Raw genomic sequence first — 57,085 nt, forward strand, 5'->3', positions numbered from 1 at the left:
CGTAGAAATTCTTGTAGATAACATCTGTGCCATCAATCTCGGCATTGACGGCCGGAATTTCTTTCAACGCATTGACGCAGGCTTTGACGAAGAAGCTCATAAAGCCCAGCTTTGTGCCGTGCTTGGCCACGAAATCGTCTTGAACCTCTTTGCGAAGCTTCATGATATTGCTCATATCCGCTTCGTTATAGGTCGTCAGCATGGCGGCGGTGTTTTGCGCCTCTTTCAAACGACGCGCGATCGTCTGGCGAAGGCGGGTCATTTTCACACGCTCTTCACGCGGGCCCAGATCACGCGGTGCTGAGGCCACAGGCGTCGCCGGGGCACTCGTCATCGCATTTGGCGCGCTCAACGCTTTCAAGGCATCACCCTTGGTGACGCGGCCATCACGCCCAGACCCATCGACCTTAGACAGATCGAGGTTTTTCTCTTCCGCAATGCGTGCTGCAGACGGCATGGCTTTGGCATCGCCAGAGCCGGATTTAGCTTGCGGCGCAGAGGCTTCAGATTTGGCCGGAGCCGCGCTTGCACTTGCGCCCGCACGAATTTTAGCCACAACCTGACCAGGGGTCACGCTATCACCTTCAGAGACCAGAACCTCTTCCAGGACACCGGCGGCCGGCGCAGGCACTTCCAAAGCAACCTTATCGGTCTCAATTTCAAACAAGGTCTGGTCTTTTTCGACCGCATCCCCGGCCTTGACCAACCATTCGCCGACCGTACCTTCGGCGACGCTTTCACCCATCACCGGAACGCTCGCTTCGACCAGCTCGCCGCCCTCAGACGCTGCGGGCGCAGGCTTATCCTCGGATTTCGCCTCAGCCTTCGGCGCGGGCTGGGCAGAACCGCCCTCGCCTTCGCTCATCTCAGCCAGCTTGGCCCCGATCTCGACCGTTTCGCCTTCTTTCACCGCGATGGAGGTGATGACCCCATCGGCTTCGGCGCGCACTTCCACAGAAACCTTATCGGTTTCCAATTCCACCAGGATATCGTCCTTCTTGACGCTATCGCCTTCACCAACCTGCCAAGCGCCCACGGTGGCTTCGGACACAGATTCGCCAAGCTGAGGAACAGTAATATCGGTCATGGCTTCGTCTTTCTTTCTAGCGGCTCACTTAGCCTTCCAAGGCTTCGTCGATGAGGGCTTTTTGCTGTTCGATATGTTTAGAGAGGACACCGGTCGCAGTGGAGGCCGAAGCCGCACGCCCGACATAACGCGGACGCAGCGATTGAGTGCCCGATTTGGTCAGACAGAATTCCAGATAAGGCTCAATGAAGGTCCAAGCGCCCATATTTTTAGGCTCTTCCTGGCACCACACCACATCGGCGTTCGCGAAACGCTTCAATTCATCAATCACGGACTTGGCCGGGAACGGATAAAATTGCTCAACCCGTAACAGATAGACATCATCGATCTCACGCTCTTCACGTGCTTCAAGAAGATCATAATAGACCTTACCCGAACACAGAACAACGCGGCGGATCTTATCATCAGCGGCCAAAGTCTGATTGGCGCGGCCCGTAGCCACATCGCTACGCCCTTCACGCACCTTCATGTCCGCATCATCCCACAGAACGCGGTGGAAAGACGACCCTTCGGCAAATTCAAACAAAGGCGAGACACAGCGCTTATGACGCAGCAAGGATTTTGGCGTCATCAACACCAAAGGCTTGCGGAAATTGCGGTGGATCTGGCGGCGCAGGATATGGAAATAATTCGCCGGGGTCGAACAATTGGCGACCTGCATATTATCTTCCGCACACTGCTGAAGATAACGCTCCAAGCGCGCAGAAGAGTGTTCAGGCCCTTGCCCCTCATAGCCATGGGGCAACAACATCACCAGGCCCGACATGCGCAGCCATTTACGCTCACCCGAAGAAATAAACTGGTCGATGATGACCTGCGCACCATTGGTGAAGTCACCAAATTGCGCTTCCCACATGGTCAGCGTATTGGGTGCAGACAGCGAATAGCCATATTCAAAGCCCAGAACCGCTTCTTCCGATAACATGGAATCAATCACTTCATAATGGGCCTGGCCCTCTTGAAGGTGATTGAGCAAGGTGAAGCGTTCTTCCGTCTTCTGATCAATAACGTGGCTGTGGCGTTGCGAGAACGTCCCGCGCCCACAATCCTGACCCGACAGACGCACGGGGAAGCCTTCGGTGAGCAGCGAGCCAAAGGCCAAATGCTCAGCCGTGGCCCAGTCGATACCCTCGCCGGTTTCAATAGCATTACCGCGCCCATCGAGCACCCGCTTCAAGGTCTTATGGACATTCAGGCGCTCTGGCGGGGTGGTCATTTTATGACCGATCTCGCGCAAAGTGTCCGCAGGGACAGCCGTTTGACCGCGACGATCATCTTCTTCCGGCAGACCAAGCCCCGACCAAACCCCATCAAGCCAGTCAATATTATTGGCTTTATAGGTTTTACCGGCCTCAAACTCTTTATCCAGGAAGGCTTCGAAATCAGAAACCCAGGCTTCGACTTCATCGGACTTGACGGTGCCGTCTTTTTCCAGGCGCTCTTGATACAGCTCACGCGTGGTTTTACGCCCGCCAATGGCCTTATACATGATCGGCTGGGTGAAATTGGGATCATCGCCCTCGTTATGGCCAAAGCGGCGATAACAGATCATATCAATGACCACATCCTTGCCGAAAGTCTGGCGATATTCGGTCGCGACTTTCGAGGCAAAGACCACCGCCTCTGGATCATCGCCATTGACGTGGAAGATCGGGGCCTGAACCATCAAGGCCACATCAGACGGGTAAGGCGAAGAGCGCGAATCGCGCGGATTCGTCGTAAAGCCGATCTGGTTATTGACGATGAAGTGGATCGCACCGCCGGTACGATGGCCTTTAAGGCCTGACAGGCCCAGGCATTCCGCCACCATGCCCTGACCGGCAAAGGCGGCATCGCCATGCAGCAAAAGCGGCAGCACATCTTCAACCGGATTAGACTCCAGTTCACGCGCGCGGCGATATTGTGTCTGCTTAGCACGCACCTTACCCAGAACCACCGGATCAACCGCCTCCAAATGCGACGGGTTCGCGGTCAAAGAGAGGTGAACTTTATTGCCATCAAACTCACGGTCCGAAGATGAGCCCAGGTGATATTTCACATCGCCCGAGGAAAATTCGCCCGCGCCTTGAGAATCACCGCCTTGGAATTCGTGGAAAATGATGTGGTAAGGCTTACCCATCACCGCGGCGAGCACATTCAAACGCCCGCGGTGCGGCATGCCCAGAACGATGTCTTTCACACCCATCGCGCCGCCGCGCTTAATGATCTGCTCCAGCGCGGGCACCATGGCCTCACCGCCATCGATGCCGAAGCGTTTCGTGCCCGGATAGCGCTTATGCAAGAAGCGCTCAAAGCCTTCGGTTTCGACCAGGCGCTGCAAAATCGCGCGCTTACCTTCTGGGGTGAAGTCGATGCGCTTATCGGGACCTTCAATGCGCTCTTGCAACCAGGATTTCTCTTCCGGGTTGGAGATATGCATGAACTCAATGCCGAAGGTCGAACAATAGGTGCGCTTCAAGATCGCCAGGATCTCGCGCACACTGGCGGTTTTGAGGCCCAGATAGCCGTTGATGAAGATCTCGCGGTTCATATCCGCGTCTTCGAAGCCAAAAGTTTTGGGATCCAGCTCGGGCTGATAGCCAAAATCATTCAGGCCCAAGGGATCAAGATCGGCCGCCAAATGTCCGCGCATCCGATAGGCGCGGATCAGCATGATGGCAGAGATACTGTCGGTGATCGCGGCGTGAATATCTTCTGCGCTGGCACCAGAGCCCATATGCTCGGCCACCTGATCGGGCAGGGCGGGAAGACTGCCCATATCGCCCAAAGCGGAGGTCAGCTCGCTTTTATCTGCGCCCGGCCAACCCTTTCGCTTCCAGCTTGCGCCCTTGGCGGCACGCGCTTGATCGGCCTTGTCATCGCCCACTTCTTCAAAGAAGGCGCGCCAGGATGTGGGCACTGAGCTGGGGTCCTGGGCGTAACGCCCGGCCATTTCCTCGATATAGAGGGCATTGCCCCCGAAGAGGAAAGAGGTTTCGAGAAAGGTTTGATTTGCGGAGGAGCGCTCTTGATCAGCCATTTCGGCCCTAATTCTTCTTGCTGTGAAGCGTCGGATCGACGCGAGACGAGAGATACATCCCATGTATTCCTCTTGAAAGAAAAATAGAACCCTAATCAAGCGGAAAAAGGAGGAATGTTTACACATGGGGACAGTGCGCCCAGCAAGGTTAACAGTTTTCAAAGCCGCCTGTCACCTGCACGAACCCCAGAAGGCGAATTTGCAGGCGCACAAAACGCATTTAGGGTTAAGATCCTTCGTGCGGGCTGAGGTGAAAAGACCCGACAATCGGACAGGCTTCACCCACTGGCGTACGTTCACACATCGCAAGCAATCCGCGCAGTCCGGCCTGAGCTTCACGAAGGCGCTCTTCCTCAGCTTTCAAGGCCGCCAGGCGCTGCGCCACAAGGGCCTGAATGGCTGCGCGATCATTACCACGCTCATAGCCCAGCAATTGGACAATATCCTTCAGGGCAAAGCCCGCACTTTGCGCGGAGCGAATAAAAATCAAGCGATCAAGATGACACCCATCATAACGGCGATGGGCCTTACCCGGCGCGGCATCGGGCACCGGCATCAAGCCAATACGCTGATAATAGCGCACCGTCTCAACCCCGACATGGGCCGCGCGCGCGAGCTGCGATAAAGTATAAGAAGCCTGTTGACTGCGTACCATGGTCCGCATGTTAGCCCAGGTCTCAGACAAGCTTCAAGGAGAGATCTATGGCCCATACCCCCACTTTCGCACCACCATCCTTCCACTGGCATGACTGGCCGCTCTGGCGGCGTGCCGGCGTCAATACCGCCTGGTGCTTGCTGGGCTGCTCGATCGGTGATTTTGGGACGATTTTATTCTTTCAGCTAACCGGCATCGCCTGGCCTACCTTGGCGATTATGAGCCTTGCCATCCTCAATGGCCTTTTGACCTCCATCGCACTGGAGACCTATATCCTGTCGCGCCAGATGGTTTTGAAAACCGCCTTTAAAACCGCCATCGGCATGTCATTTATCTCGATGATTGCGATGGAAGTGGCGATGAACACCATCGACATCGTCTTCACCGGCGGGGCCAAACTGACCCTATGGGTGATGCCGATGATGTGGCTGGCCGGGTTTGTGACCCCCTTGCCCTATAATTACTGGCGGCTCAAAGCGCTTAAAAAATCTTGTCACTAGAGGAAACGCACGAAAAAGCCCCGCCCTCAATCGAGGACGGGGCTTTGTCATAGAACAAAGGCGAAAGCCTTAGCCTTTAAGCACTTCGCTCAAAGTCGTGCCCAAGCGCGCGGGGCTGTCAGAGACCACGATACCAGCCGCTTTCATGGCTTCGATCTTATCTTCTGCGCCGCCTTTACCCCCAGCGACGATGGCACCGGCGTGACCCATAGTACGACCTGGAGGAGCTGTACGACCGGCAATAAAGCCGACCATAGGCTTCTTGCGACCTTTTTTGGCTTCATCGGCCAGGAATTGTGCGGCTTCTTCTTCCGCAGACCCGCCAATTTCACCGATCATGATGATGGATTTGGTTTCATCATCGGCCAAGAACATCTCCAAAACGTCGATGAACTCAGTCCCTTTTACAGGGTCACCACCAATACCCACAGCGGTGGTTTGGCCCAAACCTTCATTCGTGGTCTGGAATACCGCTTCATAGGTCAGCGTACCTGAGCGTGACACCACACCCACGGAGCCCTTGGAGAAGATCGAGCCTGGCATGATGCCGATCTTACATTCATTCGGGGTCAATACGCCGGGGCAGTTTGGCCCGATCAGGCGAGACTTGGATTTCACCAGAGCCGATTTCACCTTGACCATATCCATAACCGGAATGCCTTCGGTGATACAGCAGATGAGCTCGATCTCGGCTTCGATCGCTTCCAAGATCGCTGCGCCCGCACCGGCTGGTGGAACATAGATCACAGAGGCGTTTGCGCCGGTTTTCTCTTTGCCTTCAGCAACAGAGGCAAAGATCGGTAGGTCACGGCTACCGCCGTCAACATTACCGGTCCAGGTGGTGCCGCCTTTTTTCGGGTGGATACCGCCGACCATTTGGGTGCCGTGGTAGGCAAGGGCCTGTTCGGTGTGGAAGGTGCCGGTTTTACCGGTCAAACCCTGAACGAGGACTTTGGTGTCTTTATTGACAAGTACAGACATAGATTAAGCCCCCTTAACAGCAGCGACGATTTTCTGTGCGGCATCGTCCAGATCGTCCGCAGAGATCACATCAAGATCGCTTTCATTGATGATCTTTTTGCCCAACTCAACATTGGTGCCTTCCAGGCGCACAACCAGCGGAACGCTTAAGCCCACTTCTTTAACAGCGGCCAAAACACCTTCCGCGATCACGTCACAGCGCATGATACCGCCGAAGATATTGACCAAAATGCCTTTAACATTCGGGTCCGCGGTGATGATCTTGAACGCTGCGGTGACTTTTTCCTTGGTGGCACCGCCGCCAACGTCCAAAAAGTTCGCAGGCTCAGCGCCATACAGCTTGATGATGTCCATCGTGGCCATCGCCAGGCCCGCGCCATTGACCATACAGCCGATATTGCCGTCGAGGGCGACATAGGCGAGGTCATATTTAGACGCTTCGATTTCTTTATCGTCTTCTTCGGTGGTATCGCGCAGCGCCATGATGTCATCATGACGGAACAGCGCATTGCCATCGAAAGAGACTTTGGCGTCCAGAACACGCAGATGACCGTCCTTCATGACGATCAGAGGGTTAACCTCGAGCATGCTCATGTCTTTTTCACAGAAGGCTTTGTAAAGAATGCCCGCCAAAGACAGCATGTCTTCGTGTGCGGCGTCTTTCAAATTCAAAGCATCGGCGATTTTACCGGCGACCTCAGGTGTAACCCCGTCATCAGGGTTCACATCGAAGGTCTGAATTTTTTCTGGGGTAGAATGGGCGACATCTTCGATGTCCATCCCGCCTTCGGTGGAGACCACGAACGCGACATGGCTGGTCGCGCGATCGACCAACAAAGACAGATACAGCTCGGTTTCGATGTCCGCGCCATCTTCGATATAGAGGCGGTTAACCTGCTTACCGTCAGGACCGGTTTGGTGCGTGACCAGGGTATTGCCCAGCATTTCTTTGGCGTGAGCGACAACGTCGTCCTTGGTGAAGGCCAGGCGCACACCGCCTTTGGCATCAGGGCCAAGTTCTTTGAACTTACCCTTACCGCGTCCACCAGCGTGGATCTGGGATTTCACCACCCAGAGCGGTCCAGGCAGCTGATCAGCCGCTTTCGCAGCCTCATCAGCAGAAAAGATTGCGACGCCTTCGGCAACGGGTGCACCGAAAGATTTCAAGACGGCTTTCGCCTGATGTTCATGAATATTCATGGGGCCTCACGAAGAAGGGATTGCGGTCGGATCGGCCGTTAAGACTTTGCGCGTTATAGCACTCTCCAAACGCAGCGCAACATGCCTGTCGTGCTTAGGTGTATCTGGTTACGCGCGTGTTAATCGCTGAGGCCGCAGATACAGTCTCTCTACTGAGGATTGGGGCTTAAAAGCCGCATCGCCAATGTGCTGAGGACAAAGGCGATCCCCGCCGTCAGCCCAATCATCAAGGGTAGGGCCACCATCACCATCGCGACCTCTGGGCAGGGGCTCATCTCCAACTCACACGCATCCATGCGCGTCTGGGCAGGACCGGCCAAAATCAGTGCAATCAATTGCCCGAACAACACCGGAGCCCCCGCCCCGGTCAGCGCCACACCCGCAAAGGTCGTCCAGCTCAACCGGCGAAGCCGCGCGCGATTAAACCAGGCCAGGGCAAAGCCAAACACCAAGGCAAGAAAGACTAAAACACTGACAATCATGGCGTCCCCCAAGCGATAGACATCGCGAGAGACCATGTTAGACGCCCAGGCGCAAGCCCTCTTCCATAACGAAGAGGGGGCTAAATCACATAGCGCTCAATTTCATTGATGAAGAGCACGCTCGAAAGCCCGACTTGATAAGTGCTGGCCCGGCTGAGCGGCATGGCCTTTTCCACCATCAGCCCCTTTTCGGTGACATAGGCCCGGTTGAAATAAAATTTGGTGTTAAGGTCGTTGGCGACCACCAAGGGCACGGAGCCATTGAAGATGGCGAGCTTTAGCAGAGCGCTGAAAGAGCCATCGCTTTGCTTACCTTCCGCAAACACCATAAAAGTGAAGCTTTCTGCCGCAAAGACATAGGCATGATTGCCATTGCCCAGCGCTTCATCACTCACATAGCGTGCGCCGCTCGCCTCAAGGGCCATCCGAATTTGCGATAAAGATAGGCTCGACATATCTCCCCCTGTCCGCCCCAAAGGCCTCACCCCTACCCTTAAGACTGAGCGCCCCCGCCAGCCGCTTTAAGGGTTTTGGGTGGGGTCCAGTGATTGCCCCCATGCTTTTCAATAAAGCGCGTGCGCGCATCATTTTGCCCGCTTAATCCTTGCAAGGCTGACGCCGTGTGAAAGGCCAAAGGGCGATTTTCGATCTGCGCCCCAAAAGCTTCCAGCGCGACCTGCGCGCGAAGCCGTGTCGGCAAACTTGATAAAACCTGCGCATCTTTCTGGATCGCCGTTTTCAGGGCCTGTGGAGACAGCGCGCTGGTGTCTTCGCGCTCATCGCGGCGCAGATATGTGGTCCAATACCGGCCCACCCCAATCCCCAAGATCAAGGTCACCACAACACTGGCCCCGAGACTGGCTGTATATACCGGGTCCATCGCATCCTCGCTTGCACTAGAGCGTCCTAAACGCGCCCCTTATGGTTAACAGATGTTAACACAAGCTTAGATTAAGTGCCAGCGCGCGTTGATCCTTTCTGAGGCGATTATGCGCAGCGACATAACGCTTTGATTGTGGGCCTAATCTTCCATACGTCGGGCCGCAGCCTCCGGCGAATAATCCTCTTCGGGAACTTCGATTTCTGCCAGCTCCGCCGAGGTGGCTTGCAGATTAACGAAGGGCTCACGCTCGGATTTCGGGGTCGGGCGACGCTCAGCCCGGCGCCAAATCATGATCGAGGCCAGCAACAAGCTCGCCGATCCGGCAAAGCCAAAAAGTCCGCGCGCATGGGCAAATTCAAACGCTAAACCCGCCAGTATAGGCCCGGTGATGGAGCCTATGGCCCACACCATCAAAATGCCAGACGCAATGGCGGGTAATTCTTCTGCGCGCGAACGATCCGCCGCATGGGCGACGGCAATGCCATAATACGCCATCGAAGCCGCGCCCCAGCAACCAATCATGATCAAGCCTAAGACAAAGCCACTATTGCTGAAAATACTCAAGACCAAGGCCGCAAAACCCGCAAACGCGGCAAGCCCGGCAATGACTAAACGCCGGTCCAAACCATCAGAAAGCTTACCCAATGGCCATTGGGTAATCATCGAGGCCCCATAGATCGCGGCCATAACAAGAGCGGCTTTTCCCGCCATGCCTGGATCACCCAAGCCATTGGCCCAGATCGGCCCAAAAGCCACGATGGAGGAATTGATCGCCCCGCCGCCGAAGGCCGCCATGGCGGCGGCTGGCGCGATTTCCAATAGACGCCACGGCGAAACCCGCTCACCTTCAGGCAAGGCAGGCTGCGCGCGCTGTGTGCCGGTGACTGGGATCAAAGACAGGCAGAAGAAAAGACCGGCGATCACAAAACTTTTAGTAAGGTCAATGCCGGGAAGCGCGATCAGGAACGGCCCCAGGATCAAACCCGCACGGCCTAAAATCTGATAGGCACTGACCACCGCGCCGCGATTTTCTGCCGGGGTCGCATCGGCAATCCAACTTTCCGCAACCGCCAGCAAGCCCGCAACCCCAGCGCCAAACATAAAGCGGGCCAGCATCCACCAGACCATATGATCGCCCAGCGCCAGCATCAAGGTCGCAGCCCCCGCCAGCCCGGCCAGCGCGGCATAGGTGCGAATGTGACGGATAGCCTGAATAATGCTCGGCGCGATCCAGGCCCCAACCAAAAAGCCCGCGCCATAAGAGGACGCGACCAGACCAATCGCCTGCCCTGACCATGCATTGGCGCTCATCGCCAAGGGCAGAGCGATACCCAAAACGCCCATGGAAATCTGCATCAGTGCGCAGGCCAGCATAACGGCTGCGACATTGCGGTAGAGAAGCATGGGCGGGACCTGTTTCGTCAGCGATGGGCGTGATTAAGCGATCATAGCGCGGTGCACTTTATGATCAGTTTCACACAGACCTAACCGCGCGAATAGCCCTAATGTTCCGAACTCAGCCGGGATAAACGCAGTAAAATCCAATCAAGCCCCACCGGACCACCGCCGCGCAAGGTGAGATAAAGCCCCAGAGCGCCATAGATAATGGCCGAACTCCACGCCTCAGGCAGAATCAGAGCTGCATAAACCAAGGAAGAGACTAAAATCATAAGTCCAGACAGACGCACGAAAACGCCTAAAGCCAAAGACACGACCAAGCCCTGAGCGATCAACAGAACGCCGCTCGCCATAAAAGCAGGATCAAATAGGCCAAACCAATAGCTGAGCGCCTGAACAAAGCCCTCTTGCGGGGCAATCCACAGACCCAAATCCGTCCACTGATACAGCGCCATCGCATTCTGGCGCACCCATAAGAACAAACCGATCGCCATGGCCAAGCGCAGGCAAAGCCCGACTATCGCATCAATAAAGGTTGAACCGGGACGCTTTTGCGGCGGACATACTGGCCCCACAGGGGTAAGCGCGCTCGCCCCCTGATCGCCGAACAAAGCTTCAAATCGCAATGGATCGCGCATGACACCCCCATGTCCCAACGCCGCTTAGCGCGCACCATGGCCTAAAAGCCCAGCCCGATCAATCCCATTAACACCTTATTAAGGTTAACCGCAAAAGCGCAAATCGGCACTTAACGACAACATGATGCGCTGGAGCGAATGGCCCCTGCCACTTCGCGCATATAGCCTGCAAGACGTTCCGGGCGCCCCCAGGGATCAAAGCGAATGGGCCGCCCGATCATCTCAACGGTGATGCGCTCACCCGCATCACTGATCAGATCACCGCAATAGGCAAATTGGCCTTGACCGCCTTCAATCACCGCCAACCAAAGGGTGGAAAAATGCTCCTGGCACTCTTTAGGCAAGCGCGCGATCAAGCCTTCGCGGGAAACCGCCACCAGGCCTTCGCGGCCAAACAGGCGCTCAATCAAACGGCCGGAGAAATACCCCACCCCCTCCTCGCGGTTAATCACCCAGGAGGAAAAACCCGCTTCATAAAGCGCATCACGCATTAAGGTCTCAGTGGCCTTAATCTCCATTTCCCGGCGCCGGCGCCCATCAATATCGACCACAAAGCCCGATAAACGGCGCACATACTGCGTCTGGGGGTCACGCTCAGTCACTTCGCCGCGCACCTGAACCCAACGCCAGCCAAAGGTCGTACTGCCGATGCGAATATCACAATCAAGACGAGGCTTTGATTGAACCAGCACCGCTTTAAACGCATCGCGCCAGCGCCCTAAATCATCGGGATGAGTGGAAGCGAGCATTTCGCTTTCGCGCACCACTTGTTCTTCGGCTGGCGCTCGGATCCCAATCAATTGCGCCAAGGCCGCCGAGACCCGGCACCTGCGCGTCTCAAAGTCAAAGGACCAATACCCCAACCGTGCCGCGCGCATCGCCTCAGAATACAACAGATTACGCGTTTCATCATTGAAGGATTTCTGTACGGGGCCTTCATCGACGCGAAACTTCAACACATAAATGGGTAAACCTGAAGACGCATGGATCTGGCCCCCGCGTACGCATACCGGCACACAGCCCAAATCCCCCGTTTCATCGGCGCGCTTGAGGGCAATCCCAAATTCACGAACTTCCCCAGTTAAATCTTTCTCACGCGCAGAAGCGCGGATGGCCGCGACCGGATCAGGCCCCTCTGCAATCAAAGCTTTAAAGGGGCGCCCATAGAGGTCTTCCAGGCTGATCCCGACCAATTGGGTAAAGGCGTTATTGGCGTCTTCAATCCGTCCTTCGCTATCCAAAATCACCGAAGCGGACATCGAAATGTTGAAGGCGAGGCGCATGGCCCCGCCTTGCTTTGCCGATCGGCGCTTGGATGAAAAAAAACTGAAGACGCTCTGACCCATTCTGCCCCCACAAACCATGCTTGGAGCCCCTAGCTAACATGAAGCCATGAATCATTAGTTATTCGCCATTAGTGAATGCGCTCACGAGTCTTGCCAAGTCCCGTGAAAGCCCAAGGATGTGGCATAGTCCAAGGCGCTGATCGCAATCGGACCCTGGCCCAAGGCCTGCGCGTCAAAGAGATGAAGCTCACTCACTTGGGTCTTGGTGTTCAAGGCTGTCGCGATCAGATAGCCTTCGCCCTCACCGGCGCCCTTTGGGATAAAGAGCGGTTCTTCCATGATCCGCTCTGCGCCCATATCCAAAAGCGCTAAAGCCCCCGTTTCAAGATCGCGCCGCGCCAACCCACCCGATAGAGCCCGATCGAGATCAATCTGCGCAACACCCCAGCTATAACGGCGCTTTTGCCCCACACATCGCGGATCAATCTGCGGAAATTCAAACGCGCAATCTTCATAAGCGCTCAGGTCCACCCGCCCTTGCGGGCGCAATTCAATGCGCGTAAGACAACTGTGTGAATTTCGCGCGCCAGAAAAATCTCCGCGCATCAGATCATAGGCCCCGCCTAAAACAAATCCGGCATCTTTATAAAGAGCCGCATCGCACACGATCGCGCCATCGCCTTCTTCCCAGGCTCCGCCAAAGTGGAAAACGCAGCCCGGCGGTAAATCCCAATCCTTACGATCAGATAGATCATTCTTATCCACCCGAATGGCGCGCATAGGGCGGCTTTGATCGCCCGCAAAGCTCTCCAAAAAGGGTAAGCGCAAATCGCTCATCCAGGGCCCCCCAATGATAAAGACCAGATAGCGCTCGGTGATCATAAAATCATGGATCATACCGGCTGGAACCCCTTCAAGGATCCGCACGCTTTTTACGGCTCCATCTGCGCCTAACCGCCAGAGGATCAAACGCGCGCCCATCGGATCTTGGCCGAAATTCCAAATATCACCCGTTTTCGGATCGATTTTAGGATGGGCTGAAAATGGCACACCGCCCAAACCTTCGCCCAAATTGACCTCGCCTTGAGTGGACAGCGTGTGTGGGTCAAGAGCCCAGGGTGCCCCGCCTTCCCACAAAGCCCACAGCTGCGAACCGGCCATCATCACCGACGTGTTGGCGACATTCATATCCGTAGTTGAGCCTAAGCCCAGATCACCGGGCGGTAGGGAGCCAAAGCTGGGACGTAAAAAACGCCCGGCCGCCTCTTCCTCTTGCCATTTTTGGGTTTGGACAAAGACCCCCTTATGCTCAACGCCTTGCGGACCTACCTGCCAGCGTTGGATAAATCCATCGCCATCAAACCAGTGGCGATAGCGCCAATGATCGCGATCAAAACACCCCGGCCCATTTCTGAACAATACGCCTTGAACATCCTCAGGCCAACGCCCCTCGATCAAACGGGCCTGGCCGGCGCGCCCGGCACTGGGCTGGGTACTCAATCCCAAAGCTTCGGGATGATCGCGCTTAGCCGCTTCGAAGGCCTGCCAAACCGGATCACCAGTTTGGCTTTGGCCCCAGCTCGCGCGGGTAAGACCGGCCATGGCACCCATTGCCATCATGCCATGCAAAGCTTCACGCCGGGACAGTTTCATCTTCGCCTCCGAGCTTAAAAGCGAACGCTATGGGTGTTTTCACCCGCTACAATCTCAAACTGGGCGTCATTCCAGCTGGCCGGACCAAAGCGCATCGGGGCGTTATTTGAAAACACGACAGGCTCACTTGGGATCCCCATCAGATTAGTATCCAACTCTCCATCACCGTCGACATCATGGAAGATTTTCAAGGCATATTGGCCCGGGTCCAAATGGCTAAATTGATATTGGACCTGATGATCATAGGCGCGCACCTGGACGGCTTCATAAAGATCACCGCCATCATACCCCGCTTCAGAATTAAACAGCGCGATCATAACTTTGCCCTCCAGGGTCTCAACGCCCTCAATCGTCAATGTGAGATTTGAACCCTCGCTAACGGCCTCACTTTCCGGAGCCAAAATCCCATGGGCGATGGTCAGCGCGATCAATCCGGTGAGAGTTAGTTTCAACATTGTCTTCATCCTCATATCGGGTCACCCCTTTGTTTGTTAATGACCAAGACATGCGAAATCTTCCCAAGCACAACCAGCGCACTTTCGTCAAAACACTGATTTCGTTCGCGAATGACGTTCGCCTTCCCTTCACGCTTCGTGAGCGGTATGGATATAGACTTACGGATCGCCGATTACACAGGCCCTCTACCCAAAGCTCGGGACATGATGATCAATCGCGCTGCGCTCAAAACGATTTTGTCTCATACAGCTCTTGTCTTGGGACTCGGGACTTTTTTAGCGATTCTTGGCCCGTTCGGCTCGCACGGCTTTGGTCCGATCAAGGTTTGGGTTTACTGGACAGGATTATGTGTATTGGGCTTTGGCCTGGGTCATGGCACGGGCCATCTGTTAGAACAGATCTTCCCGACGCTCTCCCAACGCGCCCTTCACCTGATCATCATTCCCATCGTCAGCCTGATCATGAGCGGGGCAGTTTGGATTTTGAATATCGTGATGGGGGCCAATCCCACCTTTCGTCATCTGCCCCTTTTGCTCGTACTGGTGGTGATCATCACCGCCTTCGCAACCCTGGTCGCCTATGTCTATGATCGCCTTCGTCACACCGCACCCTCTATGGACGCGAGCATGACACAAGTCGCACCGCCATCCCAAGAGACGGTACCCAACCCAGCCCCGCTAGGCATCCCGGCCCTGATCCAGGATAAACTCCCCCTGCACCTCCAATCGGACACGCTGTGGTCCTTGAATGCTGAGGATCATTATTTACGAGTTCACACGACGCGCGGCGAAGCCCTTATTCTGATGCGTTTGAGCGATGCACTGCATGCGTGCGAATATCTGGAAGGCCATCGCACGCACCGCTCCTGGTGGGTGGCGCGTGACGCGATTGATCATTGTGAACGATTAGAGGGCCGCGCTGAGCTGCACTTGAAAAATGGGGTCATCGCCCCTGTCAGCCGCACCTATTATTCTCACCTTAAAACGCTAGGGTGGATTTAACAGCGAAGGGGGACCATAATGAGCACAGTTGAATTACGACTTAATCCCGATCTTGATGTCGCTCATTTTAAAGCGATTTATCAACGCGATGGCCTAGTCCAAATCCCAGACATTCTCCCCTTTGAAACCGCGAACGCCCTGCATGAGGTTCTCTCAAAGTCTATACCTTGGAAAATGGTTTTCGCTGAGAGCTCGCCCCAGCAGGGCACCCCAGATCGCATAACCCAGCTTAGCAATGATGATATCCAAGCCATGGGCCAAGCCGCCTTCGGGCAAAAAATGAACACAGTCATGGCCATGGCCCGCAACAATCTCGGCTTTCTCTACCATAGCTACCCCATGATACAGGCCGCTATAGAGGGGTGGGATCCAGGTCACCCTATCCACCACCTCACCCAGTTCTTAAACTCGCGTGAGTTTTTGGACTTTGGCTGCGCGGTCATTGGCGCGGAAACAATTACGAAAGCCGATGCCCAAGCCACGCTCTATGCACCGAATAATTTTCTGACCCGCCATGTCGATGATGGGTTTAACAAAGAACGCCGCGCCGCCTATACCTTTGGCTTCACCCCCCACTGGGAACCCGATTGGGGCGGATTATTGATGTTCCTGGATAAGGACAAAAACATCCGTCAAGGCTATCTGCCGCGGTTCAACACACTCACCCTTTTTGATGGATTACGCATTCACTCGGTATCTTGCGTCAGTCCCTTTGCCGGCGCGGGACGCTATCAAATTACCGGATGGCTACGTGATGATCCCATTCCAGGGCGAGGCTAGCCCCTTACTAAACGCTTGCGGTTCTCTTGCCATTCCTCGCGGGTCTGGCCCCATAGATCTACTGTAATATCAAAGCCTTTCATGTGAAGGTCTTCGCCCGTGTCGTAGGATCCCAACTTTTTGGCGACCCTTTGCGAAGCGATATTATCCGGCGCGATATTATGGACGACCCGCGCCCAACCCAGATCATCAAAGACATGATCCAGACAGGCCACAGCCAGTTCGCTGGCATAGCCTTTACGCCAAAATTTACGCGCCACTGACCAGCCCACTTCCTTATGTACATATCCCAGTGGAAACCAGGGGCCACCGCGACCAACCCATTCACCGCTTTCCTTATCGATCATAGTAAAGAAGCCAAAGCCATGAACTTCCCAGTGGCCGATGATCATGCAGATTTGCCGCCAGATCAGCTCATCTATCATCACGCCGCCAATAAAACGGGCTGCTTCTTCATCCTGCATCAAGGCTTTAAAGCCTTCCAGATCTGACGCCTCAGGCCTTCGCAAGATCATGCGTTGCGTTTCAATAATCATGACTATCCCCTTTCAATTTGCCACGGACTTGGATCACATGGTGAAGGTCCATAAAAAAGACATGACTAAATCGGGCAACGGCTCAAATTGCATCTGCGAAAACATATATTCAAGCGTCTGGCAGGGCTGAACTCTCTCGAAAAATTTTATGATAAGCGTTTTCGCTCAACATTTTACCGATTTCATTGCTAAGCACGCTCATCGAGAGACTGACCCAAGAACAATCAAAGAAATTGACAAATCGGTTAGGCCCCAATATTTCATATGGTTAGCAAGGGCATTTTCGCTAGATTTTTTATTAAACTCGACCTAATCATTAAATTATCCCAAGCTTTGGAGCAACCAAGGCCAGCCCATGACTGGACAAGGGCTGGCACCCTATTGAAAATCGCTCCAATAAGAGCGTACGCATAAGGCTGATATCATTTGAGCGACTTTCTTATTCCCACTCGGGCCGGTCCCACACGCCTTGCGCTCTACTCAGGTTTAGCCGTTGGTATTGCAGGGCTCATCAATTACTGGATTTTTTCCACGGGGGCTGAACAATGGGCCCAAACCTTAAAAAACCCTAGCTGGTCACCCCCTGGCCCCTTTATTGGTGGGGTTTGGATGACATTGTTCGCGCTGATGGGTTTAGCGCTGTGGATGGTGGATCGCGAGGGTCTGAACGCGCATCGAAAGACCGCCCGCTGGATGATCATGGCGCAATACGGCGTTAATGTCGCCTGGGTTTATTTCTATTTCGGTCTACAGAGTGTTTCAAACGGGTTTTATTTCACCCTTCTGGCCATCGCGGTCAATATTCCGACCCTTTGGGCCAGTGCCCGGGCCAGTCGACGCGCGGCATTAATCTTAATGCCCTTAACCGGTTGGTTGATCTTTGCTTTAATCCTCTCTTTCTCAACCTGGCAGCTCAATATTTCAGGATATCTTCAATAGCCGAAGGCGCTGGGCGGCGCGCTGACAAAAATTTCGCCCTGCCCACTCTCACCTGACAGACCCTGTCAGGAGCCTAGGTCTATGGTCCCCTAACCCCCTATTGTGAGGATTTAAACGATGATCACGCTTTATGCGTTCGGGCCGTTATTTGGCCTGTGTGATGCCAGCCCTTTTGTGACCAAAACCCTGGTTCATCTGAAAATGTCGGGGCTTGCATTCTCTTGTGACTATAAAGGCTTTGAGCATGCCCCCAAGGGTAAGCAGCCCTATATCCGTGATGGTGAAACCGTGATCGCTGATTCGGTGTTCATCCGCGATTATCTGGAAGCCACCTACAATCTCGACTTTGACCAAGGCCTGGACCCAATCGCACGCGCGCAAAGCTGGGCCATTGAGCGTATGTTGGAAGACCATCTCTATTGGGGGATTATGTCAGCGCGCTGGCTGATCCCTGATAATTTCGAGAAAGGCCCGCGTCATTTCTTCCAAGCCATCCCTGAAGAGCACCGTGAAGGGGCCATTCAAGGCACGCTGGAGGCTATTCAAAAACGCACCCAAGCCCATGGCCTGGGCCTTCACACACCCCACGAGCAAGCCGCGCAAATCAACCGTAGCCTCACCAGCCTATCGGTCCTTTTAGGCGACAAAGCCTTCATGTTTGGCGACACCCCCACGGGCCTGGATGCGAGCGCGTTTGGCATGGTGGAAGGCGTTTTATGTGACACATTCTCCTCCCCCTACCGCGATCATGCGCGCACCTTGCCCAATCTGATCACCTATCGTGAGCGTATGCGGGAGCGCTTCTTTGCAGACTAATCGCGCTTAAGGCCCTTCAATGGCCAGAGCCTCGTTTCTCGTCGGCTCTGGCCGCTGAAAGCTTAGCCCCCAGGCCAGCGCCTCGCATTCGGCCTTAATTTGCTCGGTGAGCGCGCCTTCACTGCCCCCCAAATCCTCGGGCCGATATGGGGCGGCAAGGCGCAGCGTATAATGCGCCTGCTTCTTGGCCAAAAGCTCATAAAAAACAGTCATATGGCGCAATTCTTCATGAATTTGCCCCAGCCCATAGAAGGCCAGGGACATGCGCTGGGTCACGCCCATCGGGATAAGAGGTGTGCGAAATTTGCGCGCCAGACTGACCCCGGTTGGCATCCAAGGCCCCTCCACCAAACGCTTATGCGCCCAAGACCAATGAGCCATGCGGCCAGCCGGAAAAACAACAATGCACTTGCCGTCTTTGAACGCCGTCATCGCCTGCTTTAAGGTTTCACGGGTCTTATCGCGATTACGCTCACCTGCGCGCCATTCTACCGGGATGATATGATCACTCAGCCCAGGACAGACCCGGATCGCATCACGATTGGCAAAGAAAATCGTATCGGGGCGATGGTTTTTGAGCATTTGCCACACCGCAACCCCATCGGCGATACCGCCGGGGTGATTGGCCAAGATCACACACGGGCCCTCAGCGGGAACATGATCAAGACCCTCAACGCTCAAACGCATACGAAGAAAATCTTGAGCGAAATCCATGGCTTCACGCCCGGACACATCACGCAAGGCATCCGCAATCTTGACCGCCTTCTTATATCCCAGCATGGGATAAAGAACCGCACGGATCAGCGCCCATAAACGCGCACGCGCCATGAGGTGTGTGGCGCGTTCCTCAATCAACGTATCAACAATGTGAGAATGCGCCCGCGGCGCAGGTAAATCAGCGCTCATCACGCTAAATTGACACTGATTAGGTCACCATGCCAAGTGGGGAAACTTTACGCCGAACACGAAGACGATAGTTTTGACGCGCTGATGTCAGCTTGAGCGATCTGGCAAATCTCGGGATGACCTTGGCAGCAATCCTCAACCAAAAACGACACCAGTTCAGCCGTGCGCTCAATTGAAACCGCATATATCCGCATACGGCCATCGCGGCGCATCGTGATTAAATCCGCTTGATTTAGAACTGTCAGATGGGCGGAAAGATTACTGGGAGAGACGCTCACAAGATCAGCCAATTCCCCTGCGGGGCGACCGCCTGGTCCAGCTTGAATAAGAGCCTTAAAGACCTGAAGGCGCGTTGTATGTGCCAATGCACCGAATTGTGTGGCGGCCTGTGCCAAATCCATTGTCATTCTCCCACATTTCAGATAGCTCTGAATTATCCAAAATATACACGATCAGCTGGATCAGACCAACAGGTTAGGGTAGCCTATGAAAAACATTCTCATCCTTTGTACGGGAAATTCTGCGCGTTCCATTTTAGCAGAAACCCTATTCAACTTCTATGCGCAAGGCCGCATAAGAGCCTATTCAGCCGGTTCACGCCCTGCGGGTAAGGTTCATCGCCTGGCGCTGAGCGTTTTGCAGAAAAAAAACTGCGACCTGACAAATGTCCGTTCAAAAAGCTGGGATGAGTTCGCCTTACCCGACGCCCCCCAAATGGATATCGTCATTACCGTATGTGATTCGGCCGCGTCTGAAGCCTGCCCCATTTGGCCGGGCAGCCCGGTCCGCACCCATTGGGGCCTGCCTGATCCCGCCGCCATTGAAGACCCCGATCAAGGCGCAATCGCGTTTGAAACCACCGCGAAAGCGTTAGAGACCAGCATTCGTGCTTTCTTTGAAGCCGGGGGTGCAGAGGCCAATCATCAAGACACGAAATTGATCCTTGAGCGGACGAAACCGCAACTCTAAGGCCTCGCACTCTTCTGTGAAAGCGCCGTCCATCTCACACCACTCCGCCTCGGGCGAACGGACAATACGTGATGAGATCCATCCTGATTTTGGACATTGCTCGGCCAGGGGACGGGCGACCAGAGCGATATCAGGAAAACGAGAGATGGACAGCAATACTTCAACGCTTCACGAATTTATTTTCCGTCGCTCATATCCATAAAAAATACACACAAAGCAAAATAAAGCCGCCCCCAAACGGGAGCGGCTTTCTCGATACCATAGGTACAGTTAGAACCCTTTGCGGATGATCAAAGACAGGCTATCTCTTTGTACAGGCTGGTCTTTTGAGGCAACCTGGTCTTCATAGGTTACCGCCATTGTGAAGGTGTCAGAGAAACGGGCCGACAAGCTTACACCAAACTCGCTCCAAGAGCGTGCTTCATCAAGCTGGGTATAATATGTCACGACATTCGAGGCATTCGCATTGAAAGCCGTGTCAACATTACCGCCATCAGCGGACATATCGCGTGCACCGCCCCAGTAAACACTTGGCTCAAAATGCGCACCGGCGATATCCCATTGTGTGCGGATTTCAAAGCCAAGACGGGCCACTAAGCTTTTATCATCTTCTGAAACCAAAGTTTGAGCGACAGACGAGCCAGCCTCAGAATAGTTGTCAAACGAAGACTTGGCATATTGCAAGCTACCCAGTGGCGTGAAGTGCCAATGGTTTTGGGAAGATGAGAAACGATACCCTGCACCTAAACCAGCGCCATAAGTATCACCTTCAACATCGGCTTGGGTCATGAAGCGTGCACCACCGACCGCTGCGATCTTAGTGTTGTCACCATCATGGGCACCATAGCTGGCGTTGGCGTAGCCAAATAATGACCCATTTTGATAGCGTACATAGCCCATCGCTTGTTTAGTCTGCATGGTTGAGGTGATTGAACCACCACCTGGCAGAAGCTGCTTGGTATTGGTATCAGCCATTCCCAACGCACCGCCAACAACCCAGTGCTCATGAACCCGGCTCTCTAAGCCGAGCAGGCCATAACCGCCAGACAGATCGCCCCGACCAACTTCGCGAGACGTGCGGATATCACCATTGATACCACCGCCCGCGATGAAGGCGGTCAGGTTCTCACTTAACGCAAAGCGATGCCCGTTCCCGTCCATTCCGGTTTGTGCTGCGGTGGCCGTGCTGACAGCACTCAATGCTGACGCCCCCATCAGGCTCATTACACCAGCGCCTGCACGGGCTTCATTCATAGACGCACCCGCCCCTTGACCTTGTGAGAAGTTCAAGACCTGGCTACCGAGCGCATTAATCAGCACACCGGCATTGCTGCTGGCAGAGCGGGTTGAATGGAAATGTTCTTGTGGCGCAATATTTGAAACAGCATTGCGCAAATCATCACCTTCTAAAAGGTCGATCGCCGCGAACAAATCAGCCATTTGTGTATAGCTGGCATCGCGCGCATCATCCAACGCCCCGGCCGTAATGCCTTGGCCCCAAGTATTGAAGCTGGTGACTTCACTGAAGCGGGTCGCCATGACCTCAAAGTCTACAAAGCCTGCACCTTCAATTGCACTCAAATATAGGGCACCAGGAAGACCATCAAGCTGGCTGTAATCACTGACCAGCTCGCCTGTATAGACTACACCGCGACGACGATCACCAAAGCGCGGAACAAAGCCTTCGGTTGGCATAACAATGACATCGCCGGATAGGCTGACATCGCCGTCAACGCTCAAAAGGTCACCGCTTTGCGCACTCCAATCCAGGACCAAAGCCGCTTTAGAGGCCTGAACATAATCGCCCCAAAGCGTCAGTGTGCCTACTTGGCCCAATCCACCGGGATTGACCAAACCGGCCACATTGAACAAGGTCGTGGTGTTAAGCGTACCAGACCCATTCAGCATACCGGCCAGCAACATATATTCACGCGCATTCATATGCCCATCAATCGTGGCGAAACCGGCCGTCTGCTCCGTCGCAATCAAGCTGTTGAAGGTATACGCTTCTGGCAGCACAAAATGCGCGCCCAGATCAGCAATGCGCAAGCGATCAACCTCGACATTCATGTCAACCGTGGTTGTCCCACTGGCCCCCAAGGTCACATCATAAAAACGCGCCACTTCCCCAGCCTGGCCGGTATAGCTGCCATAGGTGCCATAGCTATTATTCGGCACAAAACTCGACGGAAAAGCCTGCAAACCGAGATCTGCCAGCGTGATCTTGCGATACTCAGTGTGCGTGGTTGAGGCTTGGCCCGGTGTCGGATGGCTTTGCGTGCCAATCGTGACTGGCTCAGCGCCGCCCGTGATCAAAGACGCATCAACCTGGCCGAGTTTATTTCCAACAAGGCTGCTCGCGCTAACCGCTTGTGTACCGCCCGCTTCTGGACCTTCATAGCCCAGCTGGTCATTGACATCCACACCCAATACATCACCCCATTTGGGCGTGTCGCGGGTCAAGCCTGTTGTCGGGTCACCCGCCTCATCTGGCAGGCCATTCACCACATTACCATTCGCATCAATGATCATAGCATGGGGGTCGAGCGCGCGCTGCCAATGCTCAGCATCTGACCAGTTTGCATCGCCCGCATTGGCGCTGACATAAACATACGGGTTCTGAGCGTTGATCCATTCCCAATAACTAAAGAGGGGTTGGTAGTAAGAGGTGCTACCATAACCATCCGCTTCGGAGAAAAATCCGCTTACCCAACCACCCGACAAAACCCCGAGAATTAGGGGATTAGACGCTAGTTGATCAGCAAAAAGGGCTGAACCAGAATCCCCGCCCGCAGTTCCCGCCTCATTTGGGAGCGCATCACCACCATACCAATTAATGGACTGGCCCGCACGAATAGATCGTGTTGGGAAATCAACACCACCACTCTGCCAGTCATCACAAACATAATATATACGATTATTGTACTCAATATCGCCGCACGCATCAGGGTCGCGTCCAGGTTTGTCAAAATCAATATGGTATAGAAGCTGAGCTGATTCTGGTCCCCCGAAATCATACCCAGCAGCACCGGCAGCACCCGAAATAAAATCGTTTTGAGAAAACAGACCATCGACCATATTCTCGCCGACGCGGCGCTTCCAGTCGATGCCGAGATTGGCCCCTTGAGAGCCGGTGCCCGTCGTACCATAGCCGATCACAGTGGCATGCGTGCTCTCTGTAATCGGAGAGAACAACATCGCATAAGTTGGCAGGTTGATCGTTGGAACGTCAAACGAAGCAATCGCAATGTCGCCGCCGGGGAAACCCACAGATTGGCCCCACGGTGTCTGTACTTGCAAGACGTTGAAGGTATTATCGGCATAAGAGCTCGTGAAACCGCGTTGGAACCATCCCTGGAAACCTGGCAACGCGTTCACACCAAAGCTAAAGGCCACACCCTCATTGCCAAACTCAGCACCGAAATGGCTGTCTGGATCACTGTTCACACAGTGGGCCGCAAAAATGACGGTACGCGGGTTAATCAACTGACCCGTACACACAAACCCGGATGCACGATACATCATGCCCACGCCAGACCAGACATTATTGACATCAACGGCGTTATCGACACCCAGATCATCATTGACGGGTAGAGCTTGCGCACCCTGGCTCAAAGACAGGGTTAATGCCAATGCCGACGTGGCGGTGAGTAACGCACGCACAGATGCACGACGTGTTTGCCAATTTTTCATGAATCTCCCCTTTGGACTTTGTCCATTTTCCCTTATCGGGAATTGAATGTATGTAATGATTAGTCTCAATTCATGCGCGAACAAGCCCTCGCTCACTTCAACCGAGACGACAGCGTCAGAGTGATGCACTTTTGTCACAAAACACACATTCAATGGAAAGAATTCTCACTCACGCGTGATGTGCAGGCCGTCAAGTCGCCACCTCGACAAGCCCCGCTCGGGGCGCTATGCAACAGGGATAAATCTCTGCGGGCTTTTAATGACCCGCACCCCAGCCAGAGCATGAGGGAAGCATCCTGCCACCCCCTCGGGAGGAGTATCCATGACCCGTGAAATTCATCACTTTATCAAAGGCCAAAGCCAAACCGGCACGTCCGGGCGCTGGGCCGATATCTATAATCCGAACACCGGTGAGGTTCAGGCACGGGTTCAGCTGGCCACCAAGGAAGAGCTCTCAAACGCTGTCGCCATCGCCAAAGAAGCGCAAATCGGTTGGGCAGCGACCAATCCTCAGCGCCGCGCACGCGTCCTGTTCAAGTTCAAAGCGCTCCTTGAAGAGCATATGCAGGAACTGGCCGAGCTGCTTGCCTCCGAACATGGTAAGGTAGTGGAAGACGCTAAGGGCGATGTTCAACGCGGCCTGGAAGTCATCGAATTTGCCTGTGGCATTCCTCACCTCTTAAAGGGTGAATTTACCGAAGGCGCTGGCCCAGGCATTGATGTTTATTCTATGCGCCAGCCTTTGGGCGTGGCCGCAGGGATTACGCCTTTCAACTTCCCCGCCATGATCCCGATGTGGATGTTCGGCGTCGCGATCGCTTGCGGTAACAGCTTTATCCTGAAGCCGTCAGAAAAAGATCCGTCCGTCCCGGTGCGCCTGGCCGAGCTGATGCGCGAAGCCGGTCTTCCTGATGGCGTCTTGAACGTCGTTCATGGCGATAAAGAAGCCGTTGATGGCATTTTGACCCATCCCGACATCAAAGCGGTCAGCTTTGTCGGCTCGTCTGACATTGCCCATTATGTTTATTCCACCGGCACAGCGCATGGCAAACGCGTCCAGGCCATGGGTGGGGCGAAAAACCACGGCATCATTTTGCCAGACGCCGATATTGATCAAGTCGTGAAAGATCTGGTCGGCGCGGCTTATGGCTCTGCCGGCGAACGCTGTATGGCTCTACCGGTCGCGGTTCCTGTCGGTGATGAGACCGCTGAGCGTTTGATCGCCAAGCTGAAGCCTGCGATGGAAAATTTAAAGCCTGGCCTCTCTTCCGATCCAGAGGCGGCTTATGGCCCCGTGGTCACGCAGGCCCATAAGGAAAAGATCGAGCACTATATCCAAATGGGTGTGGATGAGGGCGCAGACCTGTTAGTGGATGGTCGCGGTTTCAGCCTGCAAGGCTATGAAAAAGGCTTCTTCATTGGCCCATCTTTGTTCGACAATGTGACACCGAACATGCGCTCTTACCAGGAAGAGATTTTCGGCCCTGTCTTACAAATCGTGCGCGCCAAAGATCTCGAGGAAGCGGCAAGCCTGCCCAGCAATCACCAATACGGCAATGGCGTTGCCATCTTCACCCGTAACGGCCTGGCGGCACGCGAATTTGCCTCTAAAGTCAATGTCGGCATGGTCGGCGTCAATGTGCCAATCCCTGTGCCTGTGGCCTACCATACTTTTGGTGGCTGGAAGCGTTCAGCCTTTGGTGATGTAAACCAGCACGGCCCAGAGGGCGTGCGCTTCTACACCAAGGTCAAAACCGTAACCCAGCGCTGGCCCTCGGGTGATGTGGGCGATCAATCCTTCATCATCCCAACAATGCAGTAAGTCATTATTTATGGATGATTCCAAAAAAGGTGGGTCAATGACCCACCTTTTTTTAAACCCCAGCTAAACTGAGGCTCTTTTAAAATCACAGCTGCAAGGTCAGACGACTAAAGCCTCAAAAATTGACCTCACCCTCATAAGATACAGAAACGATGAAACTTGTATCTTGTTCATCAGCCTTATCCTGAGCCAGAAATTCCAGGCCAAATCCGTCCTGCCCACAAATGGGACGCAAGGGGGCCAAATACATGGCATTAACCCTCGCGAACTCTGCACGATCCTCGTCACTGATTGTGTCTTGAGTTAAAAGCACTTGGCCATCTAGAGACAACTGCCCAAACTCAACACTCAGCGAAAAAGAAGGCAAAATAAGCACGAGCTCTAAATCATGCCCTTCACACTGCATTTTATATATATTTTCAATACGTTCTGGAAAACGCCCACCATCTAAGACAATAACATCTGGATCGTCTTGCGCAAACAGCGCCAAGGTCATGGCTAAAACCAACATTGCAAGTCTCCCTGTCCATAAATTCTCCTAAAAATACATGAAGATTGCAACAATTATTCCATCAAGAGAATGGCGTCGTGAAATTTAATGCTCCGTTGCGGCCGACACAGCCGCAGCGACTTGGCCCTGTCATCAAATACGCGTATGTCATCGCCATGCGACGCCTTGAGAAACCTTATCTTTTCTGGATCGGTGTAGCCTTGGCCACAGGGCTAAGCGCCCTGTGCTTGATCGTATGGATCTTTAAAGGGTTCGCCGCATGATCCCCTCACCCTTGGACGCCCTTAAACAGGCTATTCAAGAGGGCCGCTTGGAGCGCGATGCCGGCCAGCTAGCGATTGCTGGGCGCCTGGACGCGCTTTGTCAGGTGATTGCGCGCTGGAAAGGCGGGGCCAAGTCCTGGTTTGGTAAACCCAAGCCCAGCCCCAAAGGCCTTTATCTGTGGGGCGGAGTGGGCACGGGCAAATCCCTCATGATGGACCTTTTCTTTGAGGCCGCCCCGATTGAGGCCAAGCGCCGGGTCCATTTCCACCAATTCATGCTCGACATGCATGGCCGGATTGCCCAACAACGCACCAAGAAGGATCGCGACCCCCTACCCATCGTCGCCGATCAGGTCGCCGAAGAAACCCGGCTTTTATGCTTTGATGAATTGCAAGTCACCGATGTCGCCGATGCCATGATCCTGGGTCGATTATTTGAACGTCTGTTTGCGCGCGGTGTGGTGATCGTGGCGACATCAAACCGCATCCCCGATGATCTTTATAAAGACGGCCTTAATCGCCAGCTCTTTCTGCCCTTCATAAACATGTTGAAGGCCAAACTAGAGGTCATTCGCCTGGATAGTGGACGCGATTACCGGTTGGAGCGCTTACAAGCCGCGCCCGTCTACTACGCCCCCCTAGGCCCTGAGGCCGATGCGGCTATGGATACGGCGTTTGAGCGCCTGACGTTTGGGGCCATGCCGCGCGAATGTACTTTGACCGTGCAGGGGCGCGAGCTACGCATTCCCTGTGAAGCGGCAGGTCTGGCGCGGTTTGAGTTTTCCGATCTCTGCGCGAAGCCCCTCGGTGCCGCAGATTATCTGGCCATCGCGGATAATTTCCACACGGTGATGATTGATCACACACCCCTGCTGGGGCCAAACAATCGCAACGAAGCTAAACGCTTCGTGACCTTGATTGATGCGCTTTATGAAATGAAAGCCAAGCTGTTGATGAGCGCGGCCGCCGAGCCTGAGGCGCTCTACCCTGAGGGCGATGGGGCGTTTGAGTTTCAGCGGACTGTCTCGCGCCTGATGGAGATGCGCTCCCAAGACTATCTCGCCGCCAACCGCGACAATACCCATGATTAATGTTTAAAAATAAGATCTAAGCCGCGTGGGATTTCAAATCCGGCGCATTGATAGGGCGGACTTCACCGCCATCGGGCTCACCGTCACAAATTTCAACATCGAGCGTAATTGGAAGCAGGGCAAGCCCGCCCTCTTGGGTCCGCTCCATAAGTTTCGACCCGCGCGCCGCCGCTTCTGCCACCACTTCATAAACCAGAAGCGCGTTTCGCAGCACTTCCGTCGCCGATGAGGCATCGGTCAAAGTTTGAAGACGATCAAGCCTTTGCGCCGTGCGCTCTGGAAAGATCAAGGTCATGCGTTTCGCGGTTTTATTCGGCTTCTTCGCAGAAGACATCGGCGGCCTCACTTCTCTTACTCACGCTCAGCGTGAACACGTCATCGACGCGTATGGATCAGAGATTCAAATGACGCGCCCCTATGAGCGCGTCATAATTTTACTGTAGGCGTTACGTTTATGGATGTCAATATAATGCGTAAAATTTACGCAAATTATTTCATATTCGCCTTGATGAATATCAAAACGTCATTCAGGGTTAGACCGAAGGCCTGCAACAGACCCAAACCAAATACACACACCCCGATCACCCATTTCCACATACGCCGAAATCCACGCATAACCTTGACATGCCAAGGCGTGGGGACATATATTTCAAAGGGTTCACGCAAGGGGACACGAACAACAGCTTTTCTTTTTACGGCCATGCTCTAATCTCCAATTCCTGATGACGAAGTATGAGTGGATATGAAATGCGACCCTCCTCTGCTTTAACGTGCATGATCATACAGAAATGCCAAAGAAGAGCTACAGAATTTTTACGCAAAATTTACGCATAAAGATAATACCCATACCAATCTTGACGAGTGTTGTTTCATGAGCACATCTATCGGCCTCAGCCCTGATATTCGCGACTATGTTCAAGCGATGAACCGCCCCGAAGGCGCGGTCATGGCGCGGTGCCGTGAAGAGACGCAAGCTTTAAGTGACTATAAGCAAATGCAAATCAGCCCCGAACAGGGCGCATTCCTGCACTTCATGGCCGGCTTGATCAACGCGAAAATCGCCGTGGAGATCGGGGTCTTCACCGGCTATTCCGCGCTATGGACCGCTACAGCCCTGAAAGCCCGCCATGGCGCGAAGGCCCGGCTGTTGGCCTTGGATGTCAGTGAAAGCTGGATGACCCAGGCCCAAACCTATTGGCGCGAGGCGGGCTTAGCCGATGTGATTGAGCCACGCCTGGGCGATGCGCGCGAAAGCCTCGACACGCTCGCCGAGGAGGGACTTGCCGGTCAGGTCGATTTTCTCTTCATTGATGCCGATAAAACCGGCTATCCCATCTATTATGAAAAGGGCCTCACGCTGCTGCGCCCCGGCGGATTAATGGTGTTTGATAATGTCCTGTGGGGCGGAGATGTAGTCTCGGTGAAGGGTAAATCCCTAGAAACCAAGACCTTGCGTGAAATCGCGTATCAAATCCGCCAAGATCCCCGCGTTGACATGACCTTCACAGCCCTGGGCGATGGGCTGCTCTTGGCGCAAAAACGTTAGGGCTCGGACCGGCGCGCGGGGTGCGCAACACGATAGGCATAGATCAGCACGACCACACCCAATATCAGCGGCGTGAAAACGTGCCGGTCCAGATTAAGGCGGAAGCGAAACTCCCCAAAGCTGATCCATTGCAACAGATTTGGCACGATCACCAGCATCGCTAAAAAGGCCCAGATCAGATTACCGCCCATCTCCTTCGCGCGCGCACTCTTCGTCTGATCACTGGCACGGTCATTAAGCAGGTCCAGCCCCCACAGCGCCAAGGCATAGGCCGCCCCAAGGTAAAACGTATCCGGAATGACACTGATTAAAGCGCGCGCTAAGGGCTGCAAACCCGCCCGCCAAGGCATTTCACCTTGAATGAATGGCAAAAACGCTGGCCAAAGCCCTTTGATAATCGCAAGGATCAAACCCAGACACAGGATCAATCCGCCCCCTGCAAACACAAGCCCCATTGCCAGTTGCAGCGGATTTAAGCGCTTGCGGTTCATGGTCTCCACCTCTCCTTTGGTGTCACTTTAAAGCGCCCAGTTCAAAAAACCAGCGCTTCCTTCCCTGCATATGTAACCTTGACGTTATAAAATGATACCTATAGGGTCCATGTAACACATAGGTGACATTGGAGACTTTCATGACCCAGATTGATCGTTTAGAGCGTCGGCGCAGCTGGACGCTGATCATCATGGCCCTCGCGTTTATTCTATTCCAAAGCGGGGAGCTGCTTAAAAGCCTTCCCACTTTAATGGCCGAGCCCCCCTTATGGCTGGTCCCTGTGACCTTACTGGGCGCGTTAAGTTGGCTCGCAGCATGTTTGATGTTCCTGGTCTATGCCGGACAGGTTACACGCCATAAGGCCTGTTATGCTCTGGATGATGAGCTGGATCGTCATTACCGCGCCAAGGCCGTCAAGCTGGGCTTTGGCCTAGCGATCGTTACCTTAACCCTCTTAGCGCATGGCCCAAATATTCTGGAGATCATGGCGCTCGCCATGGGGGTGTCTGCCCCCGCTTGGTTAGCGAACACCCAAGCCCTTATCCACATTGGCCTCATTCTTTGCATCGTCGTGCCCACTTTCTATTATGTCGCCCTGACCTACCCCCAGGCGGAGCCACAAGCATGAGCACAGCCAACTTGGGCAATCATCTAAAAGTGTGGCGCGCCAAGGCCAATTTGACCCAAGCCCAGCTAGCTGACAGGGTCGGGGTAACGCGCAAAACCATCAACACGGTTGAAAACCAGGTCTTTATTCCGTCCACGACTTTAGCCTTAAAACTCGCCCAAGCCTTAGACACAACCGTGGAAGAGCTTTTTTTCTTAACTGAATAATGAAGCGCTTCAGCACGCCCGCATTGCCCCCGCGCGGTAATAGCGCTAGAGGATAGGTTCTTCTCTTCGCGCCTGCAGCGTTCGGCGCTTGCCCGCTCCAGGCCCCCCTCGCCCGGCCCATGCCGGACACGTCACACTAAGGAGACAGTCATGGCTCGTAAAAAGATTGCCCTCATTGGCGCAGGTATGATCGGTGGCACCCTTGCCCATATCGCCGCGCGCGAGGAATTGGGCGATGTGGTATTGATGGACCTCAATGAAGGCACCGCAAAGGGTAAAGCCCTGGATATCGCGGAAGCCTCTCCGGTCTTTGGTCAGGATTGCCACCTGTCTGGTGGGTCGGTTGAAGATTATTCCGCCATCGCTGGCGCAGATGTCTGCATCGTCACCGCCGGTGTCCCGCGCAAGCCCGGCATGAGCCGCGATGATTTGCTGGGCATCAACCTCAAAGTCATGAAATCTGTTGGCGAAGGCATCAAAGCCCATGCGCCCAACGCCTTTGTGATCTGCATCACCAATCCTTTGGATGCCATGGTGTGGGCGCTGCGTGAGTTTTCTGGCCTGCCGCACAACATGGTTGTGGGCATGGCCGGTGTGCTCGATTCTGCACGCTTCCGCTGGTTCCTGGCTGAAGAATTCAAAGCCTCTGTCGAAGACGTCACCGCCTTCGTCATGGGCGGCCATGGCGACACCATGGTGCCTTTGCTGCGCTATTCTACCGTCGCCGGCATTCCTGTGCCAGACATGATCAAAATGGGCTGGTCTACGGATGAGAAAATGGACCAGATCGTGGACCGTACCCGTAAAGGCGGCGGCGAGATTGTGGGCCTCTTGGGTAATGGCTCTGCTTTCTACGCTCCGGCAGAATCTGCAATCGCGATGGCAAAATCTTACCTGCGCGATAAAAAACGTATCCTGCCTTGCGCCGCGCACCTGACCGGCCAGTTTGGGGTCAATGACATGTATGTCGGCGTGCCGGTTGTGATCGGTAAAGACGGCGTAGAGAAAGTCGTTGAGATCAGCCTCAATGATGACGAACAAAAAATGTTCGATCACTCTGTTGATGCCGTTAAAGGCCTGGTTGATGCGTGTAAAGAAATTGAGCCAAGCCTGAAGTAAGGCGCACGGATCTATCTGAATTCAAAAGCCCGTGGCGAAGTAACGTCACGGGCTTTTTACTTAATCCAATAAGCTGAATTCACTATATAATACAACCAGATCAGAGCCAATCCAATCACCCATGAGATTAGGGGCACGGACTTCGTGCGATAATCAACTTTCGTATTTTCATCCCAGCGCGCATCAGCTTGTCCCGAGACAATAAAAAGCCCCGCAAGATGGCTGCGGGGCTTCTAGCGATCTGCACTGTAAGTCAGGCTTAGCTTTGGCGTTCGACCATCAAGCCTTTAATGCTCGCGATGGCTTCGGCGGGGTTCAAACCCTTAGGGCAGACCTGCGCACAATTCATGATCGTGTGACAGCGATAGAGCTTGAACGGATCTTCCAGGTCGTCCAGGCGCTCACCGGTGGCTTCATCGCGGCTATCGACAATCCAGCGATAGGCATGCAGCAGCGCCGCAGGGCCCATATATTTATCGCCATTCCACCAGTAAGACGGACACGCCGTTGAGCATGAGGCACACATAATGCACTCATAAAGCCCATCGAGCTTTTCACGGTCTTCAATGGATTGACGCCATTCTTTTTCCGGGGTCGGACTATCAGTGATCAGATAAGGCTTCATCTCCGCATGCTGCGCATAGAATTGCGTCAGATCAGGGATCAGATCCTTGACCACAGGCTGGTGCGGCAAGGGGGCAATAGTAATCGTGCCATTATATTCATCAATGCCGGACGTACACGCAATCGTATTGCGCCCGCCGATATTCATCGAGCACGAACCGCAAATCCCTTCACGACAGGAGCGACGGAAAGCCAGCGTGCTGTCGATCTCATTCTTGATGAACAGCAAGGCATCCAGCACCATCGGGCCGCAGCGTTCCAGGTCCACCTGATAGGTGTCCCAGGTCGGATTGCCGCCGCCTTCAGGGTCATAGCGATAGATTTTGAAGGTGCGAGTTTTCTTTGCGCCTTCGGGCTTGGGCCAGGTTTTACCCTTTTTAACCTCAGAGCCTTTAGGCAGGGTCAATTGTACCATGGGTGGGTCGCCTTCCAGTCGCCTTAATAAACACGCGCTTTTGGTTTGATATACTCGATGTCGTTGGACAACGTGTATTCATGGACCGGACGGTAGTCGATATTGACTTTACCGGTGTCCAAATCAAACCAAGCCAAAGTGTGCTTCATCCATTCTGCGTCATCACGATCAGGAAAGTCCTCACGCGCGTGAGCGCCGCGGCTTTCCTTGCGATTGACAGCCCCGTTCACGGTGACAGCCGCTTGAGAGATGAGGTTATCAAACTCCAGCGTTTCCATCAGATCGGTATTCCAGATCATAGAACGATCAGTGACTTTCACGTCGGAGATATTGCCATAAACCGTCGCAATACGCTCAACACCCTCTTCCATCACATCCTGGGTGCGGAATACGGCGCAGTTTTCCTGCATCGCGCGCTGCATCGCCAAACGCATATGCGCGGTTGGGGTTGAGCCATTGGCGTTACGGTATTGATCAAGACGTGCGGTTGAAAGCTCGCCATCCTTCGCGGTTAGCTCGCGCTGCGTCGCGCCCGCCTCAACCGTTTCCTGACAGCGAAGACCGGCTGCGCGGCCAAAGACCACCAGGTCGATCAGGGAGTTAGAGCCCAAGCGGTTTGCGCCGTGTACGGATACACACGCCGCTTCACCCACCGCCATCAGGCCCGGCACCACATGATCAGGATCCCCGCCCACCTTGGTGAGAACCTCACCATGGAAGTTGGTCGGGATACCGCCCATATTATAGTGCACCGTGGGCAGAACCGGGATCGGTTCTTTCGTCACGTCAACACCGGCAAAGATCCGCGCGCTTTCAGAAATACCTGGCAGGCGCTGATGCAGGATCGCAGGATCCAAGTGATCGAGGTGCAGGTGGATATGGTCCTTATTGGCCCCTACACCGCGCCCTTCACGGATTTCGATGGTCATGGAGCGTGACACCACATCGCGCGAGGCCAGATCCTTGGCGCTCGGCGCATAGCGCTCCATAAAGCGCTCACCTTCGGAATTGGTGAGATAGCCGCCTTCGCCGCGCGCACCTTCGGTGATCAAGCAGCCTGCGCCATAGATCCCGGTGGGGTGGAATTGCACAAATTCCATATCCTGCAGCGGCAGACCCGCGCGCAAGACCATGGCATTGCCATCCCCTGTACAGGTGTGAGCGGAGGTCGCAGAGAAATAAGCCCGGCCATAGCCGCCGGTCGCCAGAATGACTTTCTGGGCGCGGAAACGGTGCAAAGTCCCGTCATCCAGCTTCCACGCGGTGACACCGCGGCAAGCCCCCTCTTCGTCCATGATAAGGTCAAGGGCGAAATACTCGATGAAAAATTCGGTCGAGTGACGCAGTGACTGGCCATAGAGGGTGTGCAAAATGGCGTGACCGGTCCGGTCTGCCGCCGCACATGTACGCTGCACCGGGCCACCTTCACCAAAGTTTTTGGTCATGCCGCCGAAAGCCCGCTGGTAGATCTTACCTTCCTCGGTCCGAGAGAAAGGCACACCCCAGTGTTCCAGCTCATACACCGCGGCCGGTGCATTGCGGCACAGATATTCAATCGAATCCTGATCGCCCAGCCAATCTGACCCCTTCACGGTGTCAAACATATGCCAGCGCCAGTCATCCTCACCCATATTGCCCAGAGAGGCGGAAATCCCGCCCTGCGCAGCAACGGTGTGAGAGCGCGTTGGGAAAACCTTGGAAATACACGCCGTCTTCAAGCCCGCCTGCGCTGCGCCCAAAGCCGCGCGCAAACCAGAACCCCCGGCCCCGACCACGACAACATCAAAGGTGTGGTCAATCCATTCATATGCAGCCATTAGCCTAAACTCCTAAGCGGCAAGCTTGAGTACAGAATATAAAGTCGCCAGCCACAGCCCAGCGGCCAGAAGCGTATTGAGAACCAAAAGCGCCATCTTGGTCGCTGGTTTTTCAATATAGTCCTCAATCACGGTCTGGAGACCCAGGCGCATGTGATAAAATGCCGCCGTCAGGGCAATCAGGGTCACGATCGCGCCCGTGGCTGAACCGAACCAGGCACGCGCGCTGTCATAATCACTGACATTATGAGCGGCCAAGCCCCAGCAGAACAAGGGCACCAGAATGATCAGCGCCAGCGCCGAGACGCGTTGGGTGATAAAGTGATGAACGCCGGACTTGGCTGAACCCAAACCACGAACCTGACGCTTAGGGGTACGAAAATTCGTCATCGTCTCGCTCCTTACGCCAAGATCCAGATGAGGGCCGTGATCACAACCGAAGCGATGATGATCAAGATCGAACGCAGATTTGAACCCTTCGGGTCAAAGCCTTTGCCCGCATCCCAGGCCAGGTGGCGAATGCCATTGAGCATGTGATAGGTCAGCGAGAAGGTGAAGCCGATCAGGACCAGGGTGAAAATCACACCCAGAACACCGGTTTGTAGAGTTTCAACAATGCCATACGCCTCTGGCCCCATGGCCAACAGGACCAACCAGATGGCGGTCAAAACGGCCCCGATATAATTGGCCACGCCCGTGGCGCGGTGCAAAATCGAGGAGGCCATGGTCGCATGCCAGCGCCAGACCTGAACATGAGGAGAGAGCGGTCGTGTATCAGCTTTGGAAGCCATCAGAGGTTCACCTGTGCTTCATAGGGCTGGGGCGCTTTCAGACGAAATCAGCCCAGCAGATGGATGTGCGACGGACAATAAGGCGCGCGCGGTTAAGGTCAATGTATAGAACTGCGCCTTGCGCCGTTTCGCCTTTATAAATCGTTAGGATGAGGGAAAAATACACAGCTCAATTATTGCACATGATTTGCAATATTAGGTAAACGCCACTTTAGCGCTTCGCCTCGCCTTAATCCCATTGATGACGGCGATAAAGCCAATACTGATCGCGCAGGAAAAAGGCGAAAAACCCAATTCCTAAGATCACAATTAACGCCCAACCCCAAAGGCCTTGCCAACCGAGCATCCAGACGATCATGACAGCGGGGATAAGGCTGGCCAGACAAGACTTGATCAACGCCATCAATATTAAACCGAGCCAGCCCAAACGCGTGGGATAGGAATGCCGCATACAACCCTCCTGATAAGCTCAACTTATAGGCTCTGCAGTCGCGATATTAACCCTGTCATAGCGCAAGTCTGTGACGCAAACCCACCTCAGCGAAATTATTTCCAACCGTGCTGATGTGCATACATTATATCATTGCCTTTGGCAGAGCCCGCCAAGCCTGCTAGGCTCCGCGCCATATAAAGGGGAGGGTATTCGCGTGCGAAACCAAATCTTGACACTCTCGGCCAGCTTGATGGCCTTGACGATGCCATTTAATAGCGCTGAGGCGACGCCGGGCGAAGATTTTCAAATCCTGGTCGAAGACTATGAGGATTTTCGTGATAATTTCGGCGGCGGCGATGACGAGGATGATGTCAGCGATGGGCGCTATTGGCCCGAGGAAACGCCCGAGACTGCCGCGCGCTACAATGAAGCCGTCAGTACGCTTTATGATCGCTTGAAAGCCATCAATCCGCGCGCGCTGGAAGGCCAAGATGTCGCCAGCTATGCGGTGATGGATTATCTTTTGAAGTCGGAAGTCGCCATGGCGGCCTTCGACATCAATCGTATTAGTTTCCGCAATGATTCCGGTTTTCACACCGGGCCCAGCTTTTATGCGATCCAAACCCGTATTCGCACCGTGGCCGAGGGTGAGGAATATATCGCCCGCCTGAAAGACATTCCGCGCTATTTCGAAAAGCAAACCGCCTGGTTACAACTGGCAATGGACACCGGCTGGACCCAGCCGCGCGCCATTCTCGACGGAGTGGCCAATCAAATTGACGCGCAAATCGTCGAAGACCCGGAAGCTTCAGGCTTGATGGCCCCCTTCACCTCCATGTCTGCCCATATCAATGAGGCGGAGCGCGAACGCCTCTATCAAGAGGGTCTCAGCGCAGTGCGTGATGATGCCCTGCCCGCGTTTCGCGCGCTGTCTGAGTTCTTCCATCATCAGTATATGCCCGCCGCGCGAGAGACTTTGGGCGCGCGCGCCATGCCCCAGGGTGAAGACTTCTACCGGGCTCTCGTGCGCTATCACACCACGCTCGACGATGCGACACCCGAAAGTGTCCATGAAACCGGCCTTCAAGAAGTCGCGCGTATTCGCGCCGAAATGGATGAGGTGATCGCGGCCAGCGGCTTTGAAGGCAGCTTTCAAGACTTCATCGCCTTCCTGCGCACCGATCCGCAATTCTATGCGACCAGCGAACGCGAGCTTTTGATGCACGCCTCCTATCTCGCCAAGAAGGTCGATGATCAGATGCCCGCCTTCTTTGGCACGCTGCCGCGCCTGTCCTATGGTGTGCGCGCTGTTCCCGCTGACATTGCTCCAACCTATACAACGGGGCGTTACTGGCCCGGCAATTACCAAGAGGGCCGTGCGGGTGGCTATATGGTCAATACTTATGCGCTTGATCAGCGCCCGCTCTACACCCTGCCTGCCCTGACCTTGCATGAAGGTGTACCCGGTCATCACCATCAAGGCGCGATCGCGGCAGAGATTGATAATGTGCCGGATTTCCGCCGCCAGACCTATATCACCGCCTTTGGCGAAGGCTGGGGGCTGTATTCAGAGTTTTTGGGCCAGGATATGGGGCTTTATGAAACCCCATATGAAGAATTTGGTCGCCTGACCTATGAGATGTGGCGCGCCTGCCGCCTGGTCGCCGATACCGGGATCCATTGGTATGGCTGGAGCCAGGATCAGGCCGAAGCCTGCTTCTTAGAAAACTCCGCCCTGTCACCGCTCAATATCCGCAATGAAGTCTCGCGCTATATCTCTTGGCCAGGTCAGGCACTCGCCTATAAAACCGGTGAGATCGTCATGCGCCGCCTGCGCACCCAAGCTGAGGCGGAGCTGGGCGAGGATTTCGACATCCGCGCCTTCCATGACGCCCTCTTAGAAGATGGGGCTCTACCGATGAGCGCCCTGGAAACCAAGATGCAGCGCTGGATCACGGATCAAAAAACCCAAATCGCCAACGATAATGATGACTAAGAAAAAGCCTCTCGCCTGAAGGGTTTTTTCAATTCCATCAAGTGCCAATACGCGGCCCCGGACTTGATCCGGGGTCTAGGCTAAAATGCCCCCTCCGGCCGTTCCGGCCACCTCCCCCGCTTTGCAGGGGAGGACATATCGGACGACAGCCCGCAAGGACGAGCGCCCTCAAGTAGGCGATCGCCGATAGGGCATTCTAAGGGTATCCGCCCGCAGCGAAGCGAGGAATTCAAAAAGCTGTCATCCCAAACTTGGTGTGAGGTCCATACCGGACAGGGTGAGCTTGATTCTGATTGAGCAGAATAATCGTCAAACTCACGGCATGGATGCCAGATCAGGTCTGGCATGACAAAACTAAAACTGTCATCCCGGAGAAGCGAAGCGCACATCCGGGATCTATTAAGCTTGCCATAAAACTCTATAGATCCCCGATCAAGTCGGGGATGACAGAGGATATTTATGCTCACGCGGCCCCGGACTTGATCCAGGGTCCATGCCTAGTCCTACTCAGACTTCGCCTCACCTTGGCTTTGTTGCTTCAAAATCAGCGGCATATTGATCAAGGCAAAAATGAAAGTCAGCGGCATTACACCCAAAAGTTTGAAATTGACCCAGAAGCCTTCGGAAATCGCAAACCAATCAAACCAACGCGCGCCCTGAACCACCACGGTATCGGTGATATGGCGCCATAAAAACTCGTTTAAAATCGCCAGAAACTGGAAGAACACCGCCCAGCGAATGGCCAGCAAATTCCAGACATTATCGGGTAGCGCCATCAGGCCAGAGAACAAGGCCTTCCAGACATTGAAACCAAAAGCCATGCTGATCAAGATTGCATAGGAAAAGATCAGATTGATGATGGTCGGTTTGATATAGATAAAAATCGGATCCTTGAGATAAATCGTCAGGCCGCCAAACACCATCACGATCACGAACGTCACCGCCAGCATGGGCGGGAAGCGTTTATCCTTCAAGATGGACCAAGCCACAGCCGCAGCCGTCGCGACCATAAACACGCCGGTCGCAATAAAAATCGCCTGATCATGAGCGATGCGATTGGCGATCTGATAGCTGATCATGAAAATCGCGGCGGGCCCGACATCGACCAACAGCTTGGAGCCTTGGGCGAGCTGGTTGGTTGGGGTCGATGATGGCGTTGAAGGTGGTGGTGAAATTTCGGACATAAGGCCCCCGCAGTTAAAGATGCAATCCGACTTGTAACAGGACGAGCCCGGATGCCAAGAGGCAAGCCAACATGATCCTGCGTCGCCCTAAGGGCTCTTTCAATACCAGAGCCGCCAAAACCGCACCAAAAACAATACTGGTTTCACGCAGTGCCGCCATGGGCGCAACCGGGGCCATGGAATAAGCGATCATCGCCGAGCCATAGGTTCCGACATTGAAAAACGAAGCCCGAAAGGCAAGCTTCATCTCACCGCGCGCTGTCTCACGCCAGCTATCGCGGCGCATCCACACGGCGGTTGCCGATAATGACAGCGCACACAATACAAAAAACCAGGCGGTATAAAGAATGGGGCTCTGCGCCAAACGTGCACCGGCCGCATCATTGACCGAATAACTCGCCGTCATGGTCGCGGCACACAGCGCAAAGCCCAGGGCCGCCATTTTCGGCGCACCGCCTTTTTCCGGCCAGGCAAAAGCGATCAAGGCCAGGCTGGCAATCGCCAGCCCAGTCAGCGTGATCACGCTCAAACCCTCTTTCAAAGTAAAAAAGGCGATAAAGGCCGCTAAGGCCGGGGCCGCGCCGCGCATCACGGGATAGACCAAATTCATATCCCCGCGCTTGAACGCGGCAATCATCAACATATTATAGGCCCAAACCAGGATTGAGCCCAAAATCAGATAGCGCCACACGCCCCAGGGCGGAAAGGGAAAGAGAAACAGGACCGGGCTGAGCCAGAGGACGGAAAATCCCATCGAGACCGCACGAAAAACGAGCATGTCTTTGGCTTGCTTGGTGGAGAGCGTCATGAAGGCGTGAAAGACCGCCGAGATCAGCATGATCAAGGCACCCAGCCCCACGCCGTGACCGGATAAAGACATCACCCCTCCATCCATAAGCCGAGAGGGGATTAAGTTAGCGCGACTTCAGCGCAAAAGTGTCTGATGTGCAGTTAAATTTACACCGGATCTTGATCAAGACCCGCCAAAGCGCGGGCGAAATCACGCGCTGAGAAGTCTTGTAAATCTTCTTCGCCCTCGCCCACACCGATATAATGAATAGGGAATTTGCACTGATCGGCCACTTGGATCAGCGCGCCGCCTTTGGCCGTGCCATCCAGCTTGGTCATCACGACGCCAGTGACTTTTGAGGCCTCCAGAAAGGCTTCCGCCTGTGACAAAGCGTTGGAGCCCACTGTACCATCCAGCACCAAGATCACTTGGTGAGGGGCGTTGGCATCAACCTTGGCAATGACGCGCATAATCTTGCGCAGCTCATCCATCAACTCGGCTTTGTTTTGTAGGCGCCCGGCGGTGTCGATCAGAACGACATCTGCGCCCTGGGCCTGGGCTTCTTTGATGGCATCAAAGGCCAGACCCGCCGCATCAGCGCCCAGATCACGGGCCATGAAATGCGCCCCGGCCCGGTCCGACCAGACTTTCAATTGTTCAACGGCTGCCGCGCGGAAGGTATCGCCAGCCGCGGTGACCACCTTTTTACCCTCACGGCTCAATTTCACCGCGATTTTACCCAAGGTCGTTGTCTTGCCGGAGCCATTGACCCCGACGAATAAAATCACTTCCGGGCTCGGCGCACTTAAGGCAAAGGGCTTTTCATAGGGCGCAAGGGTCTCGGCGACCGTCTCGGCCAGCGCCTCTTTGATTTCCAGATCGGTGATGTCTTTATCAAAGCGATCTTTCGCGAGCTGGGTCGTTACGCGTGCAGCCGTTTTTGCACCCAGATCGGCACTGATCAAAATCTCTTCCAGCTCCTCTAAGGCCTCATCATCCAGCTTACGCTTGGTGAAGAGGCTTGAGACACTGTCAGAAAGTTTCGAGGAGGATTTACGAAGACCTGCGGTCAGACGTGCGAAAAAGCCCTGCTTCTTGGGGGCCTCTTGGGGTGAAGGCTCTTCGAGGGGCTCTGGAACTTCGATGTCAGAGCTGTCCTCATGGGATGCGACCGCGAGGGGGGCGGCCTCCTCTGATGGGCTGTCGGGTATCGTATCAGGGGATTGGGTTTCGATCTGCACCGCCATTGAAGCATCATCCAAGGCGCGCTCCTCGTCTGGATCAACGGGGCTGGCGGGCGGGGCAGCAATCTCCTGCGGGTCGGGGGAAGGGCTATCCTCTAAGACGGGTTCAGCCGTTTGAGGCGTCTCGTTTTGAGACACATCCTCAAATGCCTTAGATATTTCAAGAGCTTCCTCTTGAGCTTTATCCGCCTCAACCTGATCTTTCTTTTTCTTCCCCCAACCAAAGATCATGTCTTACCCTTCTACAATGCGTGCCATCAAATGCGCGTCGTCATGGCCGGTAATGTCCACACGGATCAAAGCGCCCGCGCGGGCCGGACTATCAATACGCACCGGCGCGAAATTGGCCGCACGCGCCAGACCTGGTTTTTCGACCAGCACCTCATAACGCCCCCCGACCATGGATTGCAAATGCGCGCGTAAGGCCGCATCGCCTTTTTCGCGCAAACGCCGGGCCCGATCTTTAATCACCGGACCTTCGACAGGGGGCATTTTCGCCGCTGGAGTGCCCGGACGCGGTGAATAGGGGAAGACGTGGAGATAGGCGAGCGCACACTCATCGACCAATTTCAGCGAGTTTTCAAACATCGCTTCGGTTTCGGTCGGAAAGCCCGCAATCAGATCGGCCCCAAAGGCAATATCAGGACGCACTGCGCGCAGGCGCTGGGTCAGCGCAATCGCATCATCGCGCAGATGGCGGCGCTTCATGCGCTTTAAAATCATATCATCCCCGGCCTGTAGCGAGAGATGAAGGTGCGGGGCCAGACGCTCTTCCTCGGCAATCGCGCGGAAAAGATCCTCATCAATCTCGATCGCATCAATCGAAGAGAGGCGCAGGCGTGCCAGATCAGGGACTTGCGTCAAAATCGCCTTCACCAGGCGCCCTAGCAAAGGCTTACCGGGCAAATCCCCCCCCCAGGAGGTGAGATCAACCCCGGTCAGAACCACTTCCTGGTGACCGGTTTCGACCAGGCGGCGCACCTGATCAACCACATCGCCCGCAGGCGCAGAGCGCGCATTGCCCCGGCCATAGGGAATGATGCAGAAGGTACAGCGGTGATCACACCCGGTTTGCACCTGAACATAGGCGCGCGCCTTACCGTCCAGCCCATCGACCAGATGATTGGCCACTTCGCGCACCTGCATGATGTCTTCGACGCTGACCTTTTCACCGCTGGAAATGGCGCTGGCCTTAAAGGTTTCCGGGCGCAGTTTTTCCGCATTGCCGATGACGCGATTAACCTCTGGCATTTTGGCAAATTGCTCAGGGTCAATCTGCGCCGCACAGCCCGTGACGATCACCTCAACATCCGGCTTTTCCCGGCGAATGCGGCGAATGGTCTGGCGCGCCTGGCGCACCGCCTCATTCGTCACAGCGCAGGTATTGATGATGACGGCATTTGTCACCCCCCCGGCGCGGGCATGATCGCGCATGACCTCGCTCTCCCAGGCGTTCAGCCGGCAGCCAAAGGTCACAATATCCAGACCGTCATCATGGGTGGTGACCTCGTGACGATCGTCTTCAGGGGTTTCTATCGGTGCACTCATCAGATCGGCATAAGTGGGCAATCCTCGCCCCAGCGTCAAGCGGACAAACTTTCAAGCCAGCCTTGATAGGCGATCAACCGCCCCAGGCCTGGCAGGCTCACCTCAACGTCAAAACAATGGCGCGCCTGGCCCTCTTGGCCTTCACCCACGCGCTCACTCGCCTTGACGGACAAGGCCATTGCCCTGGGCAGCGGGATGGACCACGCCTTGACCGAGGATAGCATAAAATCAATCCCCGCCCCATGACCACAAAGATCAAAGCGCAAGCGAAAGGGACCAAAGGCCTCACCCAGAAACTGCTTTTTCCCGCGTGTGATCAGATATTGCCGCGTTGTGAGTATGGTCTCGCCATAACGGCGCTCTAAAATCTCATCGCCGTCATCCCCGCGCGACACGGTGATGCGCGCGCGATGATGGCCCGCCTGTGGCAGACCCATCGTCTGGGCCAGAATGCGGGTCAGGGGGCTTGTACCGCGACGCACCTCAACCTCACCGGCAAAAGTGACAATCGGGTCCGGGCTATGCAAATGCCGGGTGATCGCGGGTATATCCTCCCACGCTGCGCCCAGAACCTGCGCATAGAGCGGGCTCACTTGGATTTACCACCGACAAAACTCGCAACCTTAGAGCCCATTTTCATCAATGTGATCAAAGTGGATTTGGGCAGGCGGCGCACCTGATCATACCAGTTGGAAAGATTTTCGATAAATTCCAGCATATGCTTCAAGCGCATCAAGGCCTCAGGCGTGGTCTGGCCATCGCGTTCGCCCTCGGCCACGCAATCGCGCAAAATCACCAAAGTCGGATCAATCTCACGCTGTTTGCGCGCCTCACTGATCGCCATCAGCATGTCCCAAGGCTCTTTCTGGGCCGTAAAGTGATCGCGCCGATCCCCCATGATGTGGACCCGCTCCACCAGCTTCAAGGCCAGCAATTCTTTGATGGAGTTGGAGACATTGGACCGCGCAATGGTCAAGGTGTCGGTGATCTCTTCGGCGGTCAGCGGATCTTCAGCCAGGATCAGCAAAGCGTGGATCTGCGCGATGGAGCGATTAACCCCCCACTTCATTCCCATCTCGCCCCAATGCAGGATGAATTTTTCCATAGCCGGGGTCAGCTGCATGACACGCTCCTAATATTTCTGTTTAAACAGAAATACGAGAACCCAGCCAGCAAGGCAAGCCCCTTCAGGCGTGATCGAATGGACTTAAGTGTAAAACCGTGGAGTAAAGAGCAAGAGCGCCACAATAATCTCCAACCGGCCCAAGATCATAACGGCGCACAACACCCATTTGGCACCATCGGGGACGGCTATGAAATTACCTGCGGGGCCAATGATATCGCCCAGCCCCGGGCCGACATTGGCCAAAGCGGTCGCGGCAGCCGAAATCGCACTCATAAAATCAAGGCCCATTGCGGCCAGCACCATGGCTGAGAGCGCAAAGACCGCAACATAAAGCGCCGCAAATAACGCGACCGAGGCCACATCTTCATTGGTCAGGCGCCGGTTTTGATAGCGCGCCGTCACCGTGGAATGCGGACTTGGAAGTTTTGATAAAGCCCGGCCAATGGCCTTGCCCATAATCTCCAGCCGGAAAGTCTTAAAGCCCCCAGCCGTGGAGCCTGCGCATCCGCCTAAGAACGTCAGGACGAAAAAGCTCGCCATGGCGAAACTGCCCCACAACTGATAATCGCCCGAGGCATAGCCCGTGGTGGTGATCACGGCGACGACGTTGAAAATGCCTTCGCGTACGGCTTCATGAAAGCCAATCCCAGCAGTGAGCTGTGCCCCGATCATCAAGATGGAAAAGACCGCAATCAGAGTGAAGAACCAGCGAATCTCGGAAAATCCGCCCGTACGGCCCCAGCGGCGCACCCGGATCAAACGCACATAAGCCATAAAGGGCAAAGCCCCCGCCAGCATGAAGACACTGCCCACCCAATGGGCCGCCGGTGAAAACGCCCCCATTGAGGCATCGCGGGTGGAATAGCCGCCCGTCGCCACCGTCGTCAGGGCATGAGCCAGCGCATCAAAGGGCATCATCCCGGCAAGGATATAGCAAAAGGCACACAGCAAGGTCAGGCCGGCATAAATACTGCCGATCACCAGAGCCAGATTTTTCGGGCGCGCAATCAAACGGTCGGTTGAATTATCCGAGGATTCCAGTTGGAACAGCTGCATCCCCCCAACCTTCAAGAAGGGCAGGATTGCCAGCGACAGTGCGATAATCCCAACCCCACCAATCCATTGGATCAAGGCGCGCCACATCAACAATGTACGCGCGGTGCTTTCTAGATCCGTCATCACGGTGGAGCCTGTCGTGGTCAGACCTGAGACCGTTTCAAAGACCGCATCGGTAAAGCTAAGCGGATGATCACCGAACAGAAAGGGGAAGGCGGCAAAAATCGGTAACCCCAGCCATGACGCCACAGTGACACAGACCGCCTGGCGAAAATTCAACTCGCCACTGGCGCGCCGACCCAGGATCAGGAAGAGGCCCCCGACAAAGCCCGTCATGGTCAGGGTCAGCAAGAACCCAGGGCCTTCGCCATCATTGATACTGACCGACCATAAAAAGAACAGCCCCGCTAATGCCCCAAGCCCGCACAAGAGAGCACCCAGGATCAACAAGACAATTCGGAAATCACGCATGGGGCCTCAATCCTAGCTGAAGGCGCCGCCTTACGCCCCTCGCGTCCAGAAGGCAAGGCTCGGGGTGTAACAGCGCTTAGAGGTGAAAGTCATCAAGTTGACGCTCCATCTCCACCGGCCCTGCCAAATGGACATGATCAGTGTGCGCGTCCCAGCGCGCATAAAGATCACCGCCATCGGCACTTAAGCGCGCCTCGCGATCCACAACCCCCTGACGATGAAGCGCCACCAAAGCCGCGCACGCCCCAGTGCCACACGCCTTGGTCAGCCCGGTGCCGCGCTCCCAGACGCGCAGGCGCACATCATCGCGCGCGCGCACTTGCGCAAAACCAACATTCACCCGCTCAGGAAAGATCAGATCACACTCGACCTGAGGTCCGATCCGATGAATAGGCGTCCGCGCGAGGTCTTCCACGTGAAACACGCAATGGGGATTGCCCATGGAGACCGCACCCGGCCCAGAGAGCGTCACGCCCTCGGCTTCAGCGCTATAATCCATGCGCACCGTATCAAATTCCTGGCGTAAAGGGATGTCACGCCAGTTGAGCTGAGGCGCGCCCATATCCACTTCAACCAAGCCATTGGCCCCATGGCGGGCCTTCAGCGCACGCTCGCGGGTGTTCAAGATAAGCTCGCCCTTATCCCCGCCCGCATAAACCAGCCAGGCCGCGGCGCGCGTGCCATTGCCGCAGGCACCGGCCTCACCCCCATCCACATTCCAAAACCGCAAGGAGAGACCATCGCGCGTGCCGCCCAAAACGATCAGCTGGTCAAACTGACCATAGCGGACCTCCAAAGCCTGCACAGCCTCGGCGCTGGGCGCTTCAAAGGCTTCACCGCGCACATCCAGCATGATGAAAGCATTGCCCGCGCCATTCATGTGATACGCTTTCATGCCCAGCCCCTTTTATGCCGCAACTGAGGGCTTCGCCATAGCGGCTTTGACCGCTTCGGCCAAGGATTTGGCTTCTTCTGCGCGCGCAGACCCCTTGCGCCAGACCATGCCAATCTCGCGCCCCATGACCGGCGGATCGAAGGGGCGCACAGCCAGTTCCATATGCTCGACCAATCCCGCATCAATCGCCAGACGCGGTAGCAAGGTCGCACCCAATCCGCTTTTGACCATCTGGACCAGCGTATGCAGGCTGGTCGCGGCAAAATCCCCGCGCGAATGATCACCCGTACCGCAAACCGACAAGGCATGATCGCGCAGACAATGGCCATCCTCTAACAAGAGAAGTGGTTCTTGCGCGACCTTCTGGGTTTCAAGCTTTTTGGCCTTGATCAAAGGATGATCTGGGGCTGCCGCGAACAAAAACTCATCTTCCGCAATCGGAAATACTTCCAGACTGGGCATATCATAGGGCAGCGCAATCAAGGCCGCATCCAGACGGCGCTCCTTCAAAGCCTCCGCCAGGCGTCCCGTCAGATCTTCACGCAGGAACAATTCTAAGCTTGGATAGAGCCGACGCAGAGCCGGTAAGACTTGCGGCAATAAGAAGGGTGCAATCGTGGGGATCACCCCCAGACGGAAGGCTCCGCTCAAGGGCTCCCCGGCGGCACGCGCGGCATGGACCAGGTCTTCGGCCTCGGTCAGCACCGTGCGGGCACGCTCAACGGCGGCCTCGCCCGCAGGGGTCAAGGTGGCCCCGCGCGCCCCGCGCTCAACCAGGACCGCGCCCAATATGGCCTCTAATTCCTTGATCCCGGCGGATAAGGTCGGTTGGGTCACGCACGCCACTTCAGCGGCGCGCGAAAACGAGCCGTGCTCTGCGAGCGCGAGGAGAAATTGCAATTGTCGAAGTGTGGGTAGGTTGATGCTCATGGCTATAGATATAAATTATAGCTTCCCGAGAAACAATCCATTGGCTTTATAAAAATGAATCGTCCATATGTCCCCTCGTCGGGCGAGGAACGCCCGGGCGCGCTCCGATCCGATCGGGGCATAACGATCAAATTTAATGGAGATCCTCCCTATGCTGGGTATTGGCGATACGCTTCCTGAGTTCGAAATCGTTGGTGTTAAACCAGGCTTCAACCATCACGAAGAAAACGGTGAGTCTGCATTCGAGGCTTTGACCGAGAAATCTTTCGAAGGCAAGTGGAAGGTCATCTTCTTCTATCCTAAAGACTTCACCTTTGTTTGCCCCACCGAGATTGTCGCTTTCGCAAACTTGGCCGGCGAATTCGCTGACCGTGACGCCATCGTTCTGGGCGGGTCTACCGACAACGAATTCTGCAAACTGGCCTGGCGCCGTGAGCATCCAGATCTCAACAAGTTGAACATGTGGATGTTCGCCGACACCACCGGCTCTTTGGTCGACGCCCTGGGCGTTCGCGCCGAAGAAGGTGTAGCCCACCGCTACACCTATATCGTGGATCCAGAAGGCACGATCCAACACGTTTACGCCAACGCGTTGAGCGTAGGTCGTAACCCTGACGACACTTTGCGCGTGCTTGACGCCCTGCAAACGGACGAGCTTTGCCCCTGCAACCGTCAAGTCGGTGGCGACACCCTGTAATTTGACGACTGGAACGGAAGGGGATAGCGCCGTGGATCGGCCCCCTTCCGGTCCGCTCTTACGGGCCTCTGGCCTATAGACTTTGCGCGATGCCTAAGCGCCCTTCTGGCCCGTTTGTCGTGACGCGCAGGCCCTATACATGCAAATGCAATTCAAACGCATTTAACGACGACGGGCTCCCCTCACCCGTCGGCTAGCACAAGGAAAACACCCATGAGCCTTGAGACCTTAAAAGACTCCCTGCCTGAGCACGCCAAAGATTTGAAGCTTAACCTGTCCTCTCTGGCGCGCGAGACGGTCCTGGATGACCAGAAGAAGTTCGGCACCTTTCTGGCCACGGCCTATGCCACGGGCCAGAGCGATGTTTTAAAGCTGATCCACGCTGAAGTCGCGGACAAACTGTCGTCTGAAGCCATCACCGCTGCCAAAGCCGCCGCCAGCATTATGGGCATGAACAATGTCTATTACCGCTTTGTGCACTTGTCTTCGGCCAAAGATTACAAAATCCTACCCGCAAAACTGCGCATGGCCATCATCGGCAATCCCGGCGTCGACAAGGCTGATTTTGAGCTGTGGTCCATGGCCGTCTCCGCCATCAATGGCTGTGGCATGTGCATGGACGCCCACGAGGTTGAATTGCGCAAGCACGGTCTGAGCGCTGAGCAGATCCAAGCCAGCGTGCGCATTGCTGCAACCGTCAGCGCCGTGGCCGATGTTCTACGCGCCGAGGCGATCTTAGCGTCATAATCATCGCTGATATCAGCGAAGCGGCCGGATGCAGGCCCTGCCCCTCACCGTCGCATCCGGCCGACACCTCTTAAATAATAATCTTGACTGGTTTGATCCAAAGCCAGAGCAGAGCATTTGACAGCGCGCAATTCTTTCCGCATTCTGACAACATGCCGCGCAGTGATGACCATCTTAATCCCCCTTTAAGCCGCCGAGATCGCAAAGATGTCGGCAGGGTCAATGCGGCCTGGCGCTGGTTCTCTGAACACACCCGCCAAGCCGCTGTGCATTATCGTGATCGCAGCTGGAGCACGCTCGGTATTGAAACCGGACTTTGCCTGGCTATTCTCATTTTAACACGCCTGTTTCCCACTCATGCGATTTCCCTATTTGCCTTTATTATATGCGTGTTCTGGATGCTGGGCCTACTTCGGATCTGGCTGATCAAGGCCTTCGACACCTCGGTCACAGAGGATTGACGCCTTCGTCATAGTCGTTAAGGGTGCTCTTCAAAGAAAAGGGGAGTTCATCCTATGATGAAGGGGTGGTTTAAAATCACTTTGTGGAAGCGCGTCCTGCTCGCGCTGTTCTTAGGGGTTATCTTTGGTTATGGCCTAAAACTGATCCTGACCCGCCATGGCCTGGCCCAAGGCATGGATGAAGCCCAAGCCAGCATGCTGGCCGCGCAATGGATTGATCACTGGCTCAGCCCGATCGGTGAAATATTCATCCGCATGATCCGGATGATGGTCGTCCCCTTGATTTTAACCACTTTGGTCGCCGGTGTTGTCGCCCTGGGTGATCCTAAGCGCCTGGGCTCAATCGGCATCAAAACCCTCGCGCTCTATATGCTCACGACCTTGTTCGCCAATACCATAGGCATCATTGTCGGGCTCATCTTCCAACCCGGTAAGGGTGTCGATTTGGGTGGGGTCGAAGCCCACACCCTTAATGCTGAAGCCCCAACCCTGGCGGAACGCTTTATCAATATCATCCCCACCAACCCGGTCGCTGCGCTGGCCAGTGGGGATGTCCTGGCTGTGATCTTCTTCGCCGTTCTGTTTGGTGTGGGGATCTTGATGGCCCGCGAAAAGGGCGAGATGGTGGGTAAGCTCTTCACCCAGGCCGCAGACGTGGTGATGAATGTCACTCACATCGTCATGGAAGTCGCGCCCTTCGGTGTGTTCGCCCTCGTCTCCTACACCATGGCGAGCCAAGGTTTTGAAGCCCTAAAGACCATCGCGGTCCTCATCGGGTCGGTTTATCTGGGCCTGTTCCTGCATGCTGTGATCGTCTATGGCGGTATTATCCGCTTCATTTTGGGCCTGCCGGTGATGAATTTCGTGCGCGGCATGATGGACGCCATCGCCGTCGCCTATTCGACCGCTTCCAGCTCTGCCACCTTGCCCGTCACCATCTCCAACGCTTCAGACAATCTGGGCGTGAAGAAATCCGTTGCCGGTTCGGTCCTGCCCCTTGGCGCAACCATTAATATGGACGGCACGGCGATGTATTTGGGCATTCTCGCGCTCTTTACCGCCCAAGCCTTCGGCTATGAGCTTAATTTCATGAATTATGTCATCATCGCCGTGACGGCCGCTGTGACCTCCATCGGGGTGGCGGACGTGCCTTCCGTGTCCCTGTTCTTGCTGGCCATTGTGTTGAGCACCTTTAACGTGCCAGCCGAACAGGTCGCGATCATAGTCGGCTTCATCCTGCCAGTTGATCGCATCATGGATATGGCGCGCACGGCATTGAATGTTACGGGCGATGCCACCGTAGCGGTTGCGGTGGCCAAATGGGAAGGTGAGCTCGATGAAGAGATTTATCGTGCTCCCGCCAATGAGTAAGCATGGCCTTTAAAAAACTCAAACCTGTGAAGGTGAATGTGCGCAGTGTGGAGTTGGTGATCGCGGTCTGCGTGGTCGTCATCTCCCTGGCATCACTCTTCGTCGCCTTCTACCAGGGCCGGGTTATGCAAAAGACCCTGGAAGCCAATGTATGGCCTGCCTTGCAAGTCACCACCGGCAATTACAATGCTGAACGCGACCAAGTCGAAATCACCTTTGAGATGTCAAACGGTGGCATGGGACCGGCAGAGGTCAAAAGCGCGGTAATCCTATATCGCGGCACCCTTTACGATCTTAACAATGCCGGCAATTTAGGGCGGCTCATCGTCGATTGCTGCGCACCCGGTGACAGCCCGCAAGCCAAGCTGGAAAATTGGCGCGCCCTCAATCAAGGCCATTTGCGTCTGACGACGGAAGGTGTCGTCAGACGGATCTTTGCCCCTTCCGAAACCATCACGATCGTTAACTTTTCTGTGCCCAAGCCTGAAACGTATTTCAGTGAGGACTTCAGGGACGAAGCACGCTTCCAAGACGCGCTCACCTTATGGAACACCTTGAATGAAGAGCGATGGAATATGAGCTTTAGCGCCTGTTATTGCTCAGTTTTTGATCAATGCTGGCAAGCCGACCTGACCCAGGCTGAGCGCCAACGCGTGCGCCATTGCCCAAGTTCTGAACCGCGCTAAGCCTATGTCACATACTCTTTGACCAAGAGTTTGTAAGGCATGATACGCTTTTTAAATGAATCGAGTCACTGTTTATCGCTCTGTTAACCCAAATCCCTTGATCCTCATAAGATATGTCAGGGAGTTTTTGACTATGGGCGCGATTAAATCTCTACCTCTCACTTTACGATTTGGGCTTGTGGTATTTCTGGGATGCTTAGTCCTTGGTCTGGCTTTAAGTGTTGCGAGCATTTGGCGCAGTTCTGAGGCCGCAGAAGCTGCCGTGGAAGAACGCCTCCTCACCATCGCTAATGACCGGAAGAATGCGCTCAAAGCCTATCTCGATTCCATCGAGCAAGATCTGGTCACACTTGCTTCAAATCCCAATACGCAATCGGCCATCAGAGATCTCAGCACCGGGTATAATGAATTTGGCAGCAATGCGCCCACAACCTTGCAACGCCTATACCTGACGGACAATCCCAATCCTGTCGGACAAAAGGAAAACTTAGATCGCGCCAATGATGGGTCTGAATATTCGCGCTTCCATGGCCAATACCATCCTTGGTTCCGCCAATTTCTACGCGCACGCGGCTATTATGATATTTTCCTCTTCGATATGGACGGCAATCTTGTCTACACCGTCTTTAAAGAACTAGATTATGCCACGAACTTGGCCAACGGCATTTATAACTCCACGGATCTGGGCGCGGCCTTTACTGCCAGTAAGAGTTTAAGTGAAGGTCAAGTCGCCTTCTTCGACTTTCAACCTTATTCGCCCAGTCATGATGCCCCGGCCAGCTTCATCTCGACCCCAGTTGTCGATGCTCAAGGACGCCAGTTTGGCGTACTCGCCTTTCAAATGCCTATTGACCGGTTGAACTCCGTCATGGGCAGTGTTGAAGGTCTTGGTGTTACAGGGGAGGCTTATGCTTTTGGCGATAACGGCTTGATGCGCACCGATGCGCGCTCTTCTACCACTTCAACCATCCTGCAGCGCAATGTCGGTGAAGATTTACGCGCCATGATCCGGGGCCAACAACAAGGCAGCGGGTCGATTGCCGACCACAAGCGTGACAAGGTCATCTCCGCCTTTACGACTTTAGACTTCAATGGTGTGACCTGGTATCTGGCAGTCACCCAAACCCGCAGTGAAGCTTTAGCCCATGTCGTGAGCTTAACCTGGAATTTGATCCTTATCAGTGCGGGCCTGACTATTCTCATCGGTATGGCCGGATTTTGGGTCGCTGGTCAGGTCAGCAAACCAATTACGAAAATCACTGAAGTCACTTTGGCCATTACAGAGGGGGATAAAACACAGACCGTCCCCTATCTCGACCGTGACGATGAAGTCGGCAAGCTGGCCGGGGCCGTTGCCATCTTTAAAGAAACCCTAGTTAAGGTCGAAGAATTCGTCGAAGAGCAAAAAGCCCAAATGCGCCTTATGGATAGTGCAGAGCGCGGCGAGGAAATTCAGCGCCTTGCCGTTGAATTTGAAGACGCCGTGCGTGAAGCCCTCCTCACCGTGGAAGGCGCGGTCAGTGAGTTGGATGCCAATGCCAGTGCCCTTACCCACCTGGCCGACAAAACCCGTGATCAGTCTGAGGGTGCAGAAAAAGATGCCAACCAAACCGGTGAAAATGTGCGTAGTGTCGCCGCCGCCTCAGAAGAAATGTCAGCCTCCGTGCGTGAAATCGCGCACAAGGTCAATCGCTCCAACGAGGCCACCAAGCGTGCCGGCCAATTAGTGGAAAGCGCGCGGGAGCAAGTCGGTGGTCTGGAAGCGGCCGGAGCCGCCATCGGGCAGGTGATCAAGCTGATTACCGACATCGCCGAACAAACCAATCTGTTGGCACTTAACGCCACGATTGAGGCCGCACGCGCGGGTGAAGCCGGAAAAGGCTTTGCCGTGGTGGCCAGCGAAGTGAAGGCCCTCGCAGCTCAAACCTCCAAAGCAACCAGCGATATCGAAGGCCAGCTAGGCCGGATCACCACCGCCGCCACCACCGTGGCCGGTGCCATTCAAAATGTCGCTGACATCATGACAGAAATCCAAAGCCATGCCGATGAAATCGGTACCTCTGTGGATCAACAAGCCCACGCCACCCAGGAAATCTCTGGCAATGTTCAACATGTTGCTACCGGTATGCGCGGCGTCACCGGTGTGATCCATGATGTGACGCAAATGGCCGGTGAAACCCAAGGCGCTTCCAGCCAGGTTGCACAAGCAACGGCCGAATTGGCGCGCCAATCTCAAAGCCTCAAAACGCGAATCGAAGGCTTCTTGGCCGGTATTCGCGCTGCGTAATAGAGAAGAAATACCGTTAAACGCCTCTCATTCTCAAGTAAATGAGGGGCGTTTTCTTTTACAGAATAAATTATTTGCACTTTTCTTGCAGTTACGAGCGACGTCACATAAGTCGCCTATAGATTACCCATTTTTCCCCTATTGACACATCTGCTGCAATTTTTTCGATAAACCAGAAATTTTAAAGCACGTCATTCGCTAAATAAAAATCATTTAGAGAAAGCGAGCCAGTTGCATGTGCATGAATACACTCACCAATGAGGTTCGCCTTATACATTCATTAATCTTATGCGCGCTTTCCTTTGAATAACCTTATTCAGAGTGGGGGAAGTCATGCTGAAATCTTTATCCATATCCTTAAAAATCACCCTTATCGTGTTGGGCGGGGTTCTAACCCTTGGCCTTACCTTAGGAGCCGCAAGCGTGATGCGCTCGCAAAGCGCGTCCCAAGCGGCCACACAAGAGCGCCTTGAAGCCGTTCTGGCCGCCCGCAAAGACACGCTCCACCTCTATTTTGATGGGATGGCCCATGATTTGAAAGTTGTGGCGCAAAATCCCAATACCCGCGCGGCCATACGTGCTTACTCACAAAGCTGGAGTGAGCTTGGCTCCAATGCCAGCCAGCACCTCCAGCAAGCCTATCTGAGCAATAACCCTCACCCGGCGGGCGAGCGTGATGATCTGCGCATGGCCAGTGATGGCAGCGCCTATTCACAGGCTCACAACCAGTTCCATCCCTGGTTCCGCACGCTACAGGTCGAGCGCGGCTATTACGATATCTTCTTGATCAACGAAGCCGGCGATTTGGTCTATTCGGTCTTTAAAGAGCAGGACTTCGCCACCAATCTCGCCCAGGGGCGATACCGCGACAGTGGCCTGGCGCAAGCCTTCGCCAGCGCACGCACGGCCGCGCAAGGCGATCTCACCTTCGTGGATTTCGAAGCTTACGCGCCCAGCAATAATGCCCCGGCCAGCTTCATGGCGACGCCGGTTTTTGATGAAAATGGTCGCCGGATCGGCGTCCTCGCCTTCCAAATGCCGATTGATCGCTTGAGCGCCGTGATGGGTGCCGCGACCGGCCTGGGTGAAACCGGTGAAGCCTACGCCTTTGGCGATGATGGCCTGATGCGGACCCAGGCGCGCTTCTCGACCCAATCTACCGTGTTAAACGAACCGGTTGGTGAAGGTCTTCGCGCCAGCGTGCGTGACGCCAGCGCTGGCTTCACCACGACGCAGGATCATCGCGGCGAAAACAGCCTGATGGCCTTCGATACCTTCAACTATGAGGGCTTCACCTGGCATCTCGCTGTTGCACAAACCACCCGCGAAGCCATGGCCGCGACCAATCGTTTGACCCGCGATGTCATCCTGCTGGCTGGGGTGTTGACGATCATTCTGGGTGGTCTGGGCGTGCTCATCGCGCGTCAGATCTCCAACCCCATCATACGTATGACCCGCACCACAGAAATCATCGCCGGCGGCGATAAGAGCGTAGAGATTGAAGGCCAGGATCGCGGCGATGAAATCGGTGCCTTGGCGCGGGCCTTGCAAGTCTTCAAGCAAGTTCTGGTTCAGGTCGAAGACATGGCCGCCGAACAAGAACGCCAGATGGAGCGCCTGAAAAAGCTCGCGCGCGGTGAAGAAATTGAGCGCATGGCGATCGTCTTTGAAAGCGCCGCGCAAGAAGCATTAAGCTCGGTTGCCAGTGCGGTGGCAGAACTAGATGCCAATGCGCAATCGCTGCTCAATCTGGCCGGGCGCACCTCGTCCAGCTCTGACAATGCGCGCTCTGCGGCGGAAGACACCGACAGCAATCTGCGCAATGTCGCCGCGGCGGCAGAAGAGATGAGCGCTTCGGTCCACGAGATCGCGCAAAAGACCCAACGCTCAACCGCCGCCACCCATCAGGCCAGCGCCCTGGTGCGCTCTGCCAGCAATCAGGTAAGTGGGCTTGAGGCTGCCGGGGCCGCGATTGGCCAGGTTATCCAGCTGATCAATGACATTGCCGAACAGACCAATTTGCTGGCGCTCAATGCCACGATTGAGGCGGCCCGCGCCGGGGAAGCCGGTAAGGGCTTCGCCGTGGTGGCGAGCGAAGTGAAGGCCCTGGCCGCACAAACCGCCAAAGCCACCCAGGATATTGGCGATCAGCTGGGCCGCATCACGGCGGCCTCGTCTGAAGTGGCTGTCTCCATCCAGTCCGTCTCGCAAATCATGGAGGAGGTCAACGCCCACTCCACCGAGATCAGCGCCGCGATTGAGCAACAATCAGGCGCCACGGGCGAGATTTCCTCCAACATTCAGAACGCCTCTTCACGCATGCAGGGCGTTACCGGATCAGTTGGCGAAGTGACGGAGATGGCCGGAGAGACCCAAAGCGCGGCGAGCCAGGTCGCCGAGGCCAGCAATGAGCTGGCACGCCAATCCAACGGCCTGAAAACCCAAGTCGAAGACTTCCTGGCCGGTATCCGTTCGGCTTAAGCGCCCCCCTCGCCTTAAGCCTGGCCCACCGCTCTCTTCCCCGGGCGGTGGGCTTTTCTATGTCTGGCGCGCCTTTAAAACCTCACCCCCGACGCCCCCTTCCTTGACTCTGGGCTGACTTTGCGCTAGGCGTCTTCGTTCTCAAATCAAGCGCTAGCCCGCTTGTCTCTCCATCACAGGGTTGTCGGCCGATTATGACAAACCGGAGGATGGCGAGATCCCTCACTCAGCGAAAGACTTCGCCCAGTGGGGGTGTTGGCGCGTGGCCCTTTGGTTGCGAGTAAACGGATATGGCATGAAGGCGCGCGCATCCCTTTGGGACTGGCGCAGATCATCACCATATTCGCGATGAGTATGGTAACGGGACAACCCCAAGGCGGATCAATGTTTGACGCATTAACAGAGCGCTTATCGGGCGTATTTGATCAGATCACAGGGCGCGGCGCTCTGTCTGAAAAGGACGTTGATGCGGCCTTGCGTGAAATACGTGTCGCGCTGTTAGAAGCCGATGTCGCCCTGCCTGCCGTCAAAGATTTCGTCAAAAAGGTCAAAGAGCGCGCCGTGGGTGAGGAAGTCATCCGCGCCGTCGCACCGGGCCAGCAAGTTATTAAAATCGTTCACGACGGCCTGGTTGAGCTGTTGGGCGGCGAGGGTGAGCCCGAAGGCCTTAATCTGATCGGGGAGCCCCCGGTTGCGATTTTGATGGCCGGTCTGCAGGGCTCGGGTAAAACCACCACCACCGCCAAGCTCGCCAAGCGCCTGACTGAGCGTGAGCGTAAAAAAGTCCTCGTGGCCTCACTCGACACCCGCCGTCCAGCCGCGATGGAACAGCTCGCCCAGATGGCTGAAAAGGCCGGGGTGCAGAGCCTTCCCATCGTCAAGGGCCAAAGCGCGGTTGAGATCGCCAAGCGCGCCATGCAGGCCGCGCGCCTTCAGGGCTATGATGTCGTTCTGCTCGATACCGCGGGCCGCACCTCCATTGATGAAGAGATGATGGCCGAAGCGGCCAAAATCGCTGAAATTGCCAATCCGCGCGAAATCCTGTTGGTCGCCGACAGCTTGACCGGTCAAGATGCCGTCGAAACCGCCTCCCGCTTTAACGAGCGTTTGAAGCTGACCGGCCTGGTCCTGACCCGGATGGATGGTGATGGGCGCGGCGGTGCGGCGCTGTCAATGCGCTGGGTCACGGGTCTGCCGATTAAATTCCTGGGCGTTTCGGAAAAAGTCGATGGCCTGGATGCCTTTGATGCCAAACGTCTGGCCGGGCGCATCCTGGGCCAGGGCGATATCATCTCGCTGGTGGAAAAAGCCTCCGCTGAGGTCGATCACGCCAAGGCTGAAAAGCTGGCCAAGAAAATGGCCAAGGGCAAGTTCGACTTCGAAGACTTGGCTGACCAATTGCGCCAATTGCAGAAAATGGGCGGGCTCAGCGGCATTATGGGCTTCCTGCCCGGTATGAATAAAGCAGCCAAATCACAA

56 protein-coding genes (2 of these 56 only partly in view) are annotated in these 57,085 nt (G+C 55.1%); 21 read left to right on the top strand and 35 right to left on the bottom strand.

Translation table 11 applies throughout. From position 1 onward, the window contains the following. The 3 genes from odhB to H151_RS0103420 form a co-directional block, all read right to left on the bottom strand. Positions 1–1,087, bottom strand: partial view of a 2-oxoglutarate dehydrogenase complex dihydrolipoyllysine-residue succinyltransferase gene (gene odhB, locus H151_RS0103410; RefSeq protein WP_019960230.1) — the 5' portion only. Its footprint begins 416 nt before the window's first position; only the first 1,087 of its 1,503 coding nucleotides appear in the window; it begins with the start codon at positions 1,085–1,087; its stop codon lies off the left edge, out of view. 28 nt (positions 1,088–1,115) lie between these two features. Continuing rightward, entirely contained in the window at positions 1,116–4,106 is a 2,991-nt protein-coding gene (locus tag H151_RS0103415) for a 2-oxoglutarate dehydrogenase E1 component (RefSeq protein ID WP_019960231.1), read from the bottom strand. 226 nt (positions 4,107–4,332) lie between these two features. Further along, entirely contained in the window at positions 4,333–4,761 is a 429-nt protein-coding gene (locus tag H151_RS0103420; protein WP_026353802.1) for a MerR family transcriptional regulator, read from the bottom strand. A 47-nt stretch (positions 4,762–4,808) separates the two neighbouring features. Between H151_RS0103420 and H151_RS0103425 the strand changes: the two genes are divergently transcribed. Next, on the top strand, positions 4,809–5,261 hold the full coding sequence (locus tag H151_RS0103425) for a DUF4396 domain-containing protein (protein ID WP_019960233.1): 453 nt from the start codon (positions 4,809–4,811) through the stop codon (positions 5,259–5,261). A gap of 69 nt (positions 5,262–5,330) precedes the next feature. Here the strand turns inward: H151_RS0103425 and sucD are convergent, their stop codons facing one another. The 10 genes from sucD to H151_RS16825 all read right to left on the bottom strand — a co-directional run bounded on the left by sucD (position 5,331) and on the right by H151_RS16825 (position 14,237). Continuing rightward, entirely contained in the window at positions 5,331–6,242 is a 912-nt protein-coding gene (sucD, locus tag H151_RS0103430; protein ID WP_019960234.1) for a succinate--CoA ligase subunit alpha, read from the bottom strand. Between the two features lie 3 nt (positions 6,243–6,245). Then, a complete protein-coding gene (sucC, locus tag H151_RS0103435; RefSeq protein WP_019960235.1) occupies positions 6,246–7,442 on the bottom strand; it encodes an ADP-forming succinate--CoA ligase subunit beta in 1,197 nt (398 codons plus the stop codon). Positions 7,443–7,591: 149 nt separating this feature from the next. Next, complete coding sequence (locus H151_RS0103440) at positions 7,592–7,960, bottom strand: hypothetical protein (protein WP_019960236.1); 369 nt, start codon at positions 7,958–7,960, stop codon at positions 7,592–7,594. A 44-nt stretch (positions 7,961–8,004) separates the two neighbouring features. Continuing rightward, positions 8,005–8,379 (bottom strand): type III secretion system chaperone family protein, encoded by a 375-nt coding sequence (locus tag H151_RS0103445; RefSeq protein WP_019960237.1) that lies wholly within the window; start codon positions 8,377–8,379, stop codon positions 8,005–8,007. Between the two features lie 38 nt (positions 8,380–8,417). Continuing rightward, the gene (locus H151_RS0103450; protein ID WP_019960238.1) at positions 8,418–8,804 is read right to left on the bottom strand and encodes a hypothetical protein; all 387 of its coding nucleotides are present in this window, start codon (positions 8,802–8,804) and stop codon (positions 8,418–8,420) included. A gap of 141 nt (positions 8,805–8,945) precedes the next feature. Next, a complete protein-coding gene (locus tag H151_RS0103455; RefSeq protein ID WP_019960239.1) occupies positions 8,946–10,211 on the bottom strand; it encodes an MFS transporter in 1,266 nt (421 codons plus the stop codon). 98 nt (positions 10,212–10,309) lie between these two features. After that, the gene (locus tag H151_RS16820) at positions 10,310–10,843 is read right to left on the bottom strand and encodes a hypothetical protein (RefSeq protein ID WP_019960240.1); all 534 of its coding nucleotides are present in this window, start codon (positions 10,841–10,843) and stop codon (positions 10,310–10,312) included. A 110-nt stretch (positions 10,844–10,953) separates the two neighbouring features. After that, positions 10,954–12,126 carry a PAS domain-containing protein gene (locus H151_RS0103465; protein WP_169336700.1) on the bottom strand — a complete coding sequence of 391 codons (1,173 nt, stop codon included), beginning with the start codon at positions 12,124–12,126 and terminating at the stop codon, positions 10,954–10,956. Between the two features lie 144 nt (positions 12,127–12,270). Continuing rightward, complete coding sequence (locus tag H151_RS0103470) at positions 12,271–13,782, bottom strand: carotenoid oxygenase family protein (protein ID WP_019960242.1); 1,512 nt, start codon at positions 13,780–13,782, stop codon at positions 12,271–12,273. 14 nt (positions 13,783–13,796) lie between these two features. After that, entirely contained in the window at positions 13,797–14,237 is a 441-nt protein-coding gene (locus H151_RS16825) for a DUF2141 domain-containing protein (RefSeq protein WP_019960243.1), read from the bottom strand. 204 nt (positions 14,238–14,441) lie between these two features. Between H151_RS16825 and H151_RS17485 the strand changes: the two genes are divergently transcribed. Further along, positions 14,442–15,239 carry a LytTR family DNA-binding domain-containing protein gene (locus H151_RS17485; RefSeq protein WP_019960244.1) on the top strand — a complete coding sequence of 266 codons (798 nt, stop codon included), beginning with the start codon at positions 14,442–14,444 and terminating at the stop codon, positions 15,237–15,239. Positions 15,240–15,257: 18 nt separating this feature from the next. Beyond that, entirely contained in the window at positions 15,258–16,019 is a 762-nt protein-coding gene (locus tag H151_RS0103485) for a 2OG-Fe(II) oxygenase (RefSeq protein ID WP_019960245.1), read from the top strand. Here the strand turns inward: H151_RS0103485 and H151_RS0103490 are convergent. Further along, a complete protein-coding gene (locus H151_RS0103490; RefSeq protein WP_019960246.1) occupies positions 16,016–16,555 on the bottom strand; it encodes a GNAT family N-acetyltransferase in 540 nt (179 codons plus the stop codon). The two genes, H151_RS0103485 and H151_RS0103490, sit on opposite strands and share 4 nt — an antisense overlap. A 426-nt stretch (positions 16,556–16,981) precedes the next feature. Between H151_RS0103490 and H151_RS0103495 the strand changes: the two genes are divergently transcribed. Together H151_RS0103495 and H151_RS0103500 are read left to right on the top strand one after the other, a co-directional pair. Further along, positions 16,982–17,494, top strand: coding sequence for a TspO/MBR family protein (locus tag H151_RS0103495; protein WP_019960247.1), 513 nt, complete (start codon positions 16,982–16,984; stop codon positions 17,492–17,494). Positions 17,495–17,611: 117 nt separating this feature from the next. Continuing rightward, positions 17,612–18,310, top strand: coding sequence for a glutathione S-transferase family protein (locus H151_RS0103500; RefSeq protein ID WP_019960248.1), 699 nt, complete (start codon positions 17,612–17,614; stop codon positions 18,308–18,310). A gap of 6 nt (positions 18,311–18,316) precedes the next feature. On the opposite strand, the gene H151_RS0103505 is transcribed toward H151_RS0103500, so the two are convergent. Then, a complete protein-coding gene (locus tag H151_RS0103505; RefSeq protein WP_019960249.1) occupies positions 18,317–19,216 on the bottom strand; it encodes a 1-acyl-sn-glycerol-3-phosphate acyltransferase in 900 nt (299 codons plus the stop codon). A gap of 47 nt (positions 19,217–19,263) precedes the next feature. Continuing rightward, positions 19,264–19,617, bottom strand: coding sequence for an ArsR/SmtB family transcription factor (locus H151_RS0103510; RefSeq protein WP_019960250.1), 354 nt, complete (start codon positions 19,615–19,617; stop codon positions 19,264–19,266). An 85-nt stretch (positions 19,618–19,702) separates the two neighbouring features. On the opposite strand from H151_RS0103510, the gene H151_RS0103515 reads away from it, so the two are divergent. Continuing rightward, on the top strand, positions 19,703–20,185 hold the full coding sequence (locus H151_RS0103515; protein ID WP_019960251.1) for an arsenate reductase ArsC: 483 nt from the start codon (positions 19,703–19,705) through the stop codon (positions 20,183–20,185). Between the two features lie 270 nt (positions 20,186–20,455). On the opposite strand, the gene H151_RS0103520 is transcribed toward H151_RS0103515, so the two are convergent. Further along, entirely contained in the window at positions 20,456–23,878 is a 3,423-nt protein-coding gene (locus H151_RS0103520) for an autotransporter domain-containing protein (protein WP_019960252.1), read from the bottom strand. A gap of 322 nt (positions 23,879–24,200) precedes the next feature. Here H151_RS0103520 and H151_RS0103525 point away from each other — a divergent pair, with 322 nt between their 5' ends. Next, positions 24,201–25,700: a CoA-acylating methylmalonate-semialdehyde dehydrogenase gene (locus H151_RS0103525; RefSeq protein ID WP_019960253.1), complete on the top strand. Its 1,500-nt coding sequence runs from the start codon at positions 24,201–24,203 to the stop codon at positions 25,698–25,700. A 115-nt stretch (positions 25,701–25,815) separates the two neighbouring features. Here the strand turns inward: H151_RS0103525 and H151_RS0103530 are convergent, their stop codons facing one another. Then, positions 25,816–26,211 (bottom strand): hypothetical protein, encoded by a 396-nt coding sequence (locus tag H151_RS0103530; protein WP_019960254.1) that lies wholly within the window; start codon positions 26,209–26,211, stop codon positions 25,816–25,818. Between the two features lie 259 nt (positions 26,212–26,470). On the opposite strand from H151_RS0103530, the gene zapE reads away from it, so the two are divergent. Further along, positions 26,471–27,565: a cell division protein ZapE gene (gene zapE / locus H151_RS0103540; protein WP_019960256.1), complete on the top strand. Its 1,095-nt coding sequence runs from the start codon at positions 26,471–26,473 to the stop codon at positions 27,563–27,565. A gap of 16 nt (positions 27,566–27,581) precedes the next feature. Here zapE and H151_RS0103545 read toward each other — a convergent pair whose 3' ends face one another. Then, entirely contained in the window at positions 27,582–27,899 is a 318-nt protein-coding gene (locus H151_RS0103545) for a hypothetical protein (RefSeq protein ID WP_156823350.1), read from the bottom strand. Between the two features lie 155 nt (positions 27,900–28,054). Then, a complete protein-coding gene (locus tag H151_RS0103555) occupies positions 28,055–28,267 on the bottom strand; it encodes a hypothetical protein (protein ID WP_019960259.1) in 213 nt (70 codons plus the stop codon). A gap of 169 nt (positions 28,268–28,436) precedes the next feature. On the opposite strand from H151_RS0103555, the gene H151_RS0103560 reads away from it, so the two are divergent. After that, positions 28,437–29,111 (top strand): O-methyltransferase, encoded by a 675-nt coding sequence (locus tag H151_RS0103560; RefSeq protein WP_019960260.1) that lies wholly within the window; start codon positions 28,437–28,439, stop codon positions 29,109–29,111. On the opposite strand, the gene H151_RS0103565 is transcribed toward H151_RS0103560, so the two are convergent. Continuing rightward, positions 29,108–29,602 (bottom strand): hypothetical protein, encoded by a 495-nt coding sequence (locus tag H151_RS0103565; protein WP_019960261.1) that lies wholly within the window; start codon positions 29,600–29,602, stop codon positions 29,108–29,110. The genes H151_RS0103560 and H151_RS0103565 overlap by 4 nt on opposite strands. 140 nt (positions 29,603–29,742) lie before the next feature. Between H151_RS0103565 and H151_RS0103570 the strand changes: the two genes are divergently transcribed. The 3 genes from H151_RS0103570 to mdh all read left to right on the top strand — a co-directional run bounded on the left by H151_RS0103570 (position 29,743) and on the right by mdh (position 31,556). Further along, complete coding sequence (locus H151_RS0103570) at positions 29,743–30,231, top strand: hypothetical protein (protein ID WP_019960262.1); 489 nt, start codon at positions 29,743–29,745, stop codon at positions 30,229–30,231. Next, positions 30,228–30,437, top strand: a complete 210-nt coding sequence (locus H151_RS0103575) for a helix-turn-helix transcriptional regulator (protein WP_019960263.1) — start codon at positions 30,228–30,230, stop codon at positions 30,435–30,437. The genes H151_RS0103570 and H151_RS0103575 overlap by 4 nt, the downstream gene beginning before the upstream one ends. Before the next feature lie 150 nt (positions 30,438–30,587). Continuing rightward, positions 30,588–31,556: a malate dehydrogenase gene (gene mdh, locus H151_RS0103580; protein WP_019960264.1), complete on the top strand. Its 969-nt coding sequence runs from the start codon at positions 30,588–30,590 to the stop codon at positions 31,554–31,556. Positions 31,557–31,815: 259 nt separating this feature from the next. Here the strand turns inward: mdh and H151_RS0103585 are convergent, their stop codons facing one another. From H151_RS0103585 to H151_RS0103605, 5 genes are all read right to left on the bottom strand, one after another. Then, on the bottom strand, positions 31,816–32,595 hold the full coding sequence (locus H151_RS0103585; RefSeq protein WP_019960265.1) for a succinate dehydrogenase iron-sulfur subunit: 780 nt from the start codon (positions 32,593–32,595) through the stop codon (positions 31,816–31,818). Positions 32,596–32,618: 23 nt separating this feature from the next. After that, positions 32,619–34,412, bottom strand: a complete 1,794-nt coding sequence (gene sdhA, locus H151_RS0103590; RefSeq protein ID WP_019960266.1) for a succinate dehydrogenase flavoprotein subunit — start codon at positions 34,410–34,412, stop codon at positions 32,619–32,621. A gap of 12 nt (positions 34,413–34,424) precedes the next feature. Further along, entirely contained in the window at positions 34,425–34,802 is a 378-nt protein-coding gene (sdhD, locus tag H151_RS0103595) for a succinate dehydrogenase, hydrophobic membrane anchor protein (protein ID WP_019960267.1), read from the bottom strand. An 11-nt stretch (positions 34,803–34,813) separates the two neighbouring features. Next, positions 34,814–35,203, bottom strand: a complete 390-nt coding sequence (gene sdhC / locus H151_RS0103600) for a succinate dehydrogenase, cytochrome b556 subunit (protein ID WP_019960268.1) — start codon at positions 35,201–35,203, stop codon at positions 34,814–34,816. A 229-nt stretch (positions 35,204–35,432) separates the two neighbouring features. Continuing rightward, the gene (locus H151_RS0103605) at positions 35,433–35,654 is read right to left on the bottom strand and encodes a hypothetical protein (RefSeq protein WP_019960269.1); all 222 of its coding nucleotides are present in this window, start codon (positions 35,652–35,654) and stop codon (positions 35,433–35,435) included. Between the two features lie 196 nt (positions 35,655–35,850). Here H151_RS0103605 and H151_RS0103610 point away from each other — a divergent pair, with 196 nt between their 5' ends. Next, positions 35,851–37,632, top strand: coding sequence for a DUF885 domain-containing protein (locus tag H151_RS0103610; RefSeq protein WP_233354496.1), 1,782 nt, complete (start codon positions 35,851–35,853; stop codon positions 37,630–37,632). Between the two features lie 503 nt (positions 37,633–38,135). Here the strand turns inward: H151_RS0103610 and H151_RS0103615 are convergent. The 9 genes from H151_RS0103615 to H151_RS0103655 all read right to left on the bottom strand — a co-directional run bounded on the left by H151_RS0103615 (position 38,136) and on the right by H151_RS0103655 (position 46,876). Next, positions 38,136–38,816, bottom strand: coding sequence for an inner membrane-spanning protein YciB (locus tag H151_RS0103615; RefSeq protein ID WP_019960271.1), 681 nt, complete (start codon positions 38,814–38,816; stop codon positions 38,136–38,138). Between the two features lie 13 nt (positions 38,817–38,829). Continuing rightward, entirely contained in the window at positions 38,830–39,696 is an 867-nt protein-coding gene (locus tag H151_RS0103620; RefSeq protein ID WP_019960272.1) for a DMT family transporter, read from the bottom strand. 77 nt (positions 39,697–39,773) lie between these two features. Continuing rightward, positions 39,774–41,081 (bottom strand): signal recognition particle-docking protein FtsY, encoded by a 1,308-nt coding sequence (ftsY, locus tag H151_RS0103625; RefSeq protein WP_019960273.1) that lies wholly within the window; start codon positions 41,079–41,081, stop codon positions 39,774–39,776. Positions 41,082–41,084: 3 nt separating this feature from the next. Then, positions 41,085–42,419 carry a tRNA (N(6)-L-threonylcarbamoyladenosine(37)-C(2))-methylthiotransferase MtaB gene (gene mtaB, locus H151_RS0103630; RefSeq protein WP_019960274.1) on the bottom strand — a complete coding sequence of 445 codons (1,335 nt, stop codon included), beginning with the start codon at positions 42,417–42,419 and terminating at the stop codon, positions 41,085–41,087. 14 nt (positions 42,420–42,433) lie between these two features. Then, on the bottom strand, positions 42,434–42,991 hold the full coding sequence (locus tag H151_RS0103635; protein WP_019960275.1) for a DUF4166 domain-containing protein: 558 nt from the start codon (positions 42,989–42,991) through the stop codon (positions 42,434–42,436). Continuing rightward, positions 42,988–43,521, bottom strand: coding sequence for a GbsR/MarR family transcriptional regulator (locus H151_RS0103640; protein ID WP_019960276.1), 534 nt, complete (start codon positions 43,519–43,521; stop codon positions 42,988–42,990). The genes H151_RS0103635 and H151_RS0103640 overlap by 4 nt, the downstream gene beginning before the upstream one ends. A gap of 84 nt (positions 43,522–43,605) precedes the next feature. After that, the gene (locus H151_RS0103645; RefSeq protein ID WP_019960277.1) at positions 43,606–45,051 is read right to left on the bottom strand and encodes a TrkH family potassium uptake protein; all 1,446 of its coding nucleotides are present in this window, start codon (positions 45,049–45,051) and stop codon (positions 43,606–43,608) included. A gap of 76 nt (positions 45,052–45,127) precedes the next feature. Further along, entirely contained in the window at positions 45,128–45,946 is an 819-nt protein-coding gene (gene dapF, locus H151_RS0103650; RefSeq protein WP_019960278.1) for a diaminopimelate epimerase, read from the bottom strand. Between the two features lie 12 nt (positions 45,947–45,958). Further along, complete coding sequence (locus H151_RS0103655) at positions 45,959–46,876, bottom strand: hydrogen peroxide-inducible genes activator (RefSeq protein WP_026353803.1); 918 nt, start codon at positions 46,874–46,876, stop codon at positions 45,959–45,961. A 151-nt stretch (positions 46,877–47,027) separates the two neighbouring features. Between H151_RS0103655 and H151_RS0103660 the strand changes: the two genes are divergently transcribed. The 8 genes from H151_RS0103660 to ffh all read left to right on the top strand — a co-directional run. Beyond that, on the top strand, positions 47,028–47,573 hold the full coding sequence (locus H151_RS0103660) for a peroxiredoxin (RefSeq protein WP_019960280.1): 546 nt from the start codon (positions 47,028–47,030) through the stop codon (positions 47,571–47,573). A 213-nt stretch (positions 47,574–47,786) separates the two neighbouring features. Next, on the top strand, positions 47,787–48,320 hold the full coding sequence (locus H151_RS0103665) for a carboxymuconolactone decarboxylase family protein (protein ID WP_019960281.1): 534 nt from the start codon (positions 47,787–47,789) through the stop codon (positions 48,318–48,320). A gap of 83 nt (positions 48,321–48,403) precedes the next feature. Next, a complete protein-coding gene (locus H151_RS0103670; RefSeq protein ID WP_156823351.1) occupies positions 48,404–48,781 on the top strand; it encodes a hypothetical protein in 378 nt (125 codons plus the stop codon). 54 nt (positions 48,782–48,835) lie between these two features. After that, positions 48,836–50,152, top strand: coding sequence for a dicarboxylate/amino acid:cation symporter (locus H151_RS0103675; RefSeq protein WP_019960283.1), 1,317 nt, complete (start codon positions 48,836–48,838; stop codon positions 50,150–50,152). Positions 50,153–50,154: 2 nt separating this feature from the next. Then, the gene (locus H151_RS0103680) at positions 50,155–50,838 is read left to right on the top strand and encodes a hypothetical protein (RefSeq protein ID WP_019960284.1); all 684 of its coding nucleotides are present in this window, start codon (positions 50,155–50,157) and stop codon (positions 50,836–50,838) included. 133 nt (positions 50,839–50,971) lie between these two features. Next, entirely contained in the window at positions 50,972–53,125 is a 2,154-nt protein-coding gene (locus H151_RS0103685) for a methyl-accepting chemotaxis protein (RefSeq protein ID WP_019960285.1), read from the top strand. Positions 53,126–53,458: 333 nt separating this feature from the next. Further along, positions 53,459–55,606: a methyl-accepting chemotaxis protein gene (locus H151_RS0103690; protein ID WP_019960286.1), complete on the top strand. Its 2,148-nt coding sequence runs from the start codon at positions 53,459–53,461 to the stop codon at positions 55,604–55,606. Between the two features lie 384 nt (positions 55,607–55,990). Continuing rightward, positions 55,991–57,085 carry the 5' portion of a signal recognition particle protein gene (gene ffh / locus H151_RS0103695; RefSeq protein ID WP_026353804.1) on the top strand. The gene runs 444 nt beyond the window's last position, so the window shows 1,095 of its 1,539 coding nt (coding positions 1–1,095); the start codon lies at positions 55,991–55,993; its stop codon lies beyond the right edge, outside the window.

This window comes from Woodsholea maritima DSM 17123, assembly GCF_000382325.1.
In the GTDB taxonomy this organism is placed as follows: domain Bacteria; phylum Pseudomonadota; class Alphaproteobacteria; order Caulobacterales; family Maricaulaceae; genus Woodsholea; species Woodsholea maritima.

What these genes read in the sequence shown, in the direction of transcription:
- H151_RS0103520 (WP_019960252.1), bottom strand. Translation starts at nt 23,878, where the DNA reads ATGAAAAATTGGCAAACACGTCGTGCATCTGTGCGTGCGTTACTCACC.
- H151_RS0103445 (WP_019960237.1), bottom strand. Translation starts at nt 8,379, where the DNA reads ATGTCGAGCCTATCTTTATCGCAAATTCGGATGGCCCTTGAGGCGAGC.
- H151_RS0103640 (WP_019960276.1), bottom strand. Translation starts at nt 43,521, where the DNA reads ATGCAGCTGACCCCGGCTATGGAAAAATTCATCCTGCATTGGGGCGAG.
- H151_RS16820 (WP_019960240.1), bottom strand. Translation starts at nt 10,843, where the DNA reads ATGCGCGATCCATTGCGATTTGAAGCTTTGTTCGGCGATCAGGGGGCG.
- H151_RS0103465 (WP_169336700.1), bottom strand. Translation starts at nt 12,126, where the DNA reads ATGCGCCTCGCCTTCAACATTTCGATGTCCGCTTCGGTGATTTTGGAT.
- H151_RS0103425 (WP_019960233.1), top strand. Translation starts at nt 4,809, where the DNA reads ATGGCCCATACCCCCACTTTCGCACCACCATCCTTCCACTGGCATGAC.
- H151_RS0103620 (WP_019960272.1), bottom strand. Translation starts at nt 39,696, where the DNA reads ATGTCTTTATCCGGTCACGGCGTGGGGCTGGGTGCCTTGATCATGCTG.
- H151_RS0103575 (WP_019960263.1), top strand. Translation starts at nt 30,228, where the DNA reads ATGAGCACAGCCAACTTGGGCAATCATCTAAAAGTGTGGCGCGCCAAG.
- sucD (WP_019960234.1), bottom strand. Translation starts at nt 6,242, where the DNA reads ATGTCTGTACTTGTCAATAAAGACACCAAAGTCCTCGTTCAGGGTTTG.
- H151_RS0103450 (WP_019960238.1), bottom strand. Translation starts at nt 8,804, where the DNA reads ATGGACCCGGTATATACAGCCAGTCTCGGGGCCAGTGTTGTGGTGACC.
- H151_RS0103415 (WP_019960231.1), bottom strand. Translation starts at nt 4,106, where the DNA reads ATGGCTGATCAAGAGCGCTCCTCCGCAAATCAAACCTTTCTCGAAACC.
- H151_RS0103510 (WP_019960250.1), bottom strand. Translation starts at nt 19,617, where the DNA reads ATGGATTTGGCACAGGCCGCCACACAATTCGGTGCATTGGCACATACA.
- H151_RS0103560 (WP_019960260.1), top strand. Translation starts at nt 28,437, where the DNA reads ATGAGCACATCTATCGGCCTCAGCCCTGATATTCGCGACTATGTTCAA.
- H151_RS0103455 (WP_019960239.1), bottom strand. Translation starts at nt 10,211, where the DNA reads ATGCTTCTCTACCGCAATGTCGCAGCCGTTATGCTGGCCTGCGCACTG.
- mdh (WP_019960264.1), top strand. Translation starts at nt 30,588, where the DNA reads ATGGCTCGTAAAAAGATTGCCCTCATTGGCGCAGGTATGATCGGTGGC.
- ftsY (WP_019960273.1), bottom strand. Translation starts at nt 41,081, where the DNA reads ATGATCTTTGGTTGGGGGAAGAAAAAGAAAGATCAGGTTGAGGCGGAT.
- H151_RS0103665 (WP_019960281.1), top strand. Translation starts at nt 47,787, where the DNA reads ATGAGCCTTGAGACCTTAAAAGACTCCCTGCCTGAGCACGCCAAAGAT.
- H151_RS0103490 (WP_019960246.1), bottom strand. Translation starts at nt 16,555, where the DNA reads ATGATTATTGAAACGCAACGCATGATCTTGCGAAGGCCTGAGGCGTCA.
- H151_RS0103645 (WP_019960277.1), bottom strand. Translation starts at nt 45,051, where the DNA reads ATGCGTGATTTCCGAATTGTCTTGTTGATCCTGGGTGCTCTCTTGTGC.
- H151_RS0103420 (WP_026353802.1), bottom strand. Translation starts at nt 4,761, where the DNA reads ATGGTACGCAGTCAACAGGCTTCTTATACTTTATCGCAGCTCGCGCGC.
- H151_RS0103685 (WP_019960285.1), top strand. Translation starts at nt 50,972, where the DNA reads ATGGGCGCGATTAAATCTCTACCTCTCACTTTACGATTTGGGCTTGTG.
- H151_RS0103470 (WP_019960242.1), bottom strand. Translation starts at nt 13,782, where the DNA reads ATGAAACTGTCCCGGCGTGAAGCTTTGCATGGCATGATGGCAATGGGT.
- H151_RS0103515 (WP_019960251.1), top strand. Translation starts at nt 19,703, where the DNA reads ATGAAAAACATTCTCATCCTTTGTACGGGAAATTCTGCGCGTTCCATT.
- H151_RS0103485 (WP_019960245.1), top strand. Translation starts at nt 15,258, where the DNA reads ATGAGCACAGTTGAATTACGACTTAATCCCGATCTTGATGTCGCTCAT.
- sucC (WP_019960235.1), bottom strand. Translation starts at nt 7,442, where the DNA reads ATGAATATTCATGAACATCAGGCGAAAGCCGTCTTGAAATCTTTCGGT.
- sdhC (WP_019960268.1), bottom strand. Translation starts at nt 35,203, where the DNA reads ATGGCTTCCAAAGCTGATACACGACCGCTCTCTCCTCATGTTCAGGTC.
- H151_RS0103545 (WP_156823350.1), bottom strand. Translation starts at nt 27,899, where the DNA reads ATGTCTTCTGCGAAGAAGCCGAATAAAACCGCGAAACGCATGACCTTG.
- H151_RS0103530 (WP_019960254.1), bottom strand. Translation starts at nt 26,211, where the DNA reads ATGTTGGTTTTAGCCATGACCTTGGCGCTGTTTGCGCAAGACGATCCA.
- H151_RS0103570 (WP_019960262.1), top strand. Translation starts at nt 29,743, where the DNA reads ATGACCCAGATTGATCGTTTAGAGCGTCGGCGCAGCTGGACGCTGATC.
- H151_RS17485 (WP_019960244.1), top strand. Translation starts at nt 14,442, where the DNA reads ATGATGATCAATCGCGCTGCGCTCAAAACGATTTTGTCTCATACAGCT.
- H151_RS0103505 (WP_019960249.1), bottom strand. Translation starts at nt 19,216, where the DNA reads ATGAGCGCTGATTTACCTGCGCCGCGGGCGCATTCTCACATTGTTGAT.
- H151_RS0103655 (WP_026353803.1), bottom strand. Translation starts at nt 46,876, where the DNA reads ATGAGCATCAACCTACCCACACTTCGACAATTGCAATTTCTCCTCGCG.
- H151_RS0103525 (WP_019960253.1), top strand. Translation starts at nt 24,201, where the DNA reads ATGACCCGTGAAATTCATCACTTTATCAAAGGCCAAAGCCAAACCGGC.
- H151_RS0103675 (WP_019960283.1), top strand. Translation starts at nt 48,836, where the DNA reads ATGATGAAGGGGTGGTTTAAAATCACTTTGTGGAAGCGCGTCCTGCTC.
- sdhD (WP_019960267.1), bottom strand. Translation starts at nt 34,802, where the DNA reads ATGACGAATTTTCGTACCCCTAAGCGTCAGGTTCGTGGTTTGGGTTCA.
- H151_RS0103440 (WP_019960236.1), bottom strand. Translation starts at nt 7,960, where the DNA reads ATGGTCTCTCGCGATGTCTATCGCTTGGGGGACGCCATGATTGTCAGT.
- H151_RS0103565 (WP_019960261.1), bottom strand. Translation starts at nt 29,602, where the DNA reads ATGAACCGCAAGCGCTTAAATCCGCTGCAACTGGCAATGGGGCTTGTG.
- dapF (WP_019960278.1), bottom strand. Translation starts at nt 45,946, where the DNA reads ATGAAAGCGTATCACATGAATGGCGCGGGCAATGCTTTCATCATGCTG.
- H151_RS0103690 (WP_019960286.1), top strand. Translation starts at nt 53,459, where the DNA reads ATGCTGAAATCTTTATCCATATCCTTAAAAATCACCCTTATCGTGTTG.
- H151_RS0103615 (WP_019960271.1), bottom strand. Translation starts at nt 38,816, where the DNA reads ATGTCCGAAATTTCACCACCACCTTCAACGCCATCATCGACCCCAACC.
- sdhA (WP_019960266.1), bottom strand. Translation starts at nt 34,412, where the DNA reads ATGGCTGCATATGAATGGATTGACCACACCTTTGATGTTGTCGTGGTC.
- H151_RS0103680 (WP_019960284.1), top strand. Translation starts at nt 50,155, where the DNA reads ATGGCCTTTAAAAAACTCAAACCTGTGAAGGTGAATGTGCGCAGTGTG.
- H151_RS0103660 (WP_019960280.1), top strand. Translation starts at nt 47,028, where the DNA reads ATGCTGGGTATTGGCGATACGCTTCCTGAGTTCGAAATCGTTGGTGTT.
- H151_RS0103500 (WP_019960248.1), top strand. Translation starts at nt 17,612, where the DNA reads ATGATCACGCTTTATGCGTTCGGGCCGTTATTTGGCCTGTGTGATGCC.
- H151_RS0103585 (WP_019960265.1), bottom strand. Translation starts at nt 32,595, where the DNA reads ATGGTACAATTGACCCTGCCTAAAGGCTCTGAGGTTAAAAAGGGTAAA.
- zapE (WP_019960256.1), top strand. Translation starts at nt 26,471, where the DNA reads ATGATCCCCTCACCCTTGGACGCCCTTAAACAGGCTATTCAAGAGGGC.
- H151_RS0103555 (WP_019960259.1), bottom strand. Translation starts at nt 28,267, where the DNA reads ATGGCCGTAAAAAGAAAAGCTGTTGTTCGTGTCCCCTTGCGTGAACCC.
- H151_RS16825 (WP_019960243.1), bottom strand. Translation starts at nt 14,237, where the DNA reads ATGTTGAAACTAACTCTCACCGGATTGATCGCGCTGACCATCGCCCAT.
- H151_RS0103605 (WP_019960269.1), bottom strand. Translation starts at nt 35,654, where the DNA reads ATGCGGCATTCCTATCCCACGCGTTTGGGCTGGCTCGGTTTAATATTG.